We start from the raw sequence: 57,671 nt of genomic DNA, 5'->3' as shown, positions 1-57,671 counted from the left end.
GGTCTTTTGCATATTGACGTTTGCGTTGTCCATCTTCTGTGAGGTATATTAAAACACTTCTCCCATCGGCTGGATTAGGTTTACGTACAATGAGATTCTTATCTTCCATGGTTTTAAGTGTACGGGATAGGGAAGTAGCTTCCATACCCATACGCGGACCTAACGCTGTAGAAGGAGTTCCTTCTTCAGGGTCTATACTTAATAAAGCAAAAGCGTGTGCCATGGTAGCATCATACTTTGATGCTTGTTCGTTATACATTTTAATAACAGCTTGCCAAGTATATCGCAAACAAAAATCTATGGTTTTATCTCTCATTAGGGATGATTAGGTTCGAAATCGTTGTAAATATACATAAAAATACTATGCATGCATAATAAAAATACTATAATTTTTATAAAATACTCACTTTAAGCGAAATGTAAAGTTGCAGTTTTGAAGATGTATACTTACACTTTACGAATGATGTAGTTATGGTTCTTAAATATAAGGAAGTTAAGAATGTGATGCAAGATGTATATGTTTTGTACTTCAGCCACGCTCAGTATAGATTCTATAATAATTAACCTTTTGCGCATTTTGAGTAATTTCATCGATTTTTCCCTAACCCTAAAGGGAATATCGACGAAATTTTTAGTTCTTCCTTTAGGATTGAGGTAAAACTAAAAATTTCACTAGAAAATTAGCGTATTGAATATCTAAATGCACAACGGGTTATAATTTGGACTTTAGTAATTAAACTGTACTCAGTATAAATTCTATATAATTATGCTTTAACACTTTGCTCTCCCTCTGGTCGTGAATCTCGCAGGCTCGATTTAGCGCTTTGCTCTCCCTCTGGTCGTGAATCTCGCAAGCTCGATTTAACGTTTCACTCTCCCTTTGGTCGTGAATCTCGCAGGCTCGATTTTGTACTTCGACTATGCTCAGTATAAACTTCTACGTCGCCATACTCTTTGAAAACGTATATCTGAGTCCTATTAAATAAAAAGAGGCTACCTTATATAGAATAGCCTCTTTTTGTTATGAGTTTGTGTATCTATTAGTAGGCACAGCAAACACAATGTCCATATATTGGATGTGGGTAATATCCTTGGTCACAAGGTCCGCCTTCATTGATGTACGGATTATTACAAGTATCTTCTCTTAACATTCCTCCGTTTACTTCTCTTTGTGCATCTTTAGATAATGATTCTCCGAGGTTTCCAATTTTCTTTAACATAGTATAAAATTTAATGATTAATAATTAATTTTAAATATTTGATATGTAGTTAATTACCTCATTAAGATAGTAAGATTGAACTATAATTAAAATGATTTGATGTTAATATAAAGTATTGATTGTTAATTGCTTATGATTTGTCGGTAAAAATATAAGAAAGGCTTATATCTCGTAAGATAAATAGTGTAATAATCTGAATTTTAAAAGGTTATGTTGGGTGCTTATTGTAGTTTTCTAATTGCTTCCCGCTCACTTAAAGGGGCTAGACAATTGGCAGAGACAAATGCAATCACTGCTTGCGGGTTTGTTTTTCCATATTCTCGTAATGCCCAACCAATGGCTTTATTGATAAAGAACTCGCCAGTGTCTTTGTGTTTTAAACATAACTGAAATAGGAGTTCTTTATTCGTTTGTTCTTTATAGTCTAATTGAAAGAGAATAGCACTTCTATTGAGCCACATATGATCTGTGTTGCTATAGTTTTGAATCACTTTAGAGGTTTCTTCTGGGAATAATTTTAAATAATCTCCTAGGTGATGTTTGGCAATCATGTCTACCGTATCCCACCACGAATGTGTAGTGATAAGATGTTCGATAAAAGAAATATCTTCTTTATGGAATTTCTTTTTGAGAAATCGAGTTGTAAGTTCGACAGCGCAGTAGTGGAGTTCGCGTTCTGGGTATTTGTAAAGTTCTTTTACAATTTGAATGACTGTTGGTCTGTCTAATTGTGGTTTGTATGTGTTTACGATTTCTTTTAAAATGGCTTTTCGTTCGGGGGCTTTGACACCAAAAAATGCATACCGATTTCTCATATAAATTTTCATCTCTATAGCAAGTGTTGAGTTTGCTATTACTTTGAGTTGTGAGATGAGATCTGGAACGAAGTTCATTTTATTTTAAATTGAGTGATTTTGGTACAATTTGTTTTCAATACATTACTCAATCACTTATTAATTTGTTTTTAGTAATGTATATTTATCTTATAATTAGTAATTTAAATCATTTGGGATATGCGTTTTTTTAAAAATACTAAAAAAAGAATCATTGTCATAGGTTTGATTGTATGTACGTATAGTCTATCCTTTCAAAATCTTGCAGCTCAAAATAATGAACTCAATACACAAGGACTCTATTATGCTGAGTTTTATGATTATATCTACAGGGGGCATTTTGAACACATAAAGATTACTAGAAATAGTGCTGATTTCGTAAATATTTTTGATAGTTATTTAAAGGCGTATGGTGGACAGTGTGCATCTTACTTACCTGAAAATAAAGTGCCAATTATGGTAGATAGATGTAATGAGTGGATGGTTGAGAAAGATTTTTATGGTAATGAAGTGAGCAGAACTTGTGTTGGTTGGACGGAAGTAGAAAGCGGTTTGTTTGCTAAACCTGGTTTGTACAATGCGAAAGAAAAATTTGTAAGTCAAGTTGCCCTTGATGTTGCTGGAGCAGAATTTGGGATATTATTTGATGAAAATGCTATTGGGAATTCGGTAGATAAAATTCATAAAATAAAAGGTTTAAAAGCAGATATGCAGCAGTTCTTTCGTTTGAATGGATGTAAGGGAGCGGTTCTTGAATTATTTGAAAAGAATTTAAAAGCGTTTGCATTACAAACCAAACCCACACGACTTACGAGTCAAAGTATGTATCAAAAAGTGAAGAATTCTGGAGGTCCAACAGGAAATCAAAACTATACGAAGTTACTTAATGATCTTGTTGCTAATCAAAGTAAAACTTGGGCGATGAATAAATATGTTACTAATAGTGTAAATGGTGTAAGAGTGACCGCAAGAGATGGTCAGTCTAGACCTCGAGAAATGACTGCAAATTATTCCTATAGTAGTATGTTTGGAAGTAGTAAGGGGAGTGTACGCGTTACTTTTGAAAATGGTCTTCCTGCGTGTATGTACTTTTTTGATTTCCCTAGAAATTGTAAGACACCCAATAGTAGTATTGTAGCATCATATGCTACTGGGAATTATAAGATGTAGTGAAGGTATATTTTATAGGTTTGATATGTGGTCAATAACGAAGTTCATATTGTATTTAATTAAGATGTATATTTATTAAAATATATAAAAGAAAATAATGTTTGTAAAAATTAAAGTAATAATACCCATTTTAGCAATTATGCTTGCATCATTTACCTCACCTTATAAGGATACAACTAAGAGTGTAAAGATTACTAAAAGTTCTGTGCCAATAGAAGCCTCAGAATTTTTATTGAGAGAAGGTATTACAATGCTTGCATCTACTGATGACTATTTATTTTATGTAACTGTAAAGTCAAAAAACGTAAAAGGAAAAAAAGAGCTTTCTAATCACAGAAAAATAAAACGTAAAGGACAACAATATAATGTTACTTATACTTATGAGTATCGCTCTTCTAAACTAAAAAAAACATATGATCTTTATTATATCGTATGGGAAGACGGAGAAGTTTTTGAAGTAAAACCTACCATTGATATATATGTAGAAAATATACGTTTATTAACCGAGGTATAAAGTTAAAACCCAACCGCAGTATCATCACCACGACGATCGGCGCCTCCTTCTAAGGTACCATCAGGTAGGACGAGAATACCATCTACTTTTCCAATCACAGGTGATACATCTTCATTAGGATTGTATCCTTTGTTTTTTAAGTTTTCGAGTAATGTAGCATCAAAGCTATTTGGTTCAAACATTACGATATCTGGTAACCACTGGTGATGGAAGCGAGGGGCATTTACCGCTTCTTGCATTCCCATATCAAATTCGTGTACGTTCAAAATGGTTTGTAAAACCGATGTAATAATTGTAGAACCTCCAGGTGTTCCTACCGTCATCCAAAATTCTCCATCTTTTTCTACTAATGTAGGCGTCATACTAGATAGCATACGTTTTCCGGGAGCAATCTCATTGGCTTTGGCACCTAATAATCCAAACATATTAGGAACACCGGGTTTTGAAGAGAAATCATCCATTTCATTATTTAAAAAGAAACCAAGTTCATCTACATATAATTTAGAACCAAAAGCACCATTGAGTGTTGTTGTTACGGCAATAGCATTTCCAAATTGATCTACAATAGAGTAGTGGGTGGTTTCCATACTTTCGTAACCCGGTAAGTCACTGTGATTAATTTCACTGGAAGGGGTTGCTTTGTCCCAAGAGAAGGTATCCATTCGGTTTTTACTATAATCGTCAGAGATTAAAGTTTCAATAGGAATATCTACAAAGTCAGGATCTCCTAAATAAAAACTACGATCTGCATATGCACGGCGTTCTGCTTCGGTGATCACTTGAATGGCTTTTTCTGAATTGTGTCCATATTGTGAGACATCATAGGGCTCTATCATTTCCATAATTTGTGCTAGACAAACCCCTCCACTAGACGGCGGACTCATAGAAACAATTTTTAGGTTGTCATATTCAAAGGTGACAGGTGTACGCCATTGTGCTTCATAGGCTTTTAGGTCGTCTACGGTCATAATTCCTCCTTTGTCTTGGAGGTATTGTACCATTTTCTGTCCAGTTTCTCCCCCATAAAATTCGGCTTTACCGTTTGCGATGATACGTTCTAAAGTTGCAGCAAGTGCAGGGTTTTTTACGGTTTCCGCTTTCGCGAAAGCGGTGCTATATAGCATTGTACTATCACCATTTACACGGTTAAAGACTTCACTATATTTTTCAAAACGTCCTGCTTGTTTTTCTGTAACGATATATCCGTTTCTTGCCAAGTCTACTACAGGCTGTAATAATTTATCTATAGGCATGGTACCAAATTTTTCATGGGCAGCAAAGATGCCAGAAATAGTTCCAGGTACACCCACTGCCATGGCACCTTCTGTGCTAAGGTTTGGAATGACATTGCCTTCTTCATCTAAGTACATATCTTTATCTGCTGCACCCGGCGCTTTCTCACGATAATCTAATGCACCTATGGCTCCATCATTGGTTCTGTATACCATAAAACCTCCACCGCCTAAGTTGCCTGCATAGGGATAAGTAACGGCAAGTGCCATTTCGGTAGCTACCATAGCATCAAAAGCATTACCACCTTGTTCCATTATCATAGATCCAATTTTTGAAGCCTCTTCACGGGCAGAAACGACCATGGCTTTTTGGGTAATGAGTCCGCGTTTAATTTCTCTTTTTTCTTGAGGAGCTTCTGTTTTACAGCTTGTAATAAGGAATAGAAGGGTGCAAAGGGATGCGATGGTGTATTTCATAATTATAGTGAAGGGTTTAGTTTCTTCACTTTTTAAAAATAGGGATTCTTAAGAAGATAGAAAAGAGGATTAAAAAAGAACCCTCTAAAATTAAATTTTTTAGAGGGCTTGAAATACAACAGAGATAAAATATAATTACATTCTATTCTTGTACATATTTTTAAATACTTACGCACCATCAATGATATCATCTACAACAATGTCTGCTTTTAATAATATAACATCATCTTCAATGACAATATCTTTTCCACCGTAAATAGCTTGTGGTTTTTGGACTTCTTGATTTCTAAATTTTTCTAACATAACTTTAATTTTATGATTAATGAATGAATGATAGATACATATAAGATTAGACACCATCAATGAGATCATCTACTACAATGTCTGCTTTTAATATAACATCATCTTCAATGACAATGTCTTTCCCTCCATAAATAGCTTGTGGCTTTTGGATTTCTTGATTTCTGAATTTTTCTAACATAACTTATTATTTTTAAGGTTTATATATAGAAGAGCTTTTTTCTAGATTTTGTTACCCATGATGGATCAATAGGTTATAAAATCATAAAAAAAGCAGCTATCATAATTGATAACTGCTTTGTTATTTAAAGGCCTGTATAATAAGATGTCAATATTGTCTTACTAGATTAATTGTTAATTCTGTTCTTGAAGCATCATCTGTGAGATTTGGATTCCTTGAATATAATGTTGTATTTAAGCCAAAGTATCCAAATGCACCAATAGCGGGTGCTACATTAGTCCAATCCCATAAACGTCCAATTACATTAAAATTATAAGTTTGACCAGCAATTAATTCGATATCTTTTGTAATGACTACTTGGCGTGATAAAGCAAAAAAGTTGATAGATCCTGCGCCACCTGTTGCGGTATCATCTACAAATTTTGAATAGGTGGTAATTAGTTTTTCTCCAATAACTTCATCGTCTACCTCTATACGCATAGATGCTATAGCGACATTATCATCTGCAACATTTGGATTTGATACGGTGGCTACTCCAAAGTGTGATGTTACGATGATTCTATAAATTCCTGAAAAAGGCACTTCTATATTTTGATTTAATCCATTAATAGGAATATCTGCTAGGGTATTTACAAAGTTTTGATTTGTTTGAAGAAACTGCCTACTAAATCCTCTAGACAATACACGACTCCATTGGATTCCATTCCAGTAATATAATCCTGGAGTAACCGAATTTGATTGGCTATTTACAGTAGAAGTATTATAAACAGTGAGCCCTTCGGCTGGGTTTTGAATGGTAGTTGTATCTGTATTTGATGTTAGGGCTATTCTAGGGATAAGCACTCCTTTGTCATCACTCTCTACTTGAAAAATGGCACCTGCATTTAATTGTGTAGTTCCTATAGCTACTTGTGATCTTATACATTGACTTTGTGTTAGAAGAATAATAAGGATGATAAAAAAAGGATATTGTTGTATTTTTTTCATGCTGTAATTTTTTGGGCTATTTACTTTTGCTCTACAAGTGTAATGGTCATTTCTCCATATTGACCATCATCAATTCCATTAGATCCATTAAAACTAGAAGTCTCTTTTCCAAAGTAACTGATATTGGTATTATGGCATATCCATTGACTTCCAGCTATTAAGAAACGATAGTCTGTATTTGCTTCTAAGTCGATGTTATGTAAGAAAGTATATTGATTTCCTAGGTTGTTAAATTCTCCAACGGCCGTATCTATATATTTAGATTCGGAGGTTACGTAGGTCATTTCTAAAAAATTTCTGGAGTTATCACTGTCTACTTGATAGAGTCTAAAATCTCCTTGACAAGCAGCATCTGTATTATTTATAGGATCTCCAGCAGTATAATAAGCGGTGACTTTTATTTGATAAGTACCCTTAAACGGAACGGTAAAATCACCTGTATCTAGACCGGGAATTGGTAATGCTTCAGAAGTAACGATTCCCATGAGTTCTGCCGTTTGTTTAAACTCCAAAGCAAAACCATTATTAAAAATACGTTGCCACCTGCTACCATCAAAATAATAAAAACCAGGAGAAATCGCTGTAGCAACATTGGTTCCTGATGGTGATGTTGCGGTATTAAATACAAACAACCCAGCTGCTGGATTTTGAATGGGAGTCTCCGTATTATCTGTAGATAGTAATGCGACTCTAGGAGTCAAAATACCTTTATCTGTTGCTTTTACTTCTAATACGGCACTAGGGTCTATTTGATCTGTATTAATACCAACTTGACCATATGTTATATTAGAAATGGAGTATATGCATACTATAAAGAGTAACAATTTATTCATGATTTGGGGCTTTTGTATGTTTTGTATATGAAAACAGGATCCCTTATAGGGATTTAGATGTTTTAAAATTGTCTAGTTAATGTAATAATAAGCGCACCTCTATAGGCGTCATTTTGACCATTAGAGCGTGTAAATCCATTGGTGTCTTTTCCGAAAATGCCTTCTTCAGTAGTGTTTACAGCATTCCATTCGCGTCCTTTTACAATAAATCGATATTCCTCTGCTGGGTTTCCTTCAAAAGAAAAAGAGTACGATATCTCTTGTCCTATACTATCAAACCTTCTGTTATTTCCTAAATCTGTAGAAACACCATTTACAAATCGCTCTTTAACAATGGATGCTGTTCCATTTACTTCCATCTCAAGCGCTATAGAAGCAATGCCTACACCATCTCCATTGCTGTTTCCATTTCCATTACCACCTGATCGTGGTCCCGCAGAATAAAATCCATTTCCAGATACTTTATAAACCCCTGCATAGGGAAGTTTTATCACTCCTGTGTCTAATCCTGGTATGGCTATGTATGTGTTTGGATCACTAGATGCTTGTATTTCTTCGGTCTGATTAAACGCTAGACTAAACCCTTCATCGTGAAGTCGCACCCAAGAATCAGTATCATAATAATAAAACCCAGGGGCAATTGTGTTTTCACCCGAGCCAGCATCGGCAAGGTTATATACCAAAAGTCCAGTGGTGGGTTTTGTTTCACTTGAATTTAGCGTGATTGTAGTGATATCATCTTTACCATTAAGAGATACTCTGGGAATTAAAATCCCTTTATTATCAGAAACAATATCTAATAGAGCACTAGGATCTGGTGTAATTGTATTTATGCCTACTTGAGCTTGTATTGTATATGCCAACAGCATACATAATACAACTACTAGTGTGTTTATTTTTATCATGACTTGGGGTTTTGTCGTTCCATTTAAAATGAGATACTAACTGTATGTATTCTCTATTTCAAACCGATAAATAATCAATAGTAATTTTAATTGTAAAAATGGTCGACGCTAAAAAGCGTTACTTACAATTTTTTTAAATGCGGAAGTAAGTGTCTGTTAATGTGTGTTTTGTAATTATTTTATTTTCAATAGCATTTACTAAAAAATGTAATGTATCTAACACATTTTAAATTTTAAGAATGGAATCTGGAATACTTTTTTATAGAAAACGGTTTATTGTCATTTTACTTTTAGACAAAAAATAGCCTTTTAAGTACAACTGTACTTAAAAGGCTATTTAAGATAAGAATCTTAGTAATTATTTATCCAGCAACTTGAATTGTTGGATCCCATTGGAAGTATCCAAATAATACAGGTTGTCCAGAATCGTCTCTAGAATATAAAGAAAAAACAACTCTATATCCTTCGGTACCTTTGTTGATTACATCGGCTTCAAAAAACCAAAACTTTTGATCACTTATATCTGCGGGCAGTACATCTCTTCCAGAAGGAGAAACGCCAGATTTTGTAAATGTTTTGCTTTCAAATTCTGAAAAAACTTGTGTTCCACTAAATTTATTAATTCCATAAATAAGTGCTGAATTTTCAAAATTGTTAGAAGCCGTTACTCCAAAGAAACGTACGACGTCTCCTACATTGGCAGAAAATGTAAGATCACCTGTACCACTACCAGATATCGTATTTGAAGTGGCTACCATATACCCAAAGCTGTGGGCAATTCCTGTAGGATTATTTTGATCTTTACTTGGACTAGGGTATTGTCTCATAATTCCTTGCGCGTCCAAGGTTACTTGAATATTTATTGTCTTACTCATAATGTTTGTAATTTAAATTTTGTACTTACTCTATTAAAGCTTTTCAGTATACGCTTATATTATATTGAAGATATCATTGATCAATTTGCGCGCTATATCTTCTACGTAACGAGTACTAAATTACAGGAGTATTATGATATTTAAATAAGTATAAACACCTGATTATCAATACAAAGTGTTTTACTTGCGTATTTATAAGTGAATTGAGAAACGAGTATTTTATTACTTGATTGTTATGATTAGAGTAACATAAAATAGCAGTATTTTACTTAAGATTAGACATAAAAAAACAGTCTCAATAAGCACCACACTATTCAGACTGTTTTTCAAGGTATTAGTAGCTATTATTTATAAGACGTAAAATTATGAAAAAGGTTGTGTATAGTTATGTTAAGTTATTGTTATAAATACTATGTATGTGGTATACGCTTTATCGTTTCCCTCTCCCTTTGGTCGTGAATCTCATAAGTTTGCTTTCGCGAAAGCGTATACATCTACTTTTTTAGTTTGCGAATTATATATAGTGTAATGATGTATATCGTACCAGGAATGAAGATATAGATGAGTTCGCTCATGATGACTCGTAATCCCCATTTGCTAAAGAAATTTTCGATGCCAATAGGAGAAACTTGAATGGGCCTCCAGTCGAAGAAATGACGAGTATCATCCCATGGAGAGAAGAAAGCGATGCCTAAACCGCCTGTAGTCATAGCATCTAAAACCGCATGAGAAGCAGTAGCTAGTGTGAAAAATAGGATAAGTAATATTCCTTTTTTTGATAGTATAATAGTACTGTAAAAGATAATGGTGATGATCATCCCAATAAGTAGCGCTGCGAGTAATGAATGACTAAAACCTCGATGTCCCCAAAAAGATTCGTACGGAATTCCAAATGAAAACCCAATAACGTCTGCATCAGGAAGTATGGAACATATAGCAGCTAGTATCCAGAATTTTGTACTTCTGTACGTTTTAGGTACGCTTGTTCCTAGTGCTATTGCAGCAAATGCGTGACCAAATGCTGAAGCCATACTATACTTCCTTTATTTTAACAGCCACAAAGGCCTGTAATTCTTCAAAAAAAGAAGTAAACTCTTTCTCAAAAGCGTCATAGTGCTCTTTTAAATCTTGAATAGCTTCATCCATTGGTACTCTATTTTTAATACGAATATTCATATTGTAAAGTACCGTCTCAATCCCTTCTAATGTGGCATAGCTAAGTAACCAGTTTTGCTTCATCATCGGAATCATCATTTTTTGGATTCGAGAAGTAAGTAAATGATGGTTGGTTTTGAGAAGTTCATAAAAGTCATCTACGTATGTTTCTAGAGGTTGCTCATGATACTGATGCCAGTTTTTTGCTAAAAAATGATCATATAATATATCTACAATAACACCGCTATAATGCCCATATTTTGCGTGTAATCTCTTGGTGCTTTGTTTGGTGATAACATGACTATCTGTATAACTATCTATCCATCTATGAATAAGAATTCCTTTTTGAATTCCTTCTGGATATTTTAGGTATTTTTTTCCCTTAATACCATCGGCTATAAAGTTACCAATGGTAATCATATCATCATCACCAGAAAGGTATATATGTGCTAGAAAATTCATTTCTGTGAAGATACCTTTTATAAATGATCTCTAAAAACTATTGTCATATTTCCTAAGCTGATTGCTTTGTTTTTTAAGAAATGATAACATCATAGGCGAGAGGTTAAAAGTTGTTTGTCTTTTCTTACTTTTGCAATCCCCTATCATAAGAATATACAACGTAACAAATAACTTAATCTATGACATTAATAAAATCCATTTCTGGTATACGAGGAACCATAGGCGGTACTACGGGTGATAACTTGACACCTATAGATGCTGTGAAATTTGCAGCTGCTTATGGCGCATGGCTTAAAAATGATCGTACTAAAGAAACCTACCGTGTAGTAGTGGGTCGCGATGCTCGTATTTCTGGATCTATGATTCAAGAATTGGTAATGAATACATTAGTAGGGATGGGAATCCATGTGATTGATCTGGGACTTTCTACAACGCCTACTGTAGAGGTGGCAGTCCCTATGGAACATGCAGATGGTGGAATCATTCTAACGGCTTCTCATAACCCGAAACAATGGAATGCTCTTAAATTACTTAATAGTAAGGGTGAGTTTTTAAATGGAGTAGAAGGTGAGAAAATTTTAAGGTATGCCGAAAATGAAGACTTTACATTTGCAGAAGTAGATGATCTTGGAAAAATTACTGTAAATGATGCCTATATAGATTTACATATAGATGAGGTACTTGATCTAGAATTGGTTGATGTAGATGCTATTAAAGCGGCTAAATTTAAAGTAGTCGTAGATGGTGTAAACTCGACGGGAGGAATTGCGATTCCGAGATTATTAGACAGATTAGGTGTGATTCCAGTAGAACTATATTGCGAGCCTAACGGTCATTTTCCTCATAATCCAGAACCGCTTAAAGAACATTTAGGTGATATTTGCGCTTTAGTCGTAAAAGAAAAGGCTGATTTCGGAATTGTTGTCGATCCAGATGTAGATCGTCTTGCTTTTATAGATGAGACAGGAGAAATGTTTGGAGAGGAGTATACATTAGTAGCTTGTGCAGATTATGTGTTGAGCGAAACAAAAGGGAATACGGTATCAAATTTATCTTCTTCTCGCGCGCTTAGAGACATTACACGTAAGCACGGTGGTACGTATCACGCAAGTGCTGTAGGAGAAGTAAATGTAGTGCAATTAATGAAAGACACGAATGCCGTGATCGGAGGAGAAGGAAACGGAGGAATTATTTATCCTGCATCTCATTATGGACGTGATAGTCTCGTTGGAACTGCCTTGTTCTTAACGCATCTTGCTAAAGGAAATAAAACAGTAAGCGAACTTAAAGCGAGTTATCCTCCTTATTTTATGAGTAAGCAAAAAATCCAGTTGACTCCAGAATTAGATGTAGATGGGCTATTAGAGACGATGGCTACTACCTATGCTCATGAAGATATTAGTACAATAGATGGTGTGAAAATAGATTTTGAACATCATTGGGTACACCTTCGTAAATCTAATACAGAACCTATTATTCGTATCTATACGGAAGCTGGTACTCAAGAAGAAGCAACTCGTGTTGCAGATGCTATGATTCAAGAGATTAAAAAAGTTGCTGGTTTGTAAACTAGCAGTATTTATTTATAAGAAACCCTTCTTCATTTTTAAGAAGGGTTTTTCTTTTATATAAAGTTGATGAATAAACAATATTTTATTGATTTATAGGTTTTTACTACAGAAATCAATCTGATTTTACTAAAAACCATCTCATTATGAATGCTAAAAAAATAGTATTAGTTCTTTTAGTTGCATGTTTTACAATTGCTAGCTCATATGCTCAATCACCTAAAAAGAAACCTGTTGATAGTCGTTTAGAAGTTTCTAAAGAAGCGCTAGCAAATTTGGTTATTAATGAAGATGGAGATGCAGCAACGACCAGTTTTAAAATAAAATTCCCAGGATATCCTACCGTTTCTGTACAAGGTAATACCCTTAATGAAGAGGCGCTAGAGCATTTAAAATCTTCAAAAAAAGGAACACAGATTCAAGTTTTTGATATTAAAGATGCTACTTCTGAGGAGAAAGGTGCAAAAAGAAATCCACCTCTTATTTTTAAATTGACTACAAATCCCTAAGTAGTTTTGTCTTTTCCTGCTGACTCTTGTTTTTTTCCGAGAAGTTTAAAACGTTTATGCGTCCATAAATAATACTGTGGCGCCTCTCGTATTTGGTCTTCTAATGTTTTTGCAAAAGCATCCGTAATTTTATAATCTGGAAATTCTTTGGGATTTTTTGCTAGTTCAATAAAAGTACCTTCGTAATGTCCTCGTTTTGTCTTCTTCACTTTGAGGAAGACAATAGGAAGATCAAGTTCTTTTGAAATGCGTTCAACACCTGTAAAAAAAGGCAACTCATGACCTAAAAAGCTTGTCCAGTAATGAGATTTTCCTAATCTTGGAGATTGATCTGCTACAAAACCATACATGCTAGTCATGCCTAGCTCTTGATTTTTTTTCATTCGTTTTGCGGCAAATTTATTGGCAATGAGTTCTGTATTCCACCGTCCTCGGATGCGACGTACTAAACCATCAAAATGTGCGTTTTTAATTTTCTTGTAAATGCCATGCCCAGTATTTTTCATATACAATTGTATAGCAAATGACCATTCATAACTGGCATAATGCCCTAGTATTACAATACCGCTCTTACCTTGAGCTTCATAGCCTTGAACAACTTCAATATTGGTATATGTCATTCTAGCGGTAAGTTGCTCTTTTTTGATACTGAGTGTTTTAATCATCTCTATAAATAAATCGCATAGATGATGATAGAATTTTTTTTCTATTTGCTTTAATTCTTGAGATGATTTTTCTGGAAATGCCGTTATAAGATTGTAACGAACCGTTTTTTTTCGATATCCTATAATATGGTATATTAGAATATATACCATATCAGAAATAAAGTATAATACTTTGAATGGTAATTTTGATAACCCCCAAAGTAATGGGTATATTAACCAAAAAGCGATCGCTTGCATTTAGAAAAATAGTTATATAAGATAGCGCAAATATAGGTATCTTTACTACGTAATAAGAATAAATTATGGCGGATTTACATCCTGTAACAATAGCTATTATTGCTATTAATGTACTCTTCTCTATGAAGGGTTTTAATGATTATAGTTTTAAAAGTAAGTACTTATTCCAAATAGGAGCTATACGAAGAGGAGAACAAGTACGTATGATTAGTTCAGCTTTTCTACATGCAAATCCTCAACACCTTTTTGTAAATATGCTTACACTATATTTCTTTGCAAATACAGTAATAGGTAAGCTGGGAGTTTTTCAATTTGTTGTTGTTTATGTAGGAAGTTTAATCATAGGTAACTTACTGTCTTATTACTTTCATAAAGATGAATATCATTATTCGGCATTGGGAGCGAGTGGTGCTGTTTCAGGTATATTATATGCGGCTATTTTGTTAAAGCCTGATATGATGTTGGGACTCTTTTTTGTGATTCCTATGCCAGCATATGTTTTTGGTATAGGATATCTTTTATATTCTATTTATGGGATGAGAGCTCAAAATGATAATATTGGTCATGACGCCCATTTTGGAGGCGCTGTTGGAGGTTATCTGATCACTTTATTTATGGTACCTACTTTATTACAAACCAGTACACTTATGGTTGTTTTACTAGCCATTCCTATTGTTATCTTATTTGTAATGATTAAATTAGGTAAAATTTAACTACACTTATTTAGTTATGAATTTATTACGTCTTTTTATACTATTATGTACTATGAGTCTTACAGCACAAACATCTACCACAGAACCTCTTGTTCATGTAACTGGAAAAGGAATTGTTAAAGTTACTCCTGACCAGGTAGCTATTAAAGTACGTGTAGAGAGTGAAGGCAAAGATGCAGTGGCTGTAAAAAATGAAAACGACACTTCTATCAACGCTGTGATCAAATTTTTGCGTTCAGAAGGAGTGAAAGATGAAGATGTACAAACGGAGTATATCAATTTAAATAAGAATTTCGATTATAATACAAAGACATATTCTTACAAAGCAAATCAATCACTTACCGTACTTCTGAAAGATATTACACAATATGAAACTATTATTTCTGGATTATTAAATTCAGGGATTAATCGCATAGATGGTGTTCAATTTAAGTCCTCAAAAGCAACATCATTAAAAGCAGAAGCTCGTGTAAAAGCAATACTCGATGCCAAACAACGCGCAGAAACCTATGCCACAGCTATTGGACAGTCTATAGGAAAAGCTGTACAGATAAGTGAAGCCTCTGCTAGTGTGCCTCGACCACAATTACGAAGTGCTAATTTTGCCATGGAAGCCTCTTCTGATGGCGGTGAAACTATTGCACCTGGCGAACTATCTATTATCGTGAGTATCTCCGCTAGTTTTGAGTTGAAATAGTAGTTTCCTCTCTTTATTATATTATAAGATATTCTGGCTTTAAAGATTCAATCAATGTAGATTAATCATCCTCCCGTTTTATAGAATAAATCTCACTATCTCTATGCATACGTTCTATTTCATCTCTTGAAATACCGTACATAAAATCGGCATAGTTTTCAGGTTTATCGAGTTTATAAACACCCATAACACCATCTACTTCATATTCGTTAGGAATGACATAAAGACTATCGCTTGTCACTTCGGCTACTTTAAGGGTAGAATATCCAGTTTCGGTTTCGTATGAATACACATCACCCGCTCTTGGACTTGCAATGTATGCTTCTTTTTGGTCACTTGTTTTTCCGCTTGCATAAACAGAATATGCAATAATTAACGCAATAAGCGCAAGTCCAGAAAATTGCCAAATGGGAAGTTTTACACTTTTTTTGGTTTCTTTATATGCCCTTTTTACATGCTCGGGCATGTGTTTAGGCTTTAATTCTTCTCCACAATTTGTACAGCTAGATCCTCCTTTGCGTATATATGGAAACATAGGAATCCAAAACACATGAAAATGACTACTAGAGTAATGAAAGGCCATATAGCCTTGTCTATCACAATTACCGCATTTTACAATTTTGTTTTCAATAGTTTTTAAGTGAACGGGTTTTGTTCCGTAAATAATCATATCTGATGGTTATAGTTAAGCTAAATATAACGTAATCAAATAACTTTAGGATATACGAACATAGTTGTCGCTAAACTTTTTACTATAAATAACTACCTGATAGTTTGTTATGGTTGATGTGTTTTGGTCGAGCTTTCTACTAACCTATTGATCTCGGCTAGTTCTGAAGGTGTCAAATCTCTCCATTTCCCTACTGGAAGATCTAGGGATACATTCATAATACGATTTCGCTTTAAGCGCACCACATCATAGTTTAAATATTCACACATTCGTCTAATTTGACGATTGAGTCCTTGGGTCAAAATAATTTTAAATTTAAAACGACTTATACGTTCTACTTTACACTTGCGTGTTACGGTATCCAAAATAGGAACTCCATTACTCATTTGTTGTATGAAAGAAGGTGTAATCGGTTTGTCTACAGTTACTTCATATTCTTTTTCGTGATTATTGCGCGCTCGTAATATCTTGTTAACGATATCTCCATCATTGGTTAAGAATATAAGCCCTTCACTAGGTTTGTCTAGACGTCCTATAGGAAAAATACGCTTAGGATAGTTAATATACTCTATGATATTATCTTTCTCCACACGTGTATCTGTAGTACATACTATGCCTACAGGTTTATGAAATGCTAAATACACAAAGTCATCCTGAGGCGCAGAAACTAACTCTCCATCAACACGCACCTCATCACCTGTAACAATTTTAGTTCCCATTTCTGGTACCTTACCATTTATCGTTACACGACCTTGATCTATCAACTTATCTGCTGCTCTTCTGGAGCAGTATCCTACCTCGCTTAGATACTTATTAATACGTGTGGTCTTCTGTTCTTCCATAGATGGCAAAATTAAGAGAATTAATTGTTAGCTGTTCGCTTTCGCGAAAAAATATACAGATAGGTACAATTAAGGAGTACTTTCTATCTCCCACTTTGCATTAAATTCCCGTACTTTGCCATTCTAAATGTATACTATGGCACTTACCAATAATGATATCTTTAAAAAACTACGTGTAGCTCATAAATTACGTGATGATGATATCGTTAAAATATGTAGTCTTGTTGATTTTAAAGTGACCAAAAGTGAACTAGGTGCTATCTTCCGTAAAGAAGATCATCCAAAATATATGGAATGTGGCGATCAGTTTTTACGTAATTTCTTAAACGGATTGATTATTCATTTACGAGGGCCTATGCCACCTAAGAAGGATAAAAAACCTGAATAGTACTCTTTTGTGAAGTCTAAAGAAATAATAAACTCGACCTCACATAGACCTTGGGAAATTCCCAAAGGAAGCTGGAAATTTTATCAAGAATGGAACCGAGCAATATTTTTACATTGGGAAGTTGAACTTAGTGAATTAGAAAAACATATTCCTAAGGACCTTGAAATAGATCTTTTTGAAGGCAAACCTTGGGTTTCTGTAGTGGCTTTTACTATGGAAAATATCAGACCTAAGTATACCCCTTCATTTTCTCCCATCTCTAATTTTGATGAAATAAATATTAGAACATATGTGAAATCACAAGGCAAATCGGGAGTTTATTTTTTAAGTATTGAAGGTGGGACTAAGTTATCTTGTAAAATAGCAAAAGCTATTTCTGAATTACCCTATCGATATTCTAAAATGAAAAGATTAGAAGGGCATTATTCTGCGAGAAATAACACCTCTAAAGATCAGTTAACTATTGATTTTTCAATTGAAGAGAGGTTGGAAGATAAACAGCCTATAGATTATTGGCTCACCGAAAGATATGCTCTTTTTCAGGATACTAATGATTATATAAATGCATTTGAGATTCATCATTTAGAATGGGATATTCAAAATATGAAACTAAAAACATTTGAATTTGATTATCCAAAATTCAATAGATTCATAAAAAATGAGCCTCATAGAATACATTATTCTAAAGGAGTAAAGGTTTTTGCCTGGGGTAAGAATAAAAGGAAAAAACTAAGCTAATTTCACTCTTACTTTGGCTTTCTTTAAACGGGTGTTATTGAGCTTTTGAATAAGTTGATTACTTACCGTTTTATGTACAGCAATAAATGCGTCTTGCTGTTTGAGTTCAATAATACCTAATTGCTCTTTCGTAATACCTCCTTGTTTAAAGAAAAGACCTGCAATATCACCTTTAGATATTTTGTCTTTACGCCCTCCTGTTATGTGTAAAGTGTCCCAAATAGAGGAGGTGGGAGTTTCTTTATCTAGTAAATATTCTTCCTCCATAGTAGGCATAAAATCAGGCAAACGCTCATTACGCCAGTGTAAGACATAAGCAACTCCATCATTATGCATTCTAGCCGTACGACCATTACGATGTGTAAACTCTTCTTCTCGTACAGGTAGGTGATAATGAATAATAAATTTAATATCTGGAATGTCAATTCCACGAGCGGCAAGATCTGTTGCTAGTAATAATTGATGTGTGCCATTTCTAAATTTGAGTAATGATAATTCTCTATCACGTTGCTCCATGCCTCCATAAAAGCTCCCATGTGCAATACCGTATTCTGTAAGATAGTCACTTATACGAGCAATCGTATCTTTAAAATTACAGAAAATGATCCCTGGTTGGTTCCCTAAATGGCGTAAGGCTTTTTCAAGTGTAGCGAGCTTATCTTTCTCTGGCGAGATCATAGCTTTGATTTCTAGCTTAGAACTTCCTTGATGTAAATAATCTACCGTGACAGGTTTTTCTAATCCTACAAAAGAAGGAATAGAAAGACCTTGAGTAGCAGAAGTAAGTACTTTTTTTGAAAGCTTTGGTAAATAGCTAATTATTTCTGTCATCTCTCCTTCAAAACCAACTTCTAATGATTTATCAAACTCATCAAGTACTAAGGTCGTGAGGTATTCTGTAGAAAAAGTATCTCTACGTAAATGGTCTGCAAGTCTTCCAGGGGTTCCAATAAGAATACTAGGTCTATGTTTGATGGCTTGTCTATCGGTATTAAAAGATTGACCACCGTAGGCTGCATGTATTTTATAACCAGTCCCCATGTTGCGAGCTACTTGTTCTATTTGTATTGCGAGTTCGCGAGAAGGAACCACTACAAGTAATTGAACTTCGTGTATACTAGGATCTAATTCAGCAATAACAGGTAATAAAAAAGCAAGTGTTTTTCCTGTTCCAGTAGGAGAGAGGAGTACCACTTCTTTTGATGCATGAATGGCTAGTTGTGCCGCTTCTTGCATTTCATTAAGAGTATCAATACCCAATTTAGCTAATATTTGCTGCTGATTTTTTTGATGACTTATCATATCGCAAAGGTAGTGTGATTCCTTTAGATATATAGATATTAAAAAACATAAGTAATCAGGTTATTAAATAGTAAGATATTATCGTTTATTACCATAGTAATTATTGATTTAGTGTTCTTTATAGTATTGATATATCAATACTATATGATATTTGTACAAAGTACAGACTTTATTAATATATTAGAAATCAACTAGCTATCATTATGAAAAAACACTACTCTTTTTTACTCTTTTGTATTATTCTATTTACATCACAGACATTCATTGCTCAAAACGGATTATGTGCAGACATACAACCATTATGTTTTACAAATGACACGATCCTTTTTCCTAATTGTTTTGATGGGAGTAGTGATTGCGAAATGTTTGCCGAAGTAGGGCCTGATTATGGATGCTTACAATCTCTACCGTTTCCTACTTGGCAATATCTTGAAGTTAGTGAACCTGGAGGTTTAGAGTTCTCAATTGTTCAAAACACAGAATTCAATAGTGACGGAAATCCTATAGGAACCGCTCTTGATGTAGATTTTATTGTATGGGGCCCTTTTCCTGATGGCGCTGATTTATGTGATTATGATAGCTTATCTAATACCAATATAGTAGACTGTAGTTTTTCTGCCGCAGCAGCAGAAGATGTATCTATTCCTTCTACACAAGTAGGTGAACGTTATGTACTACTCATTACAAATTTTACGCAACTTCAAGGTTTTATTAGAGTAACTAAAACTGGAGGAAATGGCGAAGTAGCATGCCCAACAGAATCTTGTGAGGGTGACGAAGTAAGTATACAAGCAACAATGACAGATGGGATGGATTATCAATGGGAAGTTTTTGATGGAAATGATTATGTGATCATACCCGATGAAACCACACCTTTTCTTACAGTGACAGAAAGCGGACTGTATAGAATAGAATATATATTTGATAGTACAACTATCCTTGAAGAATACAATGTTAATTTTAATCCAATTCCAACTATTGTAACTCCTTCTGATTATATAATTTGTGACGATGAAGGAAATGACGGAATTGCAGAATTTACATTATCTCTTAAAGATGATGAAATTACAAATGGAGATGCTAGCCTAATCGTTACATATCACGAAACAGAAACAGATGCTTTTGCAGATATCCTAGCTTTACCAGATCTATATACAAACACAGTTCCTTTTATACAAACGATCTATGCACGCGCAGAAAATGTAAATACTGGATGTTTTGATGTAGCTCCTCTAAATCTAGTTGTAGACGATTCTCCTATAATTATTGACCCTATAAATGATCTTGTATTAGACGATGTTGGTAATGACGGTGTTGAGATTTTTAATCTTACAGTAAATGAAGCACAAATTATAGGAGCACAAGACCCTACAGGTTTAATACTTACGTATCATATTACTCTTGAAAGTGCACTAAATAATACAAATCCTATAGCAAATCCTACAGCATATACTAACATACAAAACCCTCAGCTTATTTTTGTACGATTAGAAAATGTGACTAATGGATGTTTTGCAATAGGTGATTTTTTATTGAGTCTAACATCAGGCTTTAGCGATTCTGATGGAGATGGTATACCAGATATTGATGAAGACCTTAATGAAAATGGTGATCTGGAAGATGAGGATACCGATGGAGATACCATTCCTAATTATTTAGATGTAGATGATGATGGAGATTCTGTAGATACAAGCATCGAAATAGAAGGAATAGGTGCTGGTGCTGCTCCTCAAGATTTTATAGATACCGATGGAGACCTTATTGAAAATTATCTAGATGATGACGATGATGGCGATACCATACCTACCATAAATGAAGATTATAACAATAATGGATCTCCACTTGATGATGATTTAAATAATAACGATTTACCTGATTTTCTTGACCCAGATGTAGCCTTATCAATTGCAGAAGATGTTTTTGTAGACTTGCAATTGTATCCTAATCCTACACAAGATATAGTGCATATTAGTTCTTCATCATTTACACAAGAAACAACAGTAATACTATACACTATAGAAGGTAGACGTGTTGCAAATTATACTATAGATATAACTACTCAAGATATAACCATTGATTTATCTGAAATGGCAAGTGGTATTTATTTTGCACACATCCAGTCTGGAGAGCGACAAGTTGTAAAACGTATTATGAAAAAATAATAGATTAGAGAATGTTTTATAAAACCCTTTACTATTTGTGAAGGGTTTTGTTTTTTAGATACCTACATAAAAGTATACAGACATAAAGTGACAAAAACTCCCTATAAGCACAAAGATGTGGAAGATTGCATGATTAAACGGAATCTTTTTTATGCTATACAATATTGCACCAACAGTGTACGCAATACCACCACCAAATAACCACTGCACTCCCGTTGGGTGTAAATTAGTAACAAGCGGTGTATATACAAAAACAATAAGCCACCCCATAGCGACATATAGAATAGTCGATAAAATATCAAAACGCCCTGTAAAAAAGAGTTTAAGAAGTACACCAAACACAGCAATTCCCCAAGTAATACAAAAAATAATAAACCCAGTTTCTCCCTCTAATGTGACCAATGTAAACGGTGTGTAGGTACCTGCAATTAATATATAAATAGCTGCATGGTCAAAAATTTGCAATCTAGCTCTTCGAATAGGCGTTTTTGTACTGTGATAGATAGTAGAAGCAAAATACAGTATGCATAAACTAAGTCCAAATACTATAGCACTGATGGTATAGGTATTAGTTACGCTTTCGCGAAAGCATATAAAACCTAACCCCACTAAGCTTAAGACAAAACCTATTCCGTGAGTATAGACATTCCAAGCCTCTTCTAACGGACTATATGTTGCAGCTTTTTTCTGTGTCATTACTGCTCTTTTAATAAGAAATCTAGTTGTTCTTTAAGTCCTGTAACAGCAGTCTCAGGTTGAGAAGCAGTTGTACTACTTAAAATGACACCATTTTCTACAAAACGTACCGTTCCCTTTTTATCTATTAAAATAAGTTTGGGAAATGCATTATTGTTGAGGTCTTTATGAAGATATGTCGTGGCATCTACTAAATGTTCGAAATGAAATGGTTTACGTTCTAAAAATCGATCTACTTTGTCTTTTGTATCAAACGTAATTGCAACAAAGTTCACTTCATCTTGATAGGAATCTTTCAGGTAATTGAGGTATGGAATTTCAGTAATACACGGTGGGCAAGAAGTAAACCATAAATTGATTAAAGTAACTTTGCCCATGTAATCATTATTATTTTTGAGATGTTTTTTTAGATTTTGCAATTCAAAATCGGGGAGTGGTTTATTAATAAAACGTTGCACTCCTGTATTAATATCTAAAGGCGCTGTATTAGATTGTGAGAGTACAACTTCTACATATTGAATAATGGAGTCCTGTTGTACTTTTGTAGATCGTACTTTATAGCTAGCGGTGGTGTATTTATAATTTCCTTGCTCTCCGTATAGGGTTTCAATAGTTTTTAGCTTTTCGCGAAATCGTACTTCAGAATACACCTCATCTTGAAAATTATAATAGATTTCTTGACCAAATGATAATTGAGTGATACCTATTAAGAAGAAGAGTATATGATATTTCACGAGTTATTTTTAGAATGATTTATTTCTTTAAAAAACGCATAACAGCGGTTGCAAATGGTTCTTTTCTGTAGGTGGTATTATGATCACCTGGGATAATAATAAGGGTTGCATTTGGTATTAATTCCGCTAGCTCTTTTGGATTTCCGTTATCGGTATCTTGATCACCTGCAATAATGAGTGTGGGAATCTTTATTTCTGAAAGTTCTTTTTTTGATGTAACAGGTTGGTAACGTTGAGACCATCCTAATATTTTTAGATCTGCATTTTTTGATTTTGCATACGTAACAGCCCCTTCGGTCATCTCGTTTAACGGGTCTAAGCCTAAGAATGCTCTTTCAAAAATGATGCGTTTATCCCAGTCAGGATTTGAGAAATCTAATCCCATACCTCCTATAATTGCTTTGCTTATACGTGGATCTTCTGTAAGCCATTTTGCAAGAACAATTGCACCTCTAGAATAGCCCAATGCAATGGTAGACTCTATATGAAGATGATTTAATAACGCTTTTAAATCTTTAATCTCAGCATTATCTTGAAAGCTTTTCTCATCAGTCGGTTTTTCAGATAACCCATTTCCTCGTAAATCAGGAATGATTACTCGGTATCCTAAGTCCAGTAATTGTTTTTTTATAACAGTACCATTCCAAGAGCTTGCATCATTTATAAATCCATGTATTAAGACAATAGGTGTTCCTTCTCCTTCATCTACATAGGCAATTGTAGTTCCGTCAAAAGATGAAAACTTTTCCTGAGCTATTACTGTTGTGAAGATAAATAGACATAGAATAAAGCTATAAATAGAGCAGTTTTTCATGTTAATAGGTTAGATAGCTAAGATATAAAAGAGTTTTGGTTTTACTTATTTTTTAAAGGCTTATTACATATACTATGTCTGTAATTATCTCGTTTGTAAAGAAATCATTTCTATGAGGTTTCTTCATTTTATATGCTTGTGTTTCCCCTTTGTTGTGTTAGCACAAACGGAACATAAAGTACGTTTGTATTATGAAAATGATATGTATGAACTTACTGATACGCATTATAAAAAGATTGATAGTATAAAGCAGGTGATTGCCGTATCGGATTCTGTAATGATACGTATAGAAGGATATGCAAATGCATATGGAACCGATAGATATAATTTAAACTTATCAAAAAAACGAGCAATGAAGGTTGCTTCCTTATTTGATGAAGAGACTATAGTGAAAACTCAGGGTTTTGGGGAGTTAGAAAGCACTTCTGCACAAAATAGGCGAGTAGATATTATATTTTCATATATAGATGTAGTAGAAGAGGTTAGTACTAAAGAGGTAACTAAGGATGTAACTATTAACGATCTTTCTGCTTTAGAGGTTGGAGATAAAGCTGTATTAAAAGGAATTCTCTTTGTAGGCGGTACTGATCGTATTTTACCAGAAAGTACGGTTGCACTTCAGGAGTTACATACCTATTTGAATACACATAAAAATATACGTATTCATCTCATTGGACATATATGTTGTCATGGAGAGACACCCTCTAGTGATGATGGATTAAATAATATAACAAATACATTTACCCTTTCTAAAGATAGAGCTAAGGCTATCTATGATTATCTAATACAAAGAGGAATTTCTAACGATAGATTGACATATGAAGGGAGAGCATATCTAGAACCTTTAGGAAAAGGAAGTAAATATGATAGGAGGGTAGAGATTGAAATTTTAGAATAAGGTAGTTAGAGATCCTTTCTGTAGGTTCTTCTACGTTTATGCAACTCATGCTCATAATTTTTCCAGAGCTGTTGTATCGCTTTGTTTTCTTCTAATTCCGGATTGGTTTCTACGTCAGTAATCCCTCTATTATTAAATAGATCTTGCATCATTTGAAAAATCACAGCAGTTACTCCTTTATTTTGATATTCGGGATCAATTCCTATAAGATAAAATGCTGCAGTACTTGTTTTATTTTTAGCTTTTAATAAGTGATAAAAACCAAAAGGAAACAGTTTTCCGTTTGCTTTTTTAAGTGCTTTAGAAAAAGAAGGCATTGTAATAGCAAAGGCAACTAAATTTCCGTCTTTATCTTGAACACATTTTATAAAATCTGGATGTACGTATTTTAGATATTTTTCTTTGTAGTGATCTATTTGATATTGTTGAATAGGTACAAAGGTAGATAGCTTGTCATAGGTTTTATTTAATAAACCAAACATCTCATCTACATACGGTTTAATTTCATTAGAAGTTTTAAACTGTAAAGGTGTAAGATCATATCGCTTTGCGATGATATCAGCAAATTTTTTGACTTTAGGATTTTGCTTATCAGGCGGGTCAATCTTTATTTTAAACTCTACCCATTCTGCTGCTTTTTCAAATCCTAATTGTTCAAAATGATCTTTATAATATGCGTGATTGTACCATGTGATCATGGTATTTAGGTATTCATATCCTTCTACAAGAAGACCAGCTTTCTCCATATTAGAAAAACCTACAGGCCCTTCCATATATTCAAGTTGATGCGCTTTTCCTATCTCACGTACTTTGTCTAGTAATATTTTGGTTACTTCGATATCATCTATCACATCAAACCACCCAAAACGCATCTTTGGTTTTCCTTGCTCTTTAACCTCTATATGATTTATAATAGTACAGATACGTCCTACAGGAGCATTATCTTTATAGGCTATAAAGTACCGTGCTTCTGCGTTTTTAAAAACAGGATTTTTTGTTGGATCCATGCTATCTAATTCATCAGCAATGATAGGGGGTACCCAATTAGGTTCATTCTTATATAATAAAAACGGGTACTTAACAAACTGTTTAAGTTCCGCAGAGGTTTTCATTTCTTTAAGGGTAATCATGTAGTCAAATACGTCTGTTTATAAATTATCACCATCGTCTCCACCATCTGGGTCAACGCTATCTCTTCTTTTTTTCTTATTCTTCTTATTTATCTTCTCTGCTTGTCGCTGAGAAGCCGATTTTTTCTTTTTCTTTCCATCTTCGTCTTCATCTCCACTAGTATCTTCTATGCGTTCATCTTTTTTATGTAAATCCAATCGCCAAGAAAGTCCCGTAGCAATATTCCATCGAGAAGGCGTGTCTTTAAAATTAATTAATCCACTTATATCTACTTGTAAGTTTTTAGTAATTAAATAAGCACCACCACCTCGTATTAAATTATCAGCATACAAATCTCCTGTAATCAATTGATACTCAAAAAAGGCTGCTATTTTAGGATTGAATGAATGTGTCATAGTTGTAATCCAAGAGTATCCCGGAAACTCACTCGTAACTCGATCTGCGATAATATTATTTACCCATACCCAACGACCCCAATTATTTTGAGTAATAATCGCAATATTAGGACTTATACCATCTGGACGTCGTGTATCCAAATCATTTGTAAAGTCAAAAACACCCCCTGCATATACAGAAATAGCAGGAATTAATGTTTTCCATTTAAATTTAAAATTGGCATGATATGAATACAAATTAGGTTCATCTTCTCCTTTTTTATAGGGATCATAAATAAGATATTTGGCACCTAACTGTAAATTTTCTATCCCACTCACTCTTCGGGGATCAGAACTTCCAGTAGTAAATGCAATATTATTGGATTGATATCTAAAAAAAGAACTTATTTCTAAAGCTTCTTTCCAGAAACCATATCTCAAATCTAAATTAAAACCAGTGATATCTATATCTGTATTTAGAAGGCTATGCGTATCATTTCCTAAATCAAGTCCAGTTTCAACTTGTAAGACCTGAGTTCCTACAGAAAATGCCCCTTGAGATTCCCCAGGACGGTTTGAGTTAATCGTCTCAGTATATTGACCATACATTGTTATGCTTGCGATGAGGCATAAAAATGGGAGTAGTCTATGAATAGGTTTGCACATGTTGATTGGAGTTAGCGTTCAAATATATAAGAATTTATCATTTTTTTATGCTTTATTAGGGAGTTGTTATTAATCATATTCCCTAATTTTACTCGATAATCGAGATTTAATGCTCTATGGTTTGCCCTAAAATTCAAAAATCAGTTTCTTGATAGATGACTTATTAGGCTTTCTTTGAGCAGTTTTTAAACTAAAATTTCAAACAATGCTTTTACTTTCAGCACTAGATGGTTTTTTTAAAACGGTTTTAATCATCGTCTTGGTATATGTGGTACTACGTTTTTTAGCAAAACTACTATTACCGTATCTTATGCGCTACATTGCGATGAAAGCAGGACAAAAAATGGAGACTGCTTTTAAGGGCTTTGGAGGTTATCAAGAGCAAGCAACTCCTGAACCACAGCCTGTTGAAAAAAAATCTAAAAAAGTAGTAGGAGAATATATTGATTTCGAAGAGATTGATTAATTCTTTATACGCTTTCGCGAAAGCGTACCCTACATCCTTCACCATTATTGATTAGAGATTCTACTAGAATGACATTTTTTCCCACTAAAGAGCGCACGTTTAAATTACATGGAAAACAAATAGAATCGTTAGAACGTTTACAGCGTAAAACCGAAAGATCTGAAAATTTAACCTCTCAACATACAGATAAATCTTTTATAGGAATCATTACGGGAAATCAGTTTCAATTAATTTCTTCTGCAGTTAGTAAGCGACCTTTATGCGTAATGAAAGGAGATATACAAGATGGAAAGGGGTATGTGAAAGTTGAAATTTATAAACCCTTAAAATTATTAATAAGTATTTTTCTTTTTGTCTTTAGTATAGCAATATTGCTACCTCTTTTGCTAGGTGCTAAAAATTTTCCTCCTGCTTTTTATGTAATGGGATTTGGATTGATATTATTTTTCAGATTCGTTTTAATTAAATTTATGTTTAAAACTATATCTGATACAAGTCTTAATAGCTTGAGCGATGTATTAGATTTTGAATGGACTATTAATTATCAATAGCATTTGAGAATGTAGTAGCATACCGTAGTGTATCTTCTTCTTTTTTCTGTTATTTTTGTTTGTATACTTTAAGCCACTTATATGAATTTTCAATTCAAGCGTTTCTTACCACATCTTTTTGTTGTTTTTGGATTTATAGTGATTTCATTGCTGTATTTCAATCCTGTATTATCGGGTAAAATGATTTACCAGAATGATATCAAGCTATACGAGGGTATGGCAAAACAACAGAATGATCACAGATTACAAACGGGAGAAGAAACCTACTGGACTAATAGTGCGTATGGAGGAATGCCCACGTATCAAATGGGTGCTAAGTTTCCACATGATTATATGGATAAATTGGATAAACTTATTCGGTTTTTACCACGTCCAGCCGATTATTTGTTTTTATACTTCTTGAGTTTCTATATATTAATGTTGGTGATGCGTGTCCCTTGGAAATATGCTGTGATTGGGGCTTTGGCATTTGGACTTTCTACCTATCTGATTATTATTATTGGGGTAGGGCATAATTCAAAAGCGCATGCGATTGCTTACTTTCCATTGGTCTTGTCGGGTATTATACTCACCTTTCAAAAGCGATACCTATGGGGTTTTATACTTACAGCTCTTGCGATGGGGCTAGAGGTACAAGCAAATCATTATCAGATGACCTATTATCTAGGACTTGCTGTTGTTATTATGGGGATTGCTTATCTGGTAGATGCTTATAAGAAAAAAGAGATTCCTCATTTCTTTAAGTCCGTAGGTGTATTAATAGCTGCTGTGTTATTAGGACTGGCGACTAATGCTACGACTTTACTTTCTACAGTAGAATATGCAAAAACGAGTATACGAGGAGAGAAATTACTACAACCTAAAAATACACTTGGAGGTGATAAAAGTGATGGTTTGTCATATGACTATATCACCGAATATAGTTATGGGAAGATGGAATCCCTCAACTTATTAGTACCTAAACTATTTGGAGCGGGTAGGGCATCAGATTTAGGAAATGAATCGGCACTTTATAATAAATATATAGAATTAGGGGCTTCCCCTACAGAGGCAAAATACTACTCTGGAGTTCCGTTATATTGGGGAGAACAACCTTTTGTAGAAGCACCGCCTTATCTAGGAATTACCGTTGTTTTTATGGCATTACTAGGCTTATTGCTGGTAAAAGGTCGCTTGCGATGGTGGCTAGTAGGAGGGATGGTACTTTCTTTAATGCTTAGTTGGGGAAAGAATTTTGAAGGACTTACGCGTTTCTTTATAGATTTTGTTCCGTTTTATAATAAGTTTAGAGCTGTATCAAGTATCCAAGCGATTTTGGAATTACTTGTTCCAATTGCCGCTGTTTTTGGTTTATATAGATTCTTTAATGATAAAGAAAATCAAAAAGAACGCCTTAAAAAATTATACATCACTTCTGGAATTTTAGGAGGCTTATGTTTACTGTTTTATCTATTTGGAGGTAGTTTGTTTGATTTACGTTCGTCTAGAGAAGCGGGAATGGCTGTAGGAGAACAAGCACCTATTTTAAATGCAATTAAAGAAGATCGTCTTAATGCTTTAAAAAGTGATAGTCTGCGTTCGTTTCTATTTATATTGGGTGTTGCCGGTGTATTGTGGCTTACCTTTAAAAAGAAACTATCAGAAAATATCGCTATTGTTCTCATTGGACTTTTTGTGGTTTTGGATCTCGTAGCGGTAGATAGACGAAGTGTAAATGAAGAAAACTTTATTTCAGAAAGAGAATATAGAGAATACTTTGTGCCAACACCTGCCGACGAAACTATTTTAAAAGACGATGGGTATTTTAGAGTACTAGATCAATTTAGAGGATTTAATAACTCACATACATCCTACTTCTTTAATTCTTTGAATGGTTATTCTGCCGTGCGTCCTCAGCGTATGGAAGATATGTATGAAAAAATCATTACGGGTAAAATAGGCGTATTAAATATGCTGAATGTAAAGTATATTATTCAGGAAAATGAGGGCAATATGTATGCACAACGTAACCCATATGTAAATGGTCCTGCGTGGTTTGTAGAAGAACTTCAATTAGTACCTGATTACAATGAGGTATATGATGCATTAGATGAGATAGACACAAAGAAAACAGCAGTTATAAGAAATGCATACCAAGATGCGTTAGGGAGTTATACACCTAAAAAAGATAGTCTTTCAACTATCGAATTAATCAAAGCATCTCCCAATGCGATGTCTTATAAAGCAACCAACAGTCAAGATGGATTTGCCGTTTTTTCTGAAGCCTTTTATAAGAATGGTTGGGTGGCTACAATAGATGGACAAGAAACACCTATCGTAGAAACTAATTATATGTTACGAGGTCTTAAAGTACCTAAGGGAACACATGATATTCAATTTACATTTGATCCTCCAGTGGTTAAAAAAGGAAGCATGATTACCCTATCAAGTTCTATCATATTGTTACTTATTGTTTTTGGAGGTTTCTATATGAGTTTTAGAAAGAGGGATCAGGATGTGACTGAAGACGAAGCATAAATAGTCATGTCAAAAAAAGTACTTATCATTTGTTATTACTGGCCTCCTGCTGGAGGACCTGGTGTACAACGATGGCTTAAATTTGTAAAGTACTTATCTGATTTTGATATAGAACCTATCGTCTACACACCAGAAAATCCAAATTATCCCATCGTAGATACTTCGATGCTTGATGAGGTACCTGATTCGGTAACGATTATTAAACGTCCTATCAAAGAACCGTACCGCTTTGCGAGTATGCTTTCGCGAAAGCAAACCCAAACCATTAGTGCAGGTATTGTACCTAAGAACACCAAACAATCTCTTATACAACGATTGTTACTATATATACGGGGTAATTTTTTTGTGCCCGATGCGCGTGTAGGTTGGGTACAACCTTCGGTTACATTTCTTGAAAACTATATGAAGGAGCACGCTATTAATACAGTTATAACAACGGGACCACCTCATAGTATGCATTTAATTGGTTTACAGCTTAAAGCGAAAATTACCGCAGAAAGCTCTAGAAAATTACAATGGATCACCGATTTTAGAGATCCTTGGACAACAATAGGCTACCATGATAAACTAAAGATGACCGCTAAAACAAAGCGGAAGCATAAGAACTTAGAACGCAATGTTTTAGAAACAGCCGATCATGTAATTGTCACAAGTCCAACCACAAAGAAAGAGTTTCGTGCAATTACTCAACAACCTATTACCGTGATCACCAATGGTTTTGATACTTCACATACGGAAGCAGTAGACAGCGATGAGAAGTTTACAGTATCCCATATCGGTTCATTATTGTCAGATAGAAACCCAATAATACTCTGGAAAGTATTCGCAAAACTGGTGAAAGAACATGATCCGTTTGCAGCACATTTTAGTTTAAAACTTGTTGGAAAAGTAAGTCAAGAAGTAATAGATACTATTAAAAATCACGGACTAGAAAAATACCTCACACTTGTTGGATATGTCTCACATCAAGAGGCTATCAAATTACAACAACAAGCCGCAGTTTTATTGCTTATTGAAATTAATGCCGAAATTACGAAAGGAATCATCCCAGGGAAAGTTTTTGAATACCTTGCGGCGAAACGTCCTATTTTGGGAATAGGTCCCAAAAATGCAGATGTGGGAGAGATTATTACCTCGACTAAAAGCGGTTATTATTTAGATTATGATCAGGAAGAATCATTAGAGAAGGTTTTAATAACATTATTTGAAAATTATAAAGCTTCTAATGATACCGAAAGTAATGAAGAGGCAATCTCAAAATACCATCGTAAAGAATTAACCCATACATTAGCAACACTTATTCATCAATTATAATATGGGTATTGTCATTAAGCAATCTTTTAATAATCTACTCACAACCTATTTAGGGTTTGCAATAGGTGCGCTTAATACGTTGTATTTGTATATCAATTTCATGTCAGAAACCTATTATGGTTTGGTGAGCTTTATTGTGTCTACAGCTATGATCTTGATGCCTTTTATGGCGTTTGGAGTTCAGAATACCTTAGTGAAATTTTACTCTGCTTATCAAGATAAAGAACAAAGTGTTTTTTTAAATTGGATGCTTTTATTGCCGCTAGTAGTTGCAATTCCAGGAACTTTTATTTGTTTCTTTTTTTATGAACAGATAGCGTCTTTTTTGGCTACTAAGAATGCCATTGTCTATGATTATGTATGGTATATCTTTATCATAGCAGTTTCTTCGGCTTATTTTGAAGCCTTTTTTGCTTGGTCAAAAGTGCAGTTTAAGACCATTTTTGGGAACTTTATGAAAGAAGTATTCCATCGGTTAGGAATTACGATACTCTTAGTGCTTTTAGCTTTTGATAACATAACCATACATACTTTTTTATTACTTCTTGTCGGGGTTTATGTCTCTCGTATGCTGGTAATGAGCTTATATGCGTTTAGCCTTAAAAGACCAAAGTATATTAGGCATACTATACGAAGTATTAGTAATCCTTCAAAGCGACCTCAAGGGTTTATTTCTATTATAAAATACACCATACTTATTATTATTGCGGGTTCTGTAGCGAGTTTATTACTGGATTTAGATAAGTTTATGTTAGGCTTGTATGAAAATATAGAGAATGTGGCGTTTTACGGTGTAGCCATCTATATTGCCACTGTAATAGCTGTTCCTGCCAGAGCAATGCACCAAATTACGTATCCTATGGTAGCGCAGATGCTTAATGAAAAACGATACGACGATATGCGTAAACTCTATCATAAGAGTTCGCTTACCTTATTTGTGATTGCTTCCTTATTGTTTCTATTGATTACGTGTAATTTGGCTAGTTTATATGATATGGTGACCGCTAGTTATAGAAGCGGACTCTATGTGGTATTGTTTATAGGTGCTGCAAAATTATTAGATAATTGTTTGGGCATTAATAATGCGATTTTATACAATAGTGATTATTACAGAATCATTTTGGTATTAGGGGTGGTGTTAGTGGTAATTGCCATTGTACTTAATACTATTTTTATACCCATATACGGAATTAATGGTGCTGCGATTGCTACGTTTGTAGCTTCGGTGCTTTATACGCTATGTAAGATATATATCGTTCATAAGAAGTTTGAGATGCAACCGTTTACGAAAGGCTCTCTTAAGACACTACTATTATTAATTGCCTTCTTTTGTGGTTTTTATTTCTGGGATTTCTCCTTTCATCCTTTTATTAATATAGTCGTAAAGTCTGTACTATTAGGTATTGGGTACCTATTGGCTATTTACTTTTTGAAAGTTTCTGAGGATGTTACGGGAGCGATAGATGGGGTATTGAGAAAGAAGTAAATAATTTAATTATTAGTTATGTAAAAAAGATGCATAAAAAATGAGCCTAACTATTAAATTAAGCTCATTTTTTATTGTTTATATAGTTTTCAATGAATTAAATTCCCATTGTTAAATCCATATTATCACTGTACTTTACTCCCGTGACTCCAGCTTCTTCAAATATGTTTTTAAGTTTTTCTGTGATAAAAAGTCTAACAGTATTCTCTTTTATTCTAAAAATACTAATCTCAGGAATTTTTTCTTTTTTAAATTTTAGGTTATGCACATCATCAATATTTCCATTTTCAAAAGTAGTATATCCAGACTTCTCATTATCAAAACAATCTAATAATCCAATGATATTAAGTAACCAATAATTATATTTATCAATTCTTATGGGTGAAAAATTTATTTTTTGCTCAGTTATGTTAAGTTCTAATATTTCTTTCACTTTATCATTTACAAAAAACTCTGCAGAACCAGTACCCAATATATCTGGTAATATTTTTGTTTTGCGCTTTAAATTTATAGATGGAATTCTATTATCGTCAAAAAACATTAGATTCCCTTCTGTTAAATCGTCAATAAAATCTATATCTAAACCAGTATTAGAATCCACGTAACAAAAATTATCACCTGAATAAGACTTAATTCTGTATATACTCATACTTTAAAATATTAAATCATTTATTCTTTGATTATTTCCATTCTTTATGGCATTTTTTACTCGATCAGTTAAATCTACTAATTCATCCATGGCTTCAGTTTTAGTGAACATATTCTGGTCGTAAAACTTTTTAATTTCTTCTATTTCGTTGTTTATTCTTCTAGTATAATCTCCATGACTCCCTTGGTGAAAGGCATAATCATCAAACATTTTACCTATAAGAATGTCTACATTTTACCTAAATAATTTAATTATTAGTTAGGTGAAAAAAATCTATAAAAATAAAACGAGTCTAACGATTAAGTCAAACTCGCTTTATTTGTAATTATTTTTTTTATTAAAATCCAATAGTCAAGTTCATATCTTCATTAAAACGAATACCAGTTACATTGGCTTCTTCTAAAATAGTTTTAAGCTTATCAGTAACAAAAAGTGTTGATGATTTTTCTTTAAGTCTAAAAATAGCAATCTCTGGTATGTTTTGAGTAATTAATTTAAGATTTGTTATTTTAAATGGCTTACCACTTTTAAGTGTAGTAAATTCTGAATTTTCATAATCAAAACAATCTAGATGATTTATAATATTAAGTAACCAATAGTCATATTTGTCAACTTTCAGAGGAATATAATTAATTATAGCAGTTGTTTGTTCTTCTAATAGTTTTTTTACTTTTTCGTTAACAAGAACTTCTCCAGATTTTAATATGTCTGGTATTTTTTTTTTCTTATTCTTTACTGGAATTTTTCTTTTTTCATTTAAAGTGAGCTTTTCTCCATTTCTCAATAGCATCTCTTCTTCAAGTGATAAAAATTCAATTTTAGGATCAATATATGTATAGTTTTTATCTTCATCTATTGTGTAATCGAACCTGAATATTTTCATAATTTAAAACTTTATACTGTTTATTGGTATACCATTACCATTTGCAATAGCTACTTTTGCATTGTTAGTAATCTCTAAAACTTCATTATAAGCATCTATTTTGTCTAATTCTCCTTTTCTATAAAAATCATATATATCATCCATTTTGTCTTTTATGATTTCTGTATATTTTGGATGACTTCCTTGGTGGAATGCATAATCATCAAATTTGTTTCCTATAGGGATTTCTACATTTTATCTAAATAATTTAATTTTTAGTTAAGAGAAAACATTTTATAAAAAAATGAGCCTAACTATTAAATTAAGCTCATTTTTTATTGTTTATATAGTTTTCAATGAATTAAATTCCCATTGTTAAATCCATATTATCACTGTACTTTACTCCTGTGACTCCAGCTTCTTCAAGTATGTTTTTAAGTTTTTCTGTGATAAAAAGTTTAATTGGACTTTCTTTTATTCTAAATATAGCTATTTCTGGAATATTATTTTCTATAAATTTAATATCAAATATTTTACGTGGCAAACCGTTTTTAAATGTTGTGTATTCCGAATTCTTATAATCGAAACAGTCTAATAAACCAACAATATTTACCAACCAAAACGTATGTATATCAAGTTTTACAGGTAGAAAATTAATTTCTTGTTCGGTTATTTCTTTTTTTAATATTGCTTTAACTTTGTCATTTATAAAAAAATGTGATAAACTAGTTCCTATGACATCTGGTAGTTCTTTTGTTTTGTTTTTTAATTTAAACGTTGGAGTATTATTATCAAAAGACATAAGTTTTCCATTTGTTAGCTCATTGACAAAATCAGAATCTAGACCAGTTTCAAAATCCATATAGGAAAACTTTTCTCCAGTGTATTGGGTAATTCTATAGATATTCATTGGTTTAAAATATTAAATCATTTATTCTTTGATTATTTCCATTCTTTATGGCATTTTTTACTCGATCAGTTAAATCTACTAATTCATCCATGGCTTCAGTTTTAGTGAACATATTCTGGTCGTAAAACTTTTTAATTTCTTCTATTTCGTTGTTTATTCTTCTAGTATAATCTCCATGACTTCCTTGGTGAAAGGCATAATCATCAAACATTTTACCTATATCTTCCGCTTGTTTAGCAGTTTTTAATACCTCTTTATTAGGAGGCATCATAATACCATTTACAGCACCATTTTCTATATCAAACCCAATATCATCAAAAAACTTCTGATATGTTTTTTGTAATTCTCTAGGAACAACATGATGCGCTTGGAAATTTTTAGGTTGTGGTGTATCAATTCCCTTACGTAATAATGTTGTGTTACTTGCATTACCAGATAATTTGCGAATATCGTTTTCGTCTAATTTTTTTAAATCATCTAGTGAATGTTTAGAATCTCCTGCAAGATGCTTTTTTGCATAACGATCAGACACAATTACACCATCATCTATTTTTTCTCCTATAAGCTTTTTGTCATTAACACCTCTCGTCTTTTTATTTTGTTGTATTCTCTTAATGATATCATCCGTTAGATCTTCCGCCTTCACAACTTCTTCTCCAGTATTAGGATCTGTACGCATGATTAAGAGTTTTGGATTAAAACTAGCCCACATTTCAAGGTATCTACCATGTTTTTCAAACCACATTTTTTCAAACCCAAGCTTATCCAGAACTCTGTTTCTAAATGTATTAAACTTTTTAATTCCTGTGCCTACTTTCTTGTTAAAATTTAATACTAATTTGTTTCCTTTTATTCTGCTTCCTATTGTTGTTATTCCTTTTTTAGTTCCTTTAATAGCTCCTTTCGTTACTTTACGAATGCCTTTGGTGTTCTTGACTACAAACTTACCAACCTTTGTCGCTTTAACGGCTTTAATAGTTGTTTTGAGCACTTTACCCATCCCTAATAAAATACGGTCTATTAAAAATTCTACAACGATAATGGCAAAGGCAGAGGCCAGTGCTTTTCCTGCATCTTTAGGATTGTTGTTCCATGCTAGTTGTACATACTCTTTTATTTTTCCACTAGCGCGGTATATCGCGATCGCTCCAAAAATTAAGATCAATGCATTCATAATAAGTTGTACAGCGGCTAGTACAGCGGCACCACCTGTAAAGAATGCAGCGACACCAGCAATTATTAATGCAGCGATTAGTCCTCCAATGATATAGGCTTTATACTTAGCCCATAATACCTGAACTCCTGTGAGCATTTGTTGTCCAAAATATTCTATTCTTCTGCCTATACTTAAACGTCCAGTTTTTGCGATCAATGCGGCTCTGCTTGTATCATTTACGGGTTGACTTTTAGGTTCTGCACCATTAGGTTCTTTACTCCCTGCAGCTTCAGATTCTTGAAGCATTTGATCATTATAATAGGTCAATTTACTTTCATCACTCATGTTGTAAAAGTCAGCACCTTCTCCTGTGGCACTTTCTGCACCTGTAGTCTCTTGATCAAAACCACTAGCAAATCCTTCTTGTCCAGCGGCTTGTTCTTGAATTTGTTCTCTTGTTATGGGACTTGCAGATCCTCCTAAGCCAAATACTTCACCATCTTTCATGCTTTCATACTGCTGTAACGCTAAAGATGGGTCCATTTCTACAAGCGGATTTGGAGTAACAGAAACATCTTCGTCTGCGAGGACACTTTTTGTTAACACATCTGGTATTGATGCACCTTCTGCCGAGATGCCATTTCTTTTTCCATCAAAGGTTATTCTTCCTTCTGGTAAGCCCATGGCCTCAGACCATTTGCTCTCATTTTTAGTAGAGACCTCTGTGTCTTGTAGTGGTTCTCCAGGATTACCTCCTAACGCCTCTTCTCCTAAGGCACCTAAAAACTCTAAGGCTGAGTAGCTCGCTCCAATTCCTAAATTAGCCAAGAATCTAATGATGATTAATACACCTACGGTAAGAGCCTCCAATACATCTAAGGCTAGATTAATGGCTTTTTGGTAAAGTACTAGAATCATATCTATTACTTTTCCTATAACGTCTAATAACGCGTGCACTGTTTTTTCCAGCGCTTCAGCTACCTTATTGATGACCTCTATCGTTTGGGCTACTGCTTTATCAATAAAAGCATTGAATTTTTTAGCAGCTTCTGGGAACATAAAGAGGGCTGCGCTTACTACAGATTTTGCAATCTCTCCAAACGCTTTAACAGCTTTGATCGCAAAGTCTCGTACGGCATTGATAATGCCAGAAGCTTTCTCTTTTGCCCAATTGACAAGACTTTTAACGGCAGCTCGTAACTTATCAAAAATAACATTGACTGCTTTTTTGATTTTATCAAATTGATCACCTATCCAATCGATTGCACTATCAAACCATCCTTTTTCTTCTTTTTCTACTCCTTCTTTCTCTTGCTGAGCTACTTCTTCATCAGCTTTTTTGGTTTTAGCCGCAATATCTTTATCGGCTTTTGCATACGTATCAGCAATTTGTTTATTTCCTTCAGCTTGCTTTTTAGTAATACTTGCCTCATTCTTCGTTTGCTCTTTCGCAAGTTGCATCGAAGCATCTTCTTTTATTTTCTGGTTTTCGGCTTGCCAGTTTTCTTTTTGGTTGACAACTTCTTGTTGTCCTTTACTACGTTCTAAACGTTGCGTTGCTTTGGCTTCTTCGGTAGCAGCCATCATATCTTGATGATGCTTATCTTTTTCTTTAGTAATGTTTTGGTCTTTATCTGCACCAGCAACCTGCATGTCTTGTTCAGCAGTATCAATCTCACTTTGATAACGCGCTTGTAATTCTTGGTTTAGACTTGCGGTTTCTGCATCATTAAAACTTGGCATGTCTGTTTCTTTTGAAAGTAAGCTTTCACGTTGTTCCGTAAGCTCAGTTTTAATCGCAATCTTCGCTTTCTTACTGGCTTTTTTAGGGAACATACCACTTTCTCCAAAGTCTTGTGTTGTGGCTTTTTGCGCGTTTCCTAATTCATTCCCTACACTTTGCTGTGCTTTAGCATTATTTGCTTGGATTTGTGCTGGATTTGACGCTTCATCAAAATTTGCAGCAGGTTGTGCACCAAGATCTGATTGTGCAGCTGTCTGAACATTACCAAGGTTTTCTCGGGACTTTTGTATGTCTTTTATAAACGCACCTCTTTTTGTTGTTACTTTTCCAATAGGTGCTTTTTTGGTTTCCTTGTCAAGGCTTTTTGTTGCTTTATCAGAGGCAACTTTCTTTGCTGTTGTTGGGGTTTTAATCGTTGGTGTTTTCCCTTTGGCAACTACTTTTGGTGTTGGTTGTTTGGCTTCAGATGCGGCATCTATACCTGTTGGAATGGTGATTTCCTCCATTCCTTCTTGTACCTTATTTAGCTGATTTTGTTGTGCTTGTGTAGCTGCAGTACTTGCTTCATTCATAGCATCAAACATCTGTAAAGGAGGAAGCTTTGTTACACTTCCTATGGCTGCTTCAGGAGACGAATTCTCAATCTTTATTTTTGGTTTGTCTTGAACAGCTTCTCTCTCCTTTATAGCTTTGATAGCAGCTTTATCAGATGCATCTTCTTCTACAGTAGTAGCTTCACTCTTGTCTTTTGTTTCTTCAGCTATTTTACGTGTAGGAGCATTGGTTTTATTTACCAATTGGATAAACGGATCATTATCCAAGAGTTGTGTAATAGGATCATTTTCTAGGAGTTGTGTAATGGGATCTTTTGCAATGAGTTGTTGAAACGCATCTCCGCCAGTTTCAGAGCTAGTTGTAGTATCTTGAAGCCCAGTTGCCGTATTTGTAGTCTCTGAATTTCCAACACTATTCATCCCGTCTGTTTTTTCTGGTGTTTGAATATCAGATTGTACGGTACTTTCCTTTTTTTCCTTTTCTATTTCAGGATCTGGTTTTATTTTGGATGACGGTTTAGCAGCTTTCGCTTGCGGTACTACTTTAGGTCTTGGCTTAAATTCGTACATAGATGATCTTTTTATTACACTTTAAAGGATCATTAGATGAAAATAGACGCTTTTTAGAAAGCGCCTATTTTGCATGTAAACAACCCCAATATTTACATATACTTCGCTACAAATATGGGGTCTTATAGGCTGAATTTAAAGTTTTCAGAAGGGTATAATCCGTAGTTTCAGTGGATTGTGTTTTCTACTCGATAATCGAGACTTACATATTCCATGGCCTGCTTCGAAATTTAAAAGTTAGTTCCTTGTGAATGCTTTTTAGATAAAGCCTAATGTAGTAAACGGAAGAGACTGTATTTTTTATGGTTCTTTTACACTTTACCGTTTCACTCTCCTTTAAGTTGTAGATCTCATAATTACGCTTTCGCGAAAGCGTACCCAGTAAGATCGTATAGGGGAGATGTGGTTTGCTTTTGAGTATCGTTTTCAGGAAGAGAGAACTATCCTAGGAGTTCTAAGAGTATGTCTGTATTTAAATAGAAAAACCCCGTAAAACAAATGCTTTACGAGGTTTCCCAAAACTAACCAACCAAAAATCTATTATCTTTTACCGCCTCTAGCGCCTACGCTTTTACGGTTTCTTTTTCTTCCATTATACGGATCATCATTGTAGTAATCATTGGTACCATAATGGTCATTATAAATCACATGACCCTCTGTTTGAGCAATTTCTCCATAACGGTTATAGAATATTCTTAAATTCCCTACTCGTACCAATCTGCCATTTCTATATCTTAATGTGATATTCCCAATCTGATTTACATCACAGTTACGGTTGTAATAAATGTAATTACGTCCTACTTTAGTGACATTTCCATAATAATCATAAGAAACATAGCCTCTTCTTCGATTGTTATAGGTTGTGCCTGGAGCATTATAGCCACGTCTTCCGTGATGTTGAGGATTTAAAAATCTAAAATCAAACTCTCCATTTGGAAAAACAGTAAATTTCACACCACGTTGTACAAATTTGATTGATTGTGGCACATTGTAACGTATCCCTGTTGTGTTTGCGTGATCGAGATTCGTCACTTCATTTGCTTGAGCAGTCATTCCTCCTAGAAATAAAACTACTAATACGACTAACTTTTTCATATATAAAAATATTAGGGTTATTACGTTACCGACTCTCGGCGTACGTTTCTTGGGTAGTATAAACCAAGGAGCGTGCCAAAGTTGTAAGTGTTTGATAATTAATATTTTACATGATATTTTCATAAATACCTAAAAATTGTTCTTTATTTAAATTCAATTATTTCTTCTAAAAACATTCCTTTTACTATCAAACTACGGTTTTACCGTAACTTACTGATATTCAGTTAATTTTGTTATCTTAGTGTTATTATTAACCATAAAAAATGACGTCATGTTAAAGAAAATTTCAAGTTTAGGTTCAGCCTTAAACAAAACTGAGCAAAAAAGCATTGAAGGAGGAATTAAACTTATAAGTGTTGTAGTTTGTACCGCAAACACTATTGGCTGGGATTGCGGACCACCACATTGCCCAGGCGTATGTACAACAAATTATAATGGTGACCCTTATTGTCTTCCTTACTAGTATATATTGTACTTAATAAAATAAAAAGGAGAAGTTCTCATAGGATTTCTCCTTTTTGCTTTATAATACTCTGTTTTATAAATTAATGCGTCTTGCTTTTGGATATCGTATTTCATATGAAAATTCCTTTTCGGCGTTACTATTTGAATCAATATCGAGTATCCATTTTAAGATGCCCGTTTCTTTCTCATAAGCGGCATCACCAGTTTCGATATCATCTACTTTGATTTCTTTATGTTGTGATTTTGGAATTCTGTCTACAAGCTTTAGATGGATAGGTGTTGCTTTATTATTCTTAATTTTAATCTCATAGGTATTGTCTACAATGCGTTGCGAACCTATAAAAGAAGTAGCTTTAAAATTGTCTACTTGTTCACGGGTGACTGCAACATTTGGATCTACACCTAAGGAAATGGTAAGTTCTTCTGTAGTAGCTAATGGATCAATAAATGTCTTCCCTGAAAAACTTCCTTCAAAGTATACATTGGCTTCTCCTGGTAATAAACTGTAACGCGCCCAATCTTTAAAACTTGCAGTTAAGAATACATTTTCATTAATAAGAGGCGCAGCAAAATATTCATAAGTAGCAGGAATCTCAAATGTATCTACTTCTATCACCGTTACATCACCATCTGAAGGAATAGAATAGTTCTTTTTAATTTCAAATCGAGTAGCGGTAAGTCCTTCTAATTTGAGGTCTCCCGTAGCTGTTTGGTTTGTAGCTATACCAGTTGCTCTACCCGATAAAGCGCGTTGTATATCTTCAGAAGAGACTTCACTTACAGCATATCCTAGTGCTTTCCCATCTTTTTTCATTCCTTGAGCTGTTACAATCACTTCGTCTAAGCTAACATCACCATCCAATGTTACATTCATTGTACTTGCATATATGGGAAGCTCATAGGTTTGATATCCTATATAAGAAAACACTAGTTCTTTTCCTTTTGGCACATCAATGGTATACCGTCCATCAAAATCAGTTTGTGTTCCTATAGAGGTTCCTTTTATCAATACACTGGCGCCTGGAAGTGGTCCATTTTCTTCCATAATAACACCAGTAACACGTTTTATACTAGGGTTATATTTGTAATTATGAGCTTTTTTTAACCTTCTACTAGTATTTCTGTAATAGTTATTTACAAACTGCAAGTATTTGGTGTTGACTTCGGGTTTGATGTTATTAGTGCTAGGATCTCCTGTAGAGATCACGAGCGATACATCATCCCATGGAGCGCCTGTATTTTGATATACATGTGCTTTATAGGAAAGATCTAATGGCGCTTCTATAGTTTTTGCTTTTAGATCATAAATTGGATACCAACCTGCATTTGCTACAGTATATGTGAGTTTAAGCGGAAGTGTAGTTTGTTGTTCACTATTTATTTTTAAAGTAATTTTCCCCGTACTTTTTTCTTCAATAATATTCAATTCATTGTACTGCTTTAAAATATCCTGAAGTTCTATGTTAAGCTCTTGTCTCTTTTGTTCGGCATCTAAGATTTCATTTTTAATCGCTGTTACACGTTGCCTGTAATAGGTAGCCAATGCTTTGATTTTTTCTAAATCTATCTCTTGTGTAGTGCTTCCTAGTTTTTGATTCAAATTAATGACTTCTTCTTCTTTTTGAAGCCCTAAAATTTGATTGTTAATTTTTTTGATACGAAATGAAATCTCTTTTCTCTTTTGTTGAAGTGCTTCTACTTCTTCTGAGTTTTTTTGTTTGGTGAGGTAATCTATTCCATAGTTTATAGAAAGAACAGAAGCTTCTCCAAGCCCAGCAACTTGGATGCTATTTTCATCTATGGTATTAGAAAGATCGTTAAAGACTAAAGTTGTAGTGCCTGCTTTTATAAATGTATTACTCGTACGTTCTACTTGTGCTCCATTCAGATACACGGTTACTTGAGAGATTTCTGAAGAGATTGCATTTTCTATTGCGATATCTTCTATGCATACCAATTCTTTGGATTCGTTATACGCTTTCGCGAAAGCGTATATAAAAAACATGCAAACTAGGAGTGTTATTTTTTTCATGGTTTCTTGATTTGATCTCAAAACTAAGCGCATGAGATCTTTTTAAAAACCAATAATGAGGGAAATGGCTCTTTTAGTTCGTAAACGGGATATACGGAATAGGCTAGTCTAAGAACTTCGCTTTCAATTCTGGAGTAGGAATCATACAAGATTCTTTTTTCCCATACCATTTATAGCGATTGCGTGCAATGTAGTCATACACTAAATTTCTAAGAAAAGGAGGGATGATTAAAAAAGCAGCCAGTAAAGGATATCCACCAGAAAGCGAACGTGCAATGCGTAGTGCTGCTGAAGATTTGGTGTAGGCTTTGCCCTGATCTACAAGAATAATAGAATCTACTTTTTCAGCATCGATTTGATGTTTGCTCATCAGTGATTTTCCCAAATCACTTTGTAAAGGCGCATATCGAAACAAATCTTTTGGATCATGCTTGATGACAAAAGTGATAGAGCTGTTGCAGAGGTTACAAACACCATCAAATAGAATTATTTTTTTGCCTTTTGGTATTTCCATTTCATTCCCGCGAAGGTGGGAATCTCATCCCGAAACTTCACTTGTTATTAATTATTACTACAAAGATACTACCCGTATGATAGAGTTATTCTAAAATCTTGTTAAGCTTCTTTATATGCTTTCGTACTTAGACTACGCTCAGTTTAAACTTCTGCATTTCTGCGTTCCTTGAAAGCATTATTTAACCTTTTTTAATTTTTGTCTAAAAGTAGACAGACTAATTTGTTTAGAATCATAATCTCTTATGATAAGCTCAGTGTTGGTTAACTTTTCAATTATATATTGTCGATTTCCTAATGTAAGAATAGAATCATTTATGTGGTATTTAAAATTTGATTCACTAAGAGATTCTGATCCTGTAAAATCGGATTTAAGTATAATGGTTAATCTGTTACATGAAAATTCAAATTCTTCATCACTAAATATATCTGTACTTTTTGTAGTGCCATCTTCAAGTTCCTTATGGTGACATTTCCATTTTCCAAAAAGATCTTGAGAATTATTTTTTGAATTCTGACAAGAGATTATACCTGTTATTATAAATAAAAATAGAACTATTACTAAGACTTTCATTTCTTCAAATGTATGATCACTGATTACTTTTTCTTTTTAGCTTGTACCAATTCCAGTTGATCTACAGAAACTTTTGTGGTAAACATGCCATAATCTACAGTTGCTTTTCCTTTTTCGATTAGGTCTATCACACCCACTGCTTTTCCATCATGCATGCGTACACGATCGCCTACTTTTAAAATAGGTTTTGGTTTTTCTACTTTAGGCGCTTCTTTTTTGGCTTCTACTTTCTTTTTTCGAATCACAGCCACCTTCTTTTCAACCTCTTGCTTTACTTGCTTTTCTTTTTGTTTTTGGGCTTTTGCAGCTTTTGCCGATTGTTTCTTGCGTTTAGAGTTTTCTATCTGAACAATTTTCATGAGTTCGGCAACGAGTTCGCGTTTCTTTTTATCACGATAAAACTTCTCACTCACAGTATCTAACTTCTGACCTAAATAAATGAGACGTTGATTGCTATCATAGAGTTCTTGATAGTTTTCTAATTTTGCCTGTACTTTTGCATTAATCTCTTGTAACTTTTGATCTTGTTGTACCGCTTTTTGTTCCTTTTCTTTAAGCGTAGAAGTTGTTTTAGCGAGTCTACTACGTTCTTTTTGAAGATTGGCAATACTCTTATCAAAACGTATTTTACCACGCTCTACTTTCTTTTTAGAGCGATTGATAAGTGAGTAAGGAATACCATTTTTCTGAGCGACTTCAAAGGTAAATGAGCTTCCTGCTTCTCCTAAGTGTAATTTGAATAAAGGCTCTAATGTTCTGGCATCAAAAAGCATATTGGCATTAACAATCTCCTTGGTCTCATTGGCCATCATTTTAAGATTGGCATAATGGGTTGTAATGATTCCATAGCTTTCACGCTCATGAAATACTTCCAAGAAGGTTTCAGCCAGGGCGCCTCCTAACTCAGGATCTGATCCTGTACCAAATTCATCAATGAGGAATAATGTATACTTATCACATTTCTTAAGAAAGTAATTCATATTCTTAAGACGATAACTATAGGTACTTAAATGGTTTTCTATACTTTGATTATCACCTATGTCTGTGAGTATTCTATTAAAAAGACACATTCTAGAGTATTCATGTACAGGGACAAGCATTCCACTTTGTAGCATGATCTGTAATAAACCTACTGTTTTAAGTGTGATACTTTTTCCTCCTGCATTAGGTCCAGAAATCACAATAATACGATGATTGGCATCTAAACGAATGTCTTGCGGAAAGGTTTTTTCTCCTTTTGCTGTATTACTTAAATAGAGTAGCGGATGATAAGCATCTTTAAGGGTGAGTTCTCTGTCTTTTGTAATGGTTGGTAAAATGGCATTAAGTTTTTCTGCATATTTAGCTTTGGCTGCAATGACATCTATGGTACTTAATAGTTCTTGATATTCTGTAAATAAGGAAATAAAGGGACGTACTGTATTAGTAAGTGCTTTTAAGATACGCTTGATTTCTTCATCTTCCTCAAAAAGCAAATTATTGAGTTCTCGTTGTGCTTGTAAGGTGGCTTCTGGTTGTATATACACGATACTTCCAGTTTTAGAACTTCCCATGATAGCACCTTTCACCTTACGTCTATGCATAGCAGTAACCGCTAGTACTCGTACATTTTCAACCACAGACTCTCGAATATCATCTAGATAGCCATACCCTTGATATTGCCCTAATGCCGATGCAAAACTAGAATTAATCCTTCCTTTAACTTGATTAATGCTTCTGCGTGTTGTTTGTAAAAGGGGAGAGGCATCATCTCTTAACTCACCATACTTATCAAAAACGGCATTGACAGCATCTATAATAATGGTGGTATACTCTGTTTCTACTACTGTTTGATGGAGTGTAGGGTATTTTTCTTGGTATTTATTGAAAAACTTTAAATGAATATTGACAGTCTCAGAAATGCTAGAGAGTTTCTTAAAACTCCCTCTTTCTAAAACACTGTCTTCTATATCTAGGAATTTGATTTCACGATCTATTGGATCATATCCATGGTTAGGAATCACTGTTTCATGAAACTTGGAAGACACATATTCATTAGTTTGATGCAATCCAAAAAGCGCTTCTTTTGAAGATGTATAGGGAACAATGGCCAATGCTTTTTCTTTCCCATGCTCTGTTACACATCGCTCTGAGACATGTTCGCAAACCGTATGGAATTCAAGATCTTTAAGTGTTTTTTGATGTATGTTTATCATCGTTTTGATGTGGTAATTATTAGTAATATTTTAATAATTACGCTATATTCTTTTTCTTTATAAATTTTAGTTCATAGCTATTATAGCGCCACAAAAGTACAGAATAAATGAATGTAAATATACACCCAAGTTGGAAGCAACAACTTACAGAAGAATTTGATAAAGATTATTTTAAAACGTTGACTTCTTTTGTTAATGAAGAGTACACTTCACATACTTGTTATCCTAAAGGGAATCATATATTTAATGCTTTTAATTATTGCCCATTTGAAGACGTAAAAGTTGTTATTTTAGGACAAGACCCTTATCATGGAGTAGGGCAAGCCAACGGATTATGCTTTTCTGTAAATGATCACATTGCAATGCCTCCATCACTTATTAATATTTTTAAAGAGATAGAAACCGATGTAGGGATTCCATTTCCTCAAACGGGTAATTTAGAACGCTGGGCTTCACAAGGTATATTATTACTTAATGCTACTTTAACGGTACGTGCACATGAAGCTGGATCGCATCAACGTAAAGGCTGGGAAACATTCACGGATGCTGTGATAAGTTCGCTTTCGCGAAAGCGTACAAATATCATTTTCCTTCTTTGGGGTGGCTATGCAAAGAAGAAAGGGGCTAAGATCGATACCTCCAAACATCATGTGCTCACTTCTGGACACCCATCACCTTTAAGTGCAAATAGAGGCTATTGGTTTGGGAATAAACATTTTAGTAAAACAAATGAATTATTACAATCTTTTGGGGAGCGTGAGATAGCTTGGTAACTGTAAGTACGAGCGCTTATTTTTACAATTGATTTTTTTGCATAAAAAAATGACGCCGAAAATTTGAATTAAGCTTCAGCGCCATTTAGTATTGTGTTATATATAGAAATCTAAACTTATTCTTCGTCAGGCTCGGTCTCTATAGCTTTATTGCAACTAAACTGAAGTAGCAAAAAATTTACTACTATTAAAATGCCTATTACAATAAAAAAAGTACTCATAGCCCCAATTTAATAATTATACCCTATAGATGCACAAATTTGCAAAAGGTTGCGTCTAAAGTTAAAAAAAATATAATTTATTATAAATTAACGTAAAAATTGGATGTATCTATTTCTTTTTCAATCATTTGCAACTCTATTAATTTTGATTGAACATCATTAATTTCTTTAGAAGTAATTTGTTCTTGTGACCAAACTGTACCAGATAACCATTTTTGAATATCTTCTAGCTTTTGTTCATAACGATGTGCAAGTGTACGATCTATAGAAGGGATATTTTTAAAATCACGAGTCACATTATTTATAACTTCTAATACGTGCTTTATAGCTTGATTTTTTGTGGCAATTGCCTCAGGGTTTCCTGCAATCACAAAACAACTCCAAGGTGTTGGGAAATCACCTAGTCTTCTAAAAATACCAGCATCTACGATAGGTTTTGTTGTAAAATGCTCCCACATAAAATAATCTGCTTTTCCATTGGTAAGTGCTTCGACAGCATTTTCTAATGTATTTACTACTTCAAATTCTAGTTTTGAAGTATCCCAACCTCTTTGTTTTGCTTGTACATGAGCCATTACATGCGATCCAGACCCATAACGACTTATCGCAGCTTTTGCATGTTGTAATTCATCTATTGCTTTAAAAGGACTATCATATGGAACGTGAACGCCCCATAATAAAGGGGAAGAGACATATAATTGTAAAATCTTTGAGGGGTTGCCATTTGCAATATCTTTAATGACTCCACCAGTAAGAATTACTGCAAGATCTATTTCTTTTGCGCGTAGCGCTTTATTCATAGCTCCAGTACCTTCAGGAAATTCAATCCATTCTACAGATACACCCGCTTTTTCAAATAATCCTTCTTCTAGGGCAAGATGCCATGGAAGATTAAAATGTTCAGGAACGCCGCCTATTTTTATGTTCTTCATGTATATGTGTAATCTATTGTAAAATTACGCAAATCTGTCTACATAGTAGCGATGCGGTTTAAGGTATATATAATTAAACTGTTTACGGTCTCACTTGGTTGATTACTAAAAATACCTGTAGCTCGATTTGCTAAAATAGCATTTAATGATATCGCTCTATGTTCTAGTAGTTTAGCAAGTCCATATATCCCAGCCGTTTCCATTTCTAAGTTTGTGATTTTGCTTTCGCGAAAGCGGAATTCGCCCAATTTCTTATTCATATCAGGATCTGATGTCTGTAACCGAAGGACTCTGCCTTGTGGTGCATAAAAACCAATATTAGTTGCCGTAACTCCTTTGATAACTTGATTAGATAAAAAATGTGATGCAAGATCGCGATCACAAGTCACGATATAGGGTTCACTTTTTTGTGCAGACCAATTCATATGCGTTACAAAAGCTTTTTGAATTTCTGGATGCTGAATATGGGTACTATCATAAAAATGAAGCAATGCATCAAGCCCTATAGCCATATCACTTAAAAGAAATGCATCTATTGAAATATCTTCTTGAATTGCACCGCTTGTTCCGATACGAATAATATCTAGCGATGTATGGGTGTCTTTTACTTTTCTTGTTTTTAAATCAATATTTACGAGTGCATCTAGTTCATTAAAAACAATATCGATATTATCAGTGCCTATTCCAGTAGAAATCACGGTAATTTCTTTTCCTTTATAGGTTCCTGTCGTTGTTTTGAACTCTCTACGTTGTACCGTATGTGTAATCGTATCAAAATGAGAAGTTACTGTATCTACACGATCGGGATCACCTACAGTTATAATAGTAGATGCTATCTGTTCTGGATGAAGGTGTAAATGATAGACACTTCCATCAGGGTTTAGAATAAGTTCGGATGCGGGTATTGTCATATACAGTTAGACTTTTGTAATTTGATGTGAATCCTTATTGTAGGTATATGCATATTTTGAAACGCCTCCAAAGTAACATTCCTTGTGTAGCCCAGGTGCTGGCATTTGTTCACCTTTAATTGCATTTTCTCCTTTTTGATTGACAACTAAAACCCCTTCTTTATGCTCATAGTAGGAATGTAATCTTTTTATCATTTTGGATATTTGCGTGTCTCCATAGCCATAATATCCTTGATAATTGAGAACATATCCACATAGTTGACGCTCGGATGTAATTTGGTGTTTCTTAAGGAGTTTTAAAATATGTAATTCTAAAGTATTTAATCCAGAATGTTCTTCTGGGAAACGTTTTTTATGAGCACTAATACAGTTAGATAAATAGATAAAACTACTATCTTTTGCTAGTATAGGCTGTAATTGAGAATGATCGTCACTACAATATAATCTCCAGATTTTATCAGATAGTAGTAAGTCATTACCTGTAAGTAATACTTTGCTTTTATAATGATCTAGTAATTGCTTTTCTGTAATTTCAGATAATCCTTTTAACTCTTTTTCTCCAGAAATACGCCCGCTACAAACAAGATAGATAGGTTTTTTACACTCTCGTTGTACTAAATAACTTATGCATGCCATCATGTTGATATGACAAAAGAGATCGTATTCAAACCATAAGACTAACTCATCATATTCTTGAAAGTTATTAATGAGTTCTAGTTGAGAGCCAAATATCTCATCGTATCTAGAGGTGTCAATATCATAATCTTCCTTCAGAAATGCTTTTCGGGCATTTTTAAAATGTTGATCTCCTACTTTATAAGTAGTTTTTCCTTCGCAAAGCATCTCTCTCCAAACGGCAAAATCTCCTTTAATTTGAAGTTTTAATAACCAATCGTTAAGGCTGTCACCATTTGTAATATGAAGTGTTTTAGTGGTCAATACGTATGTTTTTATAATCGTTTTTGTGGTTGAAGAAATATGTTTTATTACTAGAGACTAGAGACTATCCACCCACACGCTTTACTTTAAAACCTTTGTCTTTAAGGAAGCTCATGATTTTATCGCGGTAATCTCCTTGTATAATGATTTGATCATTTTTAAAACTCCCACCTACACTCAGCATTTTTTTTATCTCTTTGGCAAGCATTTTAAAATCACTATCGGCACCTGTATATCCTTCTATAATGGTAATAGGTTTCCCTTTGCGTTTTTCATATTTGCAAATAAGCGGGTCATCCTGCATCCATAGCATATCTTCTGCCTCTTCTTGAACTTCAGACTCAGATGGGGTATGATCTGGAAACAGGTTTTTAAGTTGATCTTGTAAATCCATTATTGTTATTCTTTAATCAACCCAATTTCTACAAGGCGTTGGTGTAAAAACTCTCCTGCGGTAATATCATCAAATGCTTTTGGATGCTCTTCAGAAACACAGGCATCTAAACAGTTTAATTTCATATCACTACGCGGATGCATAAAAAACGGAATAGAATATCGAGGGGTATCCCACTGCTCTTTTGGGGGATTTACTACTCTATGGATCGTAGAACGTAATTTATTATTGGTATGACGTTCTAACATATCGCCTACATTAATCACCAATTCGTCTTCATTAGGAATGGCATCAATCCATTCTCCATCTTTACGTAATACTTGTAATCCTCCTGCAGAGGCTCCCATTAAAAGAGTAATTAAATTGATATCTCCATGTGCTCCAGCTCGTACCGCTCCTTTTGGCTCTTCGGTGATAGGTGGGTAATGTATAGGGCGTAAAATACTATTACCATTACTTGCCCAATGATCAAAATAGTGCTCGTCTATTCCTATATAAATAGCAAGGGCTCTTAATACATAGATACCTGTTTTTTCAAGCATACGATAGGCTTCCATCCCAGTTGGGTTAAAATTTGGAAGCTCATTTACAAGCACATTATCTGGATATTCTTCAGCAAGATTTGCATCGGCAGATGGCTCTTGTCCAAAATGCCAAAATTCTTTTAAATCTCCTTCTTTCTTTCCTTTTGCATGTTCTTTTCCAAAAGAGATATATCCTCTTTGCCCAGCAAGTCCTTCAATTTCATATTTTAATTTTTCTTCTACTGGAAGTGCAAAAAAGTTTTTTACTTCTGTATATAAACTATCTACCAGCGCATCGTCCAAAAAATGATTCTTTAAAGAAACAAAGCCTATTTCTTCATAAGCTGTTCCTATTTCTTGAACAAATTTTTGTTTTCTATTGGGATCATCACTTAAGAAATCTGCGAGATCTACACTTGGGATATTATTCATTTTTATAGTCTTAAATAGGTGTTAGACAAAGATACAAATTTTAGTAGGGTTGTATACGCTTTCGCGAAAGCGTATAACATAAAAAACACTATTGATTAATTTTTAAATAAATCGTTTCTATTGTTACTTATTTTTCTACATTTGATTTGATCTTACATATCTAAAAATGGCAACAAAAACTACAGCTAAAGTTCATTTTGATTACGACCGTACATCGCTTACGGATGAAATGCTTTTACAATTATATAAAGCCATGCTTACTCCTCGATTAATAGAGGAGAAGATGCTTATTTTATTGAGACAAGGTAAAATTTCTAAATGGTTTGCGGGTATTGGTCAAGAAGCTATTTCTGTGGGCGTTACCACAGCAATGCGACCAGAAGAATACATCCTTCCGATGCATCGTAATCTTGGAGTTTTTACAACAAGAGAGATTCCTTTGTATCGCTTATTTGCGCAATGGCAAGGGAAGGCAAGTGGTTTTACAAAAGGGCGTGACCGTAGTTTTCATTTCGGAACACAGGAATATAATATTGTAGGTATGATATCTCATTTAGGACCTCAATTAGGAGTAGCAGATGGGATAGCCCTCGCGCATAAATTGCGTAATGAAAAAGCTGTTACTGCTGTCTTTACTGGAGAAGGAGGTACAAGTGAAGGAGATTTTCACGAAGCATTAAACGTCGCTTCTGTTTGGCAATTACCTGTATTGTTTTGTATAGAGAATAACGGCTATGGGCTTTCTACACCTACTAGCGAACAATATAATTGTGAGAACTTAGCAGATAGAGCTTTAGGATACGGTATGGAAAGCCATATTATAGATGGAAATAATATTTTAGAGGTGTATACCACAGTGCAAAAACTTGCAGAAGATATTCGTAAGAATCCAAGACCCGTATTATTGGAGTTTAAAACCTTCAGAATGCGAGGTCATGAGGAAGCTAGTGGAACAAAGTATGTTCCTAAAGAACTGATGGAGACTTGGGCTAAAAAAGATCCAATAGAAAATTACAAACAGTATTTGCTAGAATTAGAAGTGCTTACCGAGGCAATACACGATGAGATGGCTTCTCAAATAAAAGAAGAAATCACTAAAAATCTAGATATAGCATATAGTGAAGAGGCAATAATTCCAAATTTAGAAACAGAACTTACGGATGTATATGCGCCTTTTACATATTCAGAAATAAAAGCTGGGACAGCAACAGAAGAACTACGTTTAATAGATGCTATTTCTCTTGGTCTTAAACAATCTATGGAACGTAATGATGATACGGTCATTATGGGGCAAGATATTGCTGAGTATGGTGGGGTATTTAAAATTACAGATGGTTTTGTAGAAGCATTTGGAAAAGAACGAGTACGTAATACACCTATTTGTGAGAGTGCTATTGTAGAAGCAGCTATGGGACTTGCTATAAATGGGAAGAAAGCCATTATGGAAATGCAATTTGCAGATTTTGCAACTTCTGGTTTTAACCCTATTGTAAATTACTTAGCAAAATCACATTATCGTTGGTCACAAGCAGCCGATGTGGTAGTGCGTATGCCTTGTGGAGCAGGTGTGGGGGCAGGACCTTATCATTCGCAAACCAATGAGGCTTGGTTTACACATACCCCTGGACTTAAAGTGGTATATCCAGCATTCCCATATGATGCAAAAGGATTATTAGCAACTGCTATAGAAGATCCTAACCCTGTGTTATTTTTTGAGCATAAGGCTTTGTATAGAAGCATTCGTCAAGATGTACCTACAGAGTATTATACATTACCTATAGGAAAAGCTGTTACATTAAAAGAAGGAAATGATGTTACGATTGTTACGTATGGAGCTGGAGTGCATTGGGCTTTAGAAACACTGGAAGAAATAACTGTTTCTGCTGATCTCATTGATTTAAGAACTTTACAACCACTAGATACAGAGACAATTTTTACATCGATTAAAAAAACAGGTAAAGTTTTATTACTTACTGAAGATTCAGGTTTTGGAAGTGTGATGTCTGATATTTCTGCGATGATTTCTGAAGATTGTTTTGAATTTTTAGATGCTCCTATACGTCGTGTGACAAGTTTAGATACACCAGTACCTTTTGCTGGGCAATTAGAAGAACAATACCTTTCTAGAAAGCGTTTAGAAGATAGTCTAAAGGAACTTATAGCGTATTAAAATACTATTCAAACTTGACATCATACATGCCAAATTTGAATAGTATATTTAATTCTTAGTAAGGTATACAACCCCAAGAACTAGAACATTCTCCAGGACAAGAACAATGTCCTTGGTAATAGCAACGAGCTCCATTAGGTCTACCTGCACAATTACCATTACAAAGTTTTGCACCTCCATTTACTTCTTTTTGTTGAGCTTTGTTTAATGACGTTGCTCCTTTTAAATTCATTAGTTTTTTCATGAGATAAAAATTAAGTTAGTTATTCCTGAATAATTAAAGACACTCAGGTTCATGTCTATCTTTTATAAGATTTTAAAAGAATGTTGCTTTAAGTATCTTATAAGGAAAACTAACATTCAAACTTTGGTAGCGTTACCTAAGTTTGAATGTTATAGATTGCATTATCTTACCAAGGGATACATTCTCCACTTATACAATCTCCAGGACAAGAACAATGACCACCCATATAACAACGAGATCCATTTGGTCTTCCAGAGCAATTACCATTACATAGTTTGCGAAGTCCTCCATTTACTTCTTTTTGTTGCGCTTTGTCTAATGACGTAGCTCCTTTTAAATTCATTAATTTTTTCATGAGATAAAAATTTATGTTAGTTAATCCTGAATAGTTTAAAGACACTCAGGGTCATGTCTATATCGATAGTTTTTTGATGGTTGTATATAAATGGTTTGAAAGTCTTATATAGCCATGAAAAAAACATTCAGAACTATATTACTTAGTTCTGAATGTTTTTAGATCTTATACTATAATGGAAGACATCCTCCGCCTAAACATACGCCAGGGCATAAACAATGACCACCGGCATAACATCGTGATCCTTGTGGTCTTCCGCTACAATTACTTGAGCAACCTATTCTAGCTCCATTTACTTCTTTTTGTTGCGCTTTGTTTAATTCTTGAACTCCTTTTAGATTTTTTAAACTTTTCATAATTCTAATTTTTTTGTTTGTTACTATTCCCTATTATTTTAAGACATCTGGAATCGCAATGTCTGTATCTTCAAGATGAATGTATATTGAAGTAATAGATCAAAAAATATGATTGATTAAGTGATTTCTAGTGGGTAATAAATTAAACCGTCATAGATTGTTAATTCATTACCCTAAACCTTTTAATAAGGAATACATCCGCCTTCAAAGCCGTGAGAACTTGAAGAGCATTCTCCTGGACAACCACAGTGTCCTTGGTAATAGCAACGAGCTCCATTAGGTCTTCCAGCACAGTTACCATTGCATAGTTTTGCACCTCCATTTACTTCTTTCTGCTGTGCTTTATCTAAAGCTACAGCTCCTTTAAGATTTTTTAATTTTTTCATGATAATAGAATATTGTGTTAATAATTCTGAGTATTTATAGACATTCAGATAACTGTCTATTCCTTTGTATTATAGGGATTAACAAAATAGTCTATGCGAGAATGCAAGATTTGCATTCTTATGTATTATATATAAGGTTGTATTTGAAAAAAGAATATATAGCGTACTATTAGAGCAGCTATAAATGATACATCTGTTTCTCCTTCAGGATGAGTCTGAAAAGTGTTCTTTCTTTCTTTTTAAGAGTACTAAAAGAGTGTACCCTATGATGGTTTTTTAACTTCTTCACAACAATAAAAATATTAAGTTAATAATCCTGAACATTTTAAAGACACTCAGGAATGTGTCTATGCGTTTGTATTATAGGGATTAACAAAATATATTTTATTCAATATCAAGTAATTAAGTTTTAAAATTAATAAGTGATTAAACATTTATAGACATTTAATCGTATGTCTTTAATATAATATACGTTTAGGAAGTCATCATTGGACTATCTATTTCTTGACTTTGTTGTTGCTCAATGAGATCTTCTATAAATAATGGTAAATCATTTCTATCGTACTCTCTTGGGAATTGATTTCCTTGTATATAAAGAGCCGGAGTGAAGTTAATATTGTTTTGTGTACACCACTCTTTTTGAGCACTGAGAACATCACTATAATCAGTATCTAAAGCTTGCTGTTTTTTCAACCATTGTTTTAGATCAACATCACTTTCATATACTTCATGCATCATTTTAATACATGCAAGTTCACCTTCGGTATTATAAGCATGTATTAAACGAGAAGTTACTTGGAACCCTTCGCCTTCAGTATCTTCTACATTTACATTAAATCGAACAATAACTTTGATATCATTACTCGTCTGTTTTAATATGTTTTCAATATCTGTATGTGCTTGTTTACAGTAATAGCATAAAGGACTTGTTACTAGTACAACTTCTAATGAAGCATCTCTATTACCTAGTACAATCTCTTTCGGAAGTTCAAGATCATTTGTAATGCTATCGTTCTCTTTTAATAACGTATTGAAAATAGAGAAGTTTCTCTTGAATTTATTACTTTCTATTTTTAATTTATCTAATGCTACCTTTTTATGTAATAATGGTTTTATCATAAACCATAAACTCACAACAATAACAATACTTAGTGCATAAAGCACAATTTCTTCTAAACCTATAGACAAGAAAGCAGTACTATTTCCTGTTACAAGCGCAGCTACTGCTTGAAGTATAAGAACAGAAGCGATACCTAAGCATAATGGACACCATTTCTTCAAAACACTACCTTGATAGTAGATAGAGTATAAAACAAATGGGATTGCTAAAAATGACAATGCAACGATAACCCCATTAATAGAAATACCTCCTAGTAATGAAAAACAATATACGAGTGTATAACTTGCAAATGCTATAATACTAGCATCACTAAGCGTTAATAAACCTCCTATTTTTGCTCCTTTAGAATTTAAAACAGCATCACAACTTGTTTTTTCAGAGAGATTACAAATACTGGCTGTACTACTAGATTCTAATCCTAACGAATGTCCTACAATAAGTACTCCTAAAATTAATCCAATAGCGCTTAAAAAGTAGTGAATGCCTTCAAATACTAACGCTTTATTTAAAAGTGCAATTCCAACACCTAATGCTATAATTATAAATGCCCACTGCCATATTTTAGAAGCATTAGATCCTTTTTCTTCCCGAATAGTTTCATCTTTCTCTACAGCAACAATAATACCATCCCATACCTCAAAAAATGCATCATTAGATATCGTTTTTATCTGTTTGTGATCTGTATAGACATTAATAGAACTCCCTTTTTTTTCAATAAATGCTAAGTGCATTCCCTTATCACCATTCACATTCGCTATAAAAGTTGGAGGCAATTGATCTAATGTATCTTGATCTGTAGGTACTTGTAAAGCAAGGTTAGGAACCCCAAAGTGCTTTAAGACTCCAGTTAATGCGTGTAAACTTGGATAAGAAGGGTGACTTAATAATTGAAGTTTTAATTCTTCTTTGTTCAGTCTAATCTTATTAGTAACTAATAATTTGTCAAGAATATTAAATAATTGATCCTGCATGTATATTTTGATGTATGTATAGTGTTAATATTGAGTCTCTAATTTACATTTTATTTTGTAAAAAAAAATCAATTTTTCTGTTTTATGTTTAAAATATGCTAGTTTTAAAGTGTTATTTATCAAATAATTAACAAAATTGACTAAAAATTGCGAATTTTATATTAAATGTTGATTACTAAAAAGTTATGCTTTTTGGTTGATTTATACACTCATATTTTTCTAAACAATAGATTCAGAAAAGATGGATGACTATGTTATCTTTAGTGTAATTCATTAGTATATTAACGACTACTTTGTATGATGTGTAACTATATATGAATCAAAAACAAATCAAGGTTTTAA

General features: G+C 33.9%; 60 protein-coding genes (2 of these 60 cut by a window edge). 18 read left to right on the top strand and 42 right to left on the bottom strand.

Features of this window, described 5'->3' with window-relative positions; genetic code table 11:
- The 3 genes from CHB80_RS23410 to CHB80_RS23400 all read right to left on the bottom strand — a co-directional run.
- Nucleotides 1-316, bottom strand: partial view of a MarR family winged helix-turn-helix transcriptional regulator gene (locus CHB80_RS23410; RefSeq protein ID WP_089373955.1) — the 5' portion only. The gene continues 140 nt to the left of window position 1, outside the view; 316 of the gene's 456 nt are visible here — the first part of the coding sequence; it begins with the start codon at nucleotides 314-316; its stop codon lies beyond the left edge, outside the window.
- A gap of 724 nt (nucleotides 317-1,040) precedes the next feature.
- Nucleotides 1,041-1,220, bottom strand: a complete 180-nt coding sequence (locus CHB80_RS23405; RefSeq protein ID WP_089373954.1) for a hypothetical protein — start codon at nucleotides 1,218-1,220, stop codon at nucleotides 1,041-1,043.
- 221 nt (nucleotides 1,221-1,441) lie between these two features.
- A complete protein-coding gene (locus tag CHB80_RS23400; RefSeq protein ID WP_089373953.1) occupies nucleotides 1,442-2,113 on the bottom strand; it encodes a DNA alkylation repair protein in 672 nt (223 codons plus the stop codon).
- A gap of 120 nt (nucleotides 2,114-2,233) precedes the next feature.
- On the opposite strand from CHB80_RS23400, the gene CHB80_RS23395 reads away from it, so the two are divergent.
- A complete protein-coding gene (locus CHB80_RS23395; protein ID WP_089373952.1) occupies nucleotides 2,234-3,223 on the top strand; it encodes a hypothetical protein in 990 nt (329 codons plus the stop codon).
- A 97-nt stretch (nucleotides 3,224-3,320) separates the two neighbouring features.
- Nucleotides 3,321-3,737 carry a hypothetical protein gene (locus tag CHB80_RS23390; RefSeq protein WP_089373951.1) on the top strand — a complete coding sequence of 139 codons (417 nt, stop codon included), beginning with the start codon at nucleotides 3,321-3,323 and terminating at the stop codon, nucleotides 3,735-3,737.
- A 2-nt stretch (nucleotides 3,738-3,739) separates the two neighbouring features.
- Here the strand turns inward: CHB80_RS23390 and ggt are convergent, their stop codons facing one another.
- From ggt to CHB80_RS23355, 9 genes are all read right to left on the bottom strand, one after another.
- Nucleotides 3,740-5,446 (bottom strand): gamma-glutamyltransferase, encoded by a 1,707-nt coding sequence (gene ggt / locus CHB80_RS23385; RefSeq protein WP_089373950.1) that lies wholly within the window; start codon nucleotides 5,444-5,446, stop codon nucleotides 3,740-3,742.
- A gap of 168 nt (nucleotides 5,447-5,614) precedes the next feature.
- Complete coding sequence (locus CHB80_RS25075; RefSeq protein WP_262486202.1) at nucleotides 5,615-5,749, bottom strand: hypothetical protein; 135 nt, start codon at nucleotides 5,747-5,749, stop codon at nucleotides 5,615-5,617.
- 46 nt (nucleotides 5,750-5,795) lie between these two features.
- Complete coding sequence (locus tag CHB80_RS25070; protein ID WP_262486201.1) at nucleotides 5,796-5,927, bottom strand: hypothetical protein; 132 nt, start codon at nucleotides 5,925-5,927, stop codon at nucleotides 5,796-5,798.
- Nucleotides 5,928-6,074: 147 nt separating this feature from the next.
- On the bottom strand, nucleotides 6,075-6,914 hold the full coding sequence (locus CHB80_RS23380) for a hypothetical protein (RefSeq protein ID WP_089373949.1): 840 nt from the start codon (nucleotides 6,912-6,914) through the stop codon (nucleotides 6,075-6,077).
- Nucleotides 6,915-6,934: 20 nt separating this feature from the next.
- A complete protein-coding gene (locus CHB80_RS23375) occupies nucleotides 6,935-7,747 on the bottom strand; it encodes a hypothetical protein (RefSeq protein ID WP_089373948.1) in 813 nt (270 codons plus the stop codon).
- A gap of 62 nt (nucleotides 7,748-7,809) precedes the next feature.
- Nucleotides 7,810-8,652 (bottom strand): hypothetical protein, encoded by an 843-nt coding sequence (locus CHB80_RS23370; RefSeq protein WP_143337237.1) that lies wholly within the window; start codon nucleotides 8,650-8,652, stop codon nucleotides 7,810-7,812.
- A 362-nt stretch (nucleotides 8,653-9,014) separates the two neighbouring features.
- Complete coding sequence (locus CHB80_RS23365; RefSeq protein WP_089373946.1) at nucleotides 9,015-9,527, bottom strand: inclusion body family protein; 513 nt, start codon at nucleotides 9,525-9,527, stop codon at nucleotides 9,015-9,017.
- 494 nt (nucleotides 9,528-10,021) lie between these two features.
- A complete protein-coding gene (locus tag CHB80_RS23360) occupies nucleotides 10,022-10,558 on the bottom strand; it encodes a metal-dependent hydrolase (protein WP_089373945.1) in 537 nt (178 codons plus the stop codon).
- Between the two features lies 1 nt (nucleotide 10,559).
- Nucleotides 10,560-11,144 (bottom strand): acyl carrier protein phosphodiesterase, encoded by a 585-nt coding sequence (locus CHB80_RS23355; protein WP_089373944.1) that lies wholly within the window; start codon nucleotides 11,142-11,144, stop codon nucleotides 10,560-10,562.
- Between the two features lie 179 nt (nucleotides 11,145-11,323).
- Here CHB80_RS23355 and glmM point away from each other — a divergent pair, with 179 nt between their 5' ends.
- Complete coding sequence (gene glmM, locus CHB80_RS23350) at nucleotides 11,324-12,712, top strand: phosphoglucosamine mutase (RefSeq protein ID WP_089373943.1); 1,389 nt, start codon at nucleotides 11,324-11,326, stop codon at nucleotides 12,710-12,712.
- Nucleotides 12,713-12,858: 146 nt separating this feature from the next.
- On the top strand, nucleotides 12,859-13,221 hold the full coding sequence (locus CHB80_RS23345; protein WP_089373942.1) for a GldM family protein: 363 nt from the start codon (nucleotides 12,859-12,861) through the stop codon (nucleotides 13,219-13,221).
- Here the strand turns inward: CHB80_RS23345 and CHB80_RS23340 are convergent.
- The gene (locus CHB80_RS23340) at nucleotides 13,218-14,123 is read right to left on the bottom strand and encodes a lysophospholipid acyltransferase family protein (RefSeq protein ID WP_089373941.1); all 906 of its coding nucleotides are present in this window, start codon (nucleotides 14,121-14,123) and stop codon (nucleotides 13,218-13,220) included. The genes CHB80_RS23345 and CHB80_RS23340 overlap by 4 nt on opposite strands.
- Nucleotides 14,124-14,188: 65 nt before the next feature.
- Here CHB80_RS23340 and CHB80_RS23335 point away from each other — a divergent pair, with 65 nt between their 5' ends.
- Nucleotides 14,189-14,836, top strand: coding sequence for a rhomboid family intramembrane serine protease (locus tag CHB80_RS23335; protein ID WP_089373940.1), 648 nt, complete (start codon nucleotides 14,189-14,191; stop codon nucleotides 14,834-14,836).
- A 52-nt stretch (nucleotides 14,837-14,888) separates the two neighbouring features.
- Nucleotides 14,889-15,533: an SIMPL domain-containing protein gene (locus CHB80_RS23330; RefSeq protein ID WP_229746966.1), complete on the top strand. Its 645-nt coding sequence runs from the start codon at nucleotides 14,889-14,891 to the stop codon at nucleotides 15,531-15,533.
- A 61-nt stretch (nucleotides 15,534-15,594) separates the two neighbouring features.
- Here the strand turns inward: CHB80_RS23330 and CHB80_RS23325 are convergent, their stop codons facing one another.
- A complete protein-coding gene (locus CHB80_RS23325; protein WP_089373938.1) occupies nucleotides 15,595-16,203 on the bottom strand; it encodes a hypothetical protein in 609 nt (202 codons plus the stop codon).
- Between the two features lie 107 nt (nucleotides 16,204-16,310).
- Nucleotides 16,311-17,045: a 23S rRNA pseudouridine(2604) synthase RluF gene (gene rluF, locus CHB80_RS23320; RefSeq protein ID WP_089373961.1), complete on the bottom strand. Its 735-nt coding sequence runs from the start codon at nucleotides 17,043-17,045 to the stop codon at nucleotides 16,311-16,313.
- A gap of 136 nt (nucleotides 17,046-17,181) precedes the next feature.
- Between rluF and CHB80_RS23315 the strand changes: the two genes are divergently transcribed.
- Together CHB80_RS23315 and CHB80_RS23310 are read left to right on the top strand one after the other, a co-directional pair.
- Nucleotides 17,182-17,433 carry a DUF1456 family protein gene (locus tag CHB80_RS23315; protein ID WP_089373937.1) on the top strand — a complete coding sequence of 84 codons (252 nt, stop codon included), beginning with the start codon at nucleotides 17,182-17,184 and terminating at the stop codon, nucleotides 17,431-17,433.
- 9 nt (nucleotides 17,434-17,442) lie between these two features.
- Entirely contained in the window at nucleotides 17,443-18,171 is a 729-nt protein-coding gene (locus CHB80_RS23310; protein WP_089373936.1) for a YqjF family protein, read from the top strand.
- Here the strand turns inward: CHB80_RS23310 and CHB80_RS23305 are convergent.
- A complete protein-coding gene (locus tag CHB80_RS23305) occupies nucleotides 18,163-19,473 on the bottom strand; it encodes a DEAD/DEAH box helicase (RefSeq protein WP_089373935.1) in 1,311 nt (436 codons plus the stop codon). The genes CHB80_RS23310 and CHB80_RS23305 overlap by 9 nt on opposite strands.
- Before the next feature lie 203 nt (nucleotides 19,474-19,676).
- Here CHB80_RS23305 and CHB80_RS23300 point away from each other — a divergent pair, with 203 nt between their 5' ends.
- On the top strand, nucleotides 19,677-21,635 hold the full coding sequence (locus CHB80_RS23300; protein WP_089373934.1) for a T9SS type A sorting domain-containing protein: 1,959 nt from the start codon (nucleotides 19,677-19,679) through the stop codon (nucleotides 21,633-21,635).
- A gap of 54 nt (nucleotides 21,636-21,689) precedes the next feature.
- Here the strand turns inward: CHB80_RS23300 and trhA are convergent, their stop codons facing one another.
- The 3 genes from trhA to CHB80_RS23285 are packed head-to-tail and all read right to left on the bottom strand — an operon-like array spanning nucleotide 21,690 to nucleotide 23,879.
- Nucleotides 21,690-22,331 carry a PAQR family membrane homeostasis protein TrhA gene (trhA, locus tag CHB80_RS23295; RefSeq protein ID WP_089373933.1) on the bottom strand — a complete coding sequence of 214 codons (642 nt, stop codon included), beginning with the start codon at nucleotides 22,329-22,331 and terminating at the stop codon, nucleotides 21,690-21,692.
- On the bottom strand, nucleotides 22,331-23,065 hold the full coding sequence (locus CHB80_RS23290; RefSeq protein WP_089373932.1) for a TlpA family protein disulfide reductase: 735 nt from the start codon (nucleotides 23,063-23,065) through the stop codon (nucleotides 22,331-22,333). The genes trhA and CHB80_RS23290 overlap by 1 nt, the downstream gene beginning before the upstream one ends.
- A gap of 19 nt (nucleotides 23,066-23,084) precedes the next feature.
- Complete coding sequence (locus tag CHB80_RS23285; protein ID WP_089373931.1) at nucleotides 23,085-23,879, bottom strand: alpha/beta fold hydrolase; 795 nt, start codon at nucleotides 23,877-23,879, stop codon at nucleotides 23,085-23,087.
- 154 nt (nucleotides 23,880-24,033) lie between these two features.
- Between CHB80_RS23285 and CHB80_RS23280 the strand changes: the two genes are divergently transcribed.
- On the top strand, nucleotides 24,034-24,777 hold the full coding sequence (locus tag CHB80_RS23280) for an OmpA family protein (protein ID WP_179218259.1): 744 nt from the start codon (nucleotides 24,034-24,036) through the stop codon (nucleotides 24,775-24,777).
- 5 nt (nucleotides 24,778-24,782) lie between these two features.
- Here the strand turns inward: CHB80_RS23280 and CHB80_RS23275 are convergent, their stop codons facing one another.
- Both CHB80_RS23275 and CHB80_RS23270 read right to left on the bottom strand, forming a co-directional pair.
- Nucleotides 24,783-25,907 carry a GTP cyclohydrolase gene (locus CHB80_RS23275; RefSeq protein ID WP_089373929.1) on the bottom strand — a complete coding sequence of 375 codons (1,125 nt, stop codon included), beginning with the start codon at nucleotides 25,905-25,907 and terminating at the stop codon, nucleotides 24,783-24,785.
- Nucleotides 25,908-25,925: 18 nt separating this feature from the next.
- Entirely contained in the window at nucleotides 25,926-26,948 is a 1,023-nt protein-coding gene (locus CHB80_RS23270) for a transporter (protein ID WP_089373928.1), read from the bottom strand.
- Between the two features lie 205 nt (nucleotides 26,949-27,153).
- Between CHB80_RS23270 and CHB80_RS23265 the strand changes: the two genes are divergently transcribed.
- From CHB80_RS23265 to CHB80_RS23245, 5 genes are all read left to right on the top strand, one after another.
- Nucleotides 27,154-27,414, top strand: coding sequence for a hypothetical protein (locus tag CHB80_RS23265; RefSeq protein ID WP_089373927.1), 261 nt, complete (start codon nucleotides 27,154-27,156; stop codon nucleotides 27,412-27,414).
- Between the two features lie 47 nt (nucleotides 27,415-27,461).
- Nucleotides 27,462-27,965: a hypothetical protein gene (locus CHB80_RS23260; protein WP_089373926.1), complete on the top strand. Its 504-nt coding sequence runs from the start codon at nucleotides 27,462-27,464 to the stop codon at nucleotides 27,963-27,965.
- An 81-nt stretch (nucleotides 27,966-28,046) separates the two neighbouring features.
- Nucleotides 28,047-30,482, top strand: coding sequence for a YfhO family protein (locus tag CHB80_RS23255; protein WP_089373925.1), 2,436 nt, complete (start codon nucleotides 28,047-28,049; stop codon nucleotides 30,480-30,482).
- Nucleotides 30,483-30,488: 6 nt separating this feature from the next.
- Nucleotides 30,489-31,796, top strand: coding sequence for a glycosyltransferase family 4 protein (locus tag CHB80_RS23250; RefSeq protein WP_089373924.1), 1,308 nt, complete (start codon nucleotides 30,489-30,491; stop codon nucleotides 31,794-31,796).
- Nucleotide 31,797: 1 nt separating this feature from the next.
- Nucleotides 31,798-33,282 (top strand): oligosaccharide flippase family protein, encoded by a 1,485-nt coding sequence (locus CHB80_RS23245; RefSeq protein WP_089373923.1) that lies wholly within the window; start codon nucleotides 31,798-31,800, stop codon nucleotides 33,280-33,282.
- Between the two features lie 97 nt (nucleotides 33,283-33,379).
- On the opposite strand, the gene CHB80_RS23240 is transcribed toward CHB80_RS23245, so the two are convergent.
- The 11 genes from CHB80_RS23240 to CHB80_RS23190 form a co-directional block, all read right to left on the bottom strand.
- Complete coding sequence (locus CHB80_RS23240) at nucleotides 33,380-33,883, bottom strand: imm11 family protein (RefSeq protein ID WP_143337236.1); 504 nt, start codon at nucleotides 33,881-33,883, stop codon at nucleotides 33,380-33,382.
- Between the two features lie 51 nt (nucleotides 33,884-33,934).
- Nucleotides 33,935-34,141, bottom strand: a complete 207-nt coding sequence (locus CHB80_RS23235) for an AHH domain-containing protein (protein WP_089373921.1) — start codon at nucleotides 34,139-34,141, stop codon at nucleotides 33,935-33,937.
- A gap of 127 nt (nucleotides 34,142-34,268) precedes the next feature.
- Nucleotides 34,269-34,814 carry an imm11 family protein gene (locus CHB80_RS23230; RefSeq protein ID WP_089373920.1) on the bottom strand — a complete coding sequence of 182 codons (546 nt, stop codon included), beginning with the start codon at nucleotides 34,812-34,814 and terminating at the stop codon, nucleotides 34,269-34,271.
- A 3-nt stretch (nucleotides 34,815-34,817) separates the two neighbouring features.
- The gene (locus tag CHB80_RS24810; protein WP_179218258.1) at nucleotides 34,818-34,958 is read right to left on the bottom strand and encodes a hypothetical protein; all 141 of its coding nucleotides are present in this window, start codon (nucleotides 34,956-34,958) and stop codon (nucleotides 34,818-34,820) included.
- A 196-nt stretch (nucleotides 34,959-35,154) separates the two neighbouring features.
- Complete coding sequence (locus CHB80_RS23225; RefSeq protein ID WP_143337235.1) at nucleotides 35,155-35,655, bottom strand: imm11 family protein; 501 nt, start codon at nucleotides 35,653-35,655, stop codon at nucleotides 35,155-35,157.
- Between the two features lie 52 nt (nucleotides 35,656-35,707).
- The gene (locus CHB80_RS23220; protein WP_089373918.1) at nucleotides 35,708-39,727 is read right to left on the bottom strand and encodes an AHH domain-containing protein; all 4,020 of its coding nucleotides are present in this window, start codon (nucleotides 39,725-39,727) and stop codon (nucleotides 35,708-35,710) included.
- Between the two features lie 540 nt (nucleotides 39,728-40,267).
- Nucleotides 40,268-40,822, bottom strand: a complete 555-nt coding sequence (locus CHB80_RS23215) for a hypothetical protein (protein WP_089373917.1) — start codon at nucleotides 40,820-40,822, stop codon at nucleotides 40,268-40,270.
- 538 nt (nucleotides 40,823-41,360) lie between these two features.
- Nucleotides 41,361-43,319, bottom strand: a complete 1,959-nt coding sequence (locus tag CHB80_RS23205) for a mucoidy inhibitor MuiA family protein (RefSeq protein WP_179218257.1) — start codon at nucleotides 43,317-43,319, stop codon at nucleotides 41,361-41,363.
- Nucleotides 43,320-43,422: 103 nt separating this feature from the next.
- Nucleotides 43,423-43,833, bottom strand: coding sequence for a thiol-disulfide oxidoreductase DCC family protein (locus CHB80_RS23200; RefSeq protein ID WP_089373914.1), 411 nt, complete (start codon nucleotides 43,831-43,833; stop codon nucleotides 43,423-43,425).
- 177 nt (nucleotides 43,834-44,010) lie between these two features.
- Entirely contained in the window at nucleotides 44,011-44,406 is a 396-nt protein-coding gene (locus tag CHB80_RS23195; protein WP_089373913.1) for a hypothetical protein, read from the bottom strand.
- Between the two features lie 23 nt (nucleotides 44,407-44,429).
- A complete protein-coding gene (locus tag CHB80_RS23190; RefSeq protein WP_089373912.1) occupies nucleotides 44,430-46,601 on the bottom strand; it encodes an endonuclease MutS2 in 2,172 nt (723 codons plus the stop codon).
- 107 nt (nucleotides 46,602-46,708) lie between these two features.
- Here CHB80_RS23190 and CHB80_RS23185 point away from each other — a divergent pair, with 107 nt between their 5' ends.
- Nucleotides 46,709-47,374 (top strand): uracil-DNA glycosylase, encoded by a 666-nt coding sequence (locus CHB80_RS23185; RefSeq protein ID WP_089373911.1) that lies wholly within the window; start codon nucleotides 46,709-46,711, stop codon nucleotides 47,372-47,374.
- A gap of 301 nt (nucleotides 47,375-47,675) precedes the next feature.
- Here CHB80_RS23185 and CHB80_RS23180 read toward each other — a convergent pair whose 3' ends face one another.
- The 5 genes from CHB80_RS23180 to CHB80_RS23160 all read right to left on the bottom strand — a co-directional run bounded on the left by CHB80_RS23180 (nucleotide 47,676) and on the right by CHB80_RS23160 (nucleotide 51,727).
- Nucleotides 47,676-48,527: a substrate-binding domain-containing protein gene (locus CHB80_RS23180; RefSeq protein WP_089373910.1), complete on the bottom strand. Its 852-nt coding sequence runs from the start codon at nucleotides 48,525-48,527 to the stop codon at nucleotides 47,676-47,678.
- Nucleotides 48,528-48,565: 38 nt separating this feature from the next.
- On the bottom strand, nucleotides 48,566-49,438 hold the full coding sequence (locus CHB80_RS23175) for a nucleoside phosphorylase (protein WP_089373909.1): 873 nt from the start codon (nucleotides 49,436-49,438) through the stop codon (nucleotides 48,566-48,568).
- 6 nt (nucleotides 49,439-49,444) lie between these two features.
- Nucleotides 49,445-50,377: a DUF1835 domain-containing protein gene (locus CHB80_RS23170; protein ID WP_089373908.1), complete on the bottom strand. Its 933-nt coding sequence runs from the start codon at nucleotides 50,375-50,377 to the stop codon at nucleotides 49,445-49,447.
- A gap of 64 nt (nucleotides 50,378-50,441) precedes the next feature.
- Complete coding sequence (locus CHB80_RS23165) at nucleotides 50,442-50,771, bottom strand: translation initiation factor (protein WP_089373907.1); 330 nt, start codon at nucleotides 50,769-50,771, stop codon at nucleotides 50,442-50,444.
- Between the two features lie 5 nt (nucleotides 50,772-50,776).
- Nucleotides 50,777-51,727, bottom strand: coding sequence for an isopenicillin N synthase family dioxygenase (locus tag CHB80_RS23160; protein ID WP_089373906.1), 951 nt, complete (start codon nucleotides 51,725-51,727; stop codon nucleotides 50,777-50,779).
- A gap of 166 nt (nucleotides 51,728-51,893) precedes the next feature.
- On the opposite strand from CHB80_RS23160, the gene CHB80_RS23155 reads away from it, so the two are divergent.
- Entirely contained in the window at nucleotides 51,894-53,897 is a 2,004-nt protein-coding gene (locus tag CHB80_RS23155) for an alpha-ketoacid dehydrogenase subunit alpha/beta (RefSeq protein WP_089373905.1), read from the top strand.
- Between the two features lie 55 nt (nucleotides 53,898-53,952).
- On the opposite strand, the gene CHB80_RS24480 is transcribed toward CHB80_RS23155, so the two are convergent.
- The 5 genes from CHB80_RS24480 to CHB80_RS23140 form a co-directional block, all read right to left on the bottom strand.
- Entirely contained in the window at nucleotides 53,953-54,141 is a 189-nt protein-coding gene (locus CHB80_RS24480) for a hypothetical protein (protein WP_143337234.1), read from the bottom strand.
- Between the two features lie 166 nt (nucleotides 54,142-54,307).
- The gene (locus CHB80_RS24475) at nucleotides 54,308-54,496 is read right to left on the bottom strand and encodes a hypothetical protein (protein ID WP_143337233.1); all 189 of its coding nucleotides are present in this window, start codon (nucleotides 54,494-54,496) and stop codon (nucleotides 54,308-54,310) included.
- 170 nt (nucleotides 54,497-54,666) lie between these two features.
- Nucleotides 54,667-54,852, bottom strand: coding sequence for a hypothetical protein (locus tag CHB80_RS23150; protein ID WP_089373904.1), 186 nt, complete (start codon nucleotides 54,850-54,852; stop codon nucleotides 54,667-54,669).
- 182 nt (nucleotides 54,853-55,034) lie between these two features.
- Nucleotides 55,035-55,238: a hypothetical protein gene (locus CHB80_RS23145; protein WP_089373903.1), complete on the bottom strand. Its 204-nt coding sequence runs from the start codon at nucleotides 55,236-55,238 to the stop codon at nucleotides 55,035-55,037.
- A 474-nt stretch (nucleotides 55,239-55,712) separates the two neighbouring features.
- The gene (locus tag CHB80_RS23140) at nucleotides 55,713-57,329 is read right to left on the bottom strand and encodes a vitamin K epoxide reductase family protein (protein ID WP_089373902.1); all 1,617 of its coding nucleotides are present in this window, start codon (nucleotides 57,327-57,329) and stop codon (nucleotides 55,713-55,715) included.
- Nucleotides 57,330-57,643: 314 nt separating this feature from the next.
- On the opposite strand from CHB80_RS23140, the gene CHB80_RS23135 reads away from it, so the two are divergent.
- On the top strand, nucleotides 57,644-57,671 hold the start of the coding sequence (locus tag CHB80_RS23135; protein WP_089373901.1) for an NAD(P)/FAD-dependent oxidoreductase. It continues 1,094 nt past the right edge of the window; the window shows 28 of its 1,122 coding nt (coding positions 1-28); it begins with the start codon at nucleotides 57,644-57,646; its stop codon lies off the right edge, out of view.

Source organism: Dokdonia pacifica (assembly GCF_900188275.1).
Lineage (GTDB): Bacteria > Bacteroidota > Bacteroidia > Flavobacteriales > Flavobacteriaceae > Dokdonia > Dokdonia pacifica.
This window is presented reverse-complemented; position numbering and strand designations above follow the sequence as displayed.

Coding starts and splice junctions, on each gene's coding strand:
- CHB80_RS23325 (WP_089373938.1), bottom strand. CDS start 16,203: ATGATTATTTACGGAACAAAACCCGTTCACTTAAAAACTATTGAAAAC.
- CHB80_RS23365 (WP_089373946.1), bottom strand. CDS start 9,527: ATGAGTAAGACAATAAATATTCAAGTAACCTTGGACGCGCAAGGAATT.
- CHB80_RS23285 (WP_089373931.1), bottom strand. CDS start 23,879: ATGAAAAACTGCTCTATTTATAGCTTTATTCTATGTCTATTTATCTTC.
- CHB80_RS24480 (WP_143337234.1), bottom strand. CDS start 54,141: ATGAAAAAACTAATGAATTTAAAAGGAGCAACGTCATTAAACAAAGCT.
- CHB80_RS23195 (WP_089373913.1), bottom strand. CDS start 44,406: ATGAAAGTCTTAGTAATAGTTCTATTTTTATTTATAATAACAGGTATA.
- CHB80_RS23305 (WP_089373935.1), bottom strand. CDS start 19,473: ATGATAAGTCATCAAAAAAATCAGCAGCAAATATTAGCTAAATTGGGT.
- CHB80_RS23405 (WP_089373954.1), bottom strand. CDS start 1,220: ATGTTAAAGAAAATTGGAAACCTCGGAGAATCATTATCTAAAGATGCA.
- trhA (WP_089373933.1), bottom strand. CDS start 22,331: ATGACACAGAAAAAAGCTGCAACATATAGTCCGTTAGAAGAGGCTTGG.
- CHB80_RS23230 (WP_089373920.1), bottom strand. CDS start 34,814: ATGAAAATATTCAGGTTCGATTACACAATAGATGAAGATAAAAACTAT.
- CHB80_RS23370 (WP_143337237.1), bottom strand. CDS start 8,652: ATGATAAAAATAAACACACTAGTAGTTGTATTATGTATGCTGTTGGCA.
- CHB80_RS23190 (WP_089373912.1), bottom strand. CDS start 46,601: ATGATAAACATACATCAAAAAACACTTAAAGATCTTGAATTCCATACG.
- CHB80_RS23225 (WP_143337235.1), bottom strand. CDS start 35,655: ATGGATTTTGAAACTGGTCTAGATTCTGATTTTGTCAATGAGCTAACA.
- CHB80_RS23395 (WP_089373952.1), top strand. CDS start 2,234: ATGCGTTTTTTTAAAAATACTAAAAAAAGAATCATTGTCATAGGTTTG.
- CHB80_RS25070 (WP_262486201.1), bottom strand. CDS start 5,927: ATGTTAGAAAAATTCAGAAATCAAGAAATCCAAAAGCCACAAGCTATT.
- glmM (WP_089373943.1), top strand. CDS start 11,324: ATGACATTAATAAAATCCATTTCTGGTATACGAGGAACCATAGGCGGT.
- CHB80_RS23335 (WP_089373940.1), top strand. CDS start 14,189: ATGGCGGATTTACATCCTGTAACAATAGCTATTATTGCTATTAATGTA.
- rluF (WP_089373961.1), bottom strand. CDS start 17,045: ATGGAAGAACAGAAGACCACACGTATTAATAAGTATCTAAGCGAGGTA.
- CHB80_RS24475 (WP_143337233.1), bottom strand. CDS start 54,496: ATGAAAAAATTAATGAATTTAAAAGGAGCTACGTCATTAGACAAAGCG.
- CHB80_RS23355 (WP_089373944.1), bottom strand. CDS start 11,144: ATGAATTTTCTAGCACATATATACCTTTCTGGTGATGATGATATGATT.
- CHB80_RS23375 (WP_089373948.1), bottom strand. CDS start 7,747: ATGAATAAATTGTTACTCTTTATAGTATGCATATACTCCATTTCTAAT.
- CHB80_RS23360 (WP_089373945.1), bottom strand. CDS start 10,558: ATGGCTTCAGCATTTGGTCACGCATTTGCTGCAATAGCACTAGGAACA.
- CHB80_RS23140 (WP_089373902.1), bottom strand. CDS start 57,329: ATGCAGGATCAATTATTTAATATTCTTGACAAATTATTAGTTACTAAT.
- CHB80_RS23250 (WP_089373924.1), top strand. CDS start 30,489: ATGTCAAAAAAAGTACTTATCATTTGTTATTACTGGCCTCCTGCTGGA.
- CHB80_RS23275 (WP_089373929.1), bottom strand. CDS start 25,907: ATGATTACCCTTAAAGAAATGAAAACCTCTGCGGAACTTAAACAGTTT.
- CHB80_RS23215 (WP_089373917.1), bottom strand. CDS start 40,822: ATGAAAAAGTTAGTCGTATTAGTAGTTTTATTTCTAGGAGGAATGACT.
- CHB80_RS23245 (WP_089373923.1), top strand. CDS start 31,798: ATGGGTATTGTCATTAAGCAATCTTTTAATAATCTACTCACAACCTAT.
- CHB80_RS23390 (WP_089373951.1), top strand. CDS start 3,321: ATGTTTGTAAAAATTAAAGTAATAATACCCATTTTAGCAATTATGCTT.
- CHB80_RS23380 (WP_089373949.1), bottom strand. CDS start 6,914: ATGAAAAAAATACAACAATATCCTTTTTTTATCATCCTTATTATTCTT.
- CHB80_RS24810 (WP_179218258.1), bottom strand. CDS start 34,958: ATGGATGATATATATGATTTTTATAGAAAAGGAGAATTAGACAAAATA.
- CHB80_RS23300 (WP_089373934.1), top strand. CDS start 19,677: ATGAAAAAACACTACTCTTTTTTACTCTTTTGTATTATTCTATTTACA.
- CHB80_RS23315 (WP_089373937.1), top strand. CDS start 17,182: ATGGCACTTACCAATAATGATATCTTTAAAAAACTACGTGTAGCTCAT.
- CHB80_RS23165 (WP_089373907.1), bottom strand. CDS start 50,771: ATGGATTTACAAGATCAACTTAAAAACCTGTTTCCAGATCATACCCCA.
- CHB80_RS23235 (WP_089373921.1), bottom strand. CDS start 34,141: ATGTTTGATGATTATGCCTTTCACCAAGGGAGTCATGGAGATTATACT.
- CHB80_RS23340 (WP_089373941.1), bottom strand. CDS start 14,123: ATGCAAGCGATCGCTTTTTGGTTAATATACCCATTACTTTGGGGGTTA.
- CHB80_RS23400 (WP_089373953.1), bottom strand. CDS start 2,113: ATGAACTTCGTTCCAGATCTCATCTCACAACTCAAAGTAATAGCAAAC.
- CHB80_RS23265 (WP_089373927.1), top strand. CDS start 27,154: ATGCTTTTACTTTCAGCACTAGATGGTTTTTTTAAAACGGTTTTAATC.
- CHB80_RS23185 (WP_089373911.1), top strand. CDS start 46,709: ATGAATGTAAATATACACCCAAGTTGGAAGCAACAACTTACAGAAGAA.
- CHB80_RS25075 (WP_262486202.1), bottom strand. CDS start 5,749: ATGTTAGAAAAATTTAGAAATCAAGAAGTCCAAAAACCACAAGCTATT.
- CHB80_RS23205 (WP_179218257.1), bottom strand. CDS start 43,319: ATGAAAAAAATAACACTCCTAGTTTGCATGTTTTTTATATACGCTTTC.
- CHB80_RS23200 (WP_089373914.1), bottom strand. CDS start 43,833: ATGGAAATACCAAAAGGCAAAAAAATAATTCTATTTGATGGTGTTTGT.
- CHB80_RS23345 (WP_089373942.1), top strand. CDS start 12,859: ATGAATGCTAAAAAAATAGTATTAGTTCTTTTAGTTGCATGTTTTACA.
- CHB80_RS23145 (WP_089373903.1), bottom strand. CDS start 55,238: ATGAAAAAATTAAAAAATCTTAAAGGAGCTGTAGCTTTAGATAAAGCA.
- CHB80_RS23155 (WP_089373905.1), top strand. CDS start 51,894: ATGGCAACAAAAACTACAGCTAAAGTTCATTTTGATTACGACCGTACA.
- CHB80_RS23270 (WP_089373928.1), bottom strand. CDS start 26,948: ATGTGCAAACCTATTCATAGACTACTCCCATTTTTATGCCTCATCGCA.
- ggt (WP_089373950.1), bottom strand. CDS start 5,446: ATGAAATACACCATCGCATCCCTTTGCACCCTTCTATTCCTTATTACA.
- CHB80_RS23255 (WP_089373925.1), top strand. CDS start 28,047: ATGAATTTTCAATTCAAGCGTTTCTTACCACATCTTTTTGTTGTTTTT.
- CHB80_RS23150 (WP_089373904.1), bottom strand. CDS start 54,852: ATGAAAAGTTTAAAAAATCTAAAAGGAGTTCAAGAATTAAACAAAGCG.
- CHB80_RS23220 (WP_089373918.1), bottom strand. CDS start 39,727: ATGTACGAATTTAAGCCAAGACCTAAAGTAGTACCGCAAGCGAAAGCT.
- CHB80_RS23175 (WP_089373909.1), bottom strand. CDS start 49,438: ATGACAATACCCGCATCCGAACTTATTCTAAACCCTGATGGAAGTGTC.
- CHB80_RS23180 (WP_089373910.1), bottom strand. CDS start 48,527: ATGAAGAACATAAAAATAGGCGGCGTTCCTGAACATTTTAATCTTCCA.
- CHB80_RS23160 (WP_089373906.1), bottom strand. CDS start 51,727: ATGAATAATATCCCAAGTGTAGATCTCGCAGATTTCTTAAGTGATGAT.
- CHB80_RS23330 (WP_229746966.1), top strand. CDS start 14,889: ATGAGTCTTACAGCACAAACATCTACCACAGAACCTCTTGTTCATGTA.